Genomic DNA, 57,671 nt, shown 5'->3' with positions numbered 1-57,671 from the left:
CCTCGAAGGCCTGCACCATGTTAGCTTCATCGCCAAAGATGGACAGCACCATGACGGCGCAGGCCGGCTGCGAACGGCGGCATTGCCGGATCACTTCGAGCCCGGGGCGGTCGGGCAGCCCCAGATCGACCAAAAGGACGTTGATGGGGTTATCGATCAACCACGTCAAAATTTCGGCGGCAGTCGCCGCGGCAAAGGCCAAGTTCAAAGAGGCATCAGCCTGGATTACGCGCGCCACGCGTTCACGCGTGCCGATGTCGTCTTCAACCAAGGCGACTTGCGTACGCGTCATGCTGCCATTGGAAGGCGCAAGACCGCTTCGTGCACTGGAACTGGCGCGCCGGGTGTCCATTGCCAAGTATTGCGGTCGATAGTGCGCTCGTACTGCGCCTCGCCAGACTGGAAAAGTTGAATCTGGATTCTGTCGGCGTCGATCTGAAGCAGGCCCCAGTTGCGACGCGGTGTTCCAGTGACCATCTTTGAGTAGATGGCCGCCCCCGAGGAGGTGGCTTCGTAGAAGAAGCGGTCACCCTCGTTGGGGTAACGCGTAAGCGCGTTCTCATGGACATCGCCGCTGATCATGAGAATGCGGTACTTGTGTCTGAGCGCCAGAAGGCGGGCGTGCTCGACACTGCAATCGGCCCAGCACTCCGCTCGGGGACGCTCAAACATGACGCCTGATGCCAGCAGATGGACCGTTTCCGGAATGGCATCTTCGCAGGCAAGTTCGAAGGCGTCCAGCTGTGCCTTTCCCATCAACGCTTCTCGGCCGAGTCGGGATTTGTAGCTTCTGCCGTCGGTCAAGTGAAGGAGCACATCATCGGCCAGCCGGACGTTGCTGTAACCGGGCTCGGGCACCGTGTCGCTCCAAGGCGGCAAGTTCACCGGGAGACTGTCTGCCGCGATACGCTCTTCAAGCGCCTTCCTGAACATCGCAAAAACGGCGCGCGTGGGCGCCAAGAGATCACTGTACTGAGGCTGACCTTGAATCTGGCCGCCACAGGCGTCGTTCCAGAGAAAGTCGTGGTCATCCCAGATCGCATGGGTGCGCAGCGTAGGCGTGCGAACCAATGCCGCGAAGTTCGCCTGCGTGAGCTGTGTGCGCAGCCGCTCATATGCATGCGTAGCGAACCCATGTGCCGTCATCGACTGCACCTTTGCCATACTAGAGTATTGGACGTCGTAGTAGGCGGAATCGCCCAAGAGCACCAGTTCGTCACAGCCTGCGGCTGTAATCTCGTCCCACACAGGTTGGACAGGGAAACTATAGACGCTCATGCAGGAGGTAAAGGCGAGGCGCATATGAACTCCGAAGATTGAAGGTGCAGACTTTGCTGAATTTGAACTGGGTTTGGTCGCTCGGGAATCTGTAACGCAGAGGGCCATGTGGCTTTGGCTGGGCCGCCTGACATGAACATGCTCATGCCCGTGCCTTCAGTTCGACAGCAAGCCGAGTGCTGTACGTGTTTGGCTACCCACTTCGCCGTCAGACACCAGCCCGCTTCGCCTTTGGAAGACGCCGACCGCATGCGCGGTTTGGGGGCCGAAGATTCCGTCGATTTCCCCAACCATGAGGCCGTGCTCGAGCAGGCGCTGCTGAAGGTCGCGCACCCTGCCGCCTTCCATCAAGGGAGTGGTCAGCCGAAGGGTACCCTCCAGAACAGGCTTGAGATCAATGAGCTCATCCGAGCGCGTGTAGCGGATGCCCGGCACCAGAATTCCGCAGTCCCAGCGCCGATCGCTCAGGGTGCCAGCAATAACGCCGCGCAGTCTACTGTGGGCCTCTATAGTTCCGCCGCGCCCGTCGGACAGGACGATGTGGCCAATCTGCCCGCCCATCGGCCGGCGCAGCACCACGGCACCTGGAATGCCGGCGGCATCGCGCCAATCGATGAGGCTTCCTTCCATGCTGCGCGCCTGCTGGAGCCAGAACCCTGTATATGCGTCGGCCAACATCGGATCCGTGCGCGGTTCGGTGCCGAAAAGAATCTTGCTTTCCTGGTAGACGCACCATGAGACGAACTCGGCGCAGTCCCACGGACCAGACCAGCCTGCATTGCCCATCGGCGCCCTCGCGCCGAGCACATATTTCTCACCGATGTGGTGAATTGCGAGGGACAGCACTTCCGCTCCAGAAACGCCTGCGAAGGGCGGGGGCGGAACGATCATGCTGGCCGTTCGGCGACGCGCAGTGGCCCCCGCAAGGCCTCTGAAAGCGCGCAGATCCTCGCCTTCTTCCAACTCCTCTCCTTCATGGAGTTCTTCGCCTTCGCGCAATTCGCCGCCCTCAAAAAGAGCGTGCTTGTGCGCCTCAGATGGGAGTTTTCTTCCAGCCATGGCACGTCTCGCTTTGTTGATTCATGGGGCTACTTAACTGCCTCGGCCACTGCGACAGGCGCTGCACTCTCGGGAACCGCCGCGACCGCGCCGCCCGGCGCGGGTGTATCCGTCGGGACGGGCACCTTGGCGATCGCTGCGCCGATGCTCTGACCGAGGTTGCGTGCGGCGACGCCGGTCGCGAAGTAGCGGTGGAGCCCGAAGCCGAGCCGCGTGGTTTGTGTGTTCGTCTTGAACTGGCCCAGTACGGAGAGGACGTCGAGCGACGGTTCACCGTCATCGGCTCCGGTGCGGCCGGTGATTCGCACGACCTTGTTGCCTGCACCTTGAGCATAGACGGGTATCAACGCGAGATTGCGGTTGTTGTAGCCGAGGCTAAACTGAAGACCCTGTTGCGCCAGCGAACCGCCGATGTCGATGCCTACGACGTCGGTGCGCAGAAAGAGCAAGGGCGACTGGTAGGGTCGATCGCTCGCCGCGACCGGGCTCTCCATCTCCCGCTTTGCTGGCTCGACCATCCGGATCGGCCTGTCGGCGAGAGCCGACGCCACCTTGTCCGCTGCACTGTTTGCGGCTCGGGCTGCGTTGGTCGCCGAAGCGGCCGCAGCGTCGGCGGAGGCGGCCGACTGCAACGCTACAGTGGCGGCCGTCCGAGTGCATCCGGGGTCGGCATTCTCGCGGCAGACATAGCCCATCGTCAGGGACTGCGCCGCCAGGCCGGTGGAGAACACTTGGCCCAGACGCACCGTAGATTGCTGCGGGGCGCCGGATACAGGCGCGGCGCTTTCAAATGAAGCAAAAACCGACATCGCGTCGACCCTATCGCCGTTATCAGCTTGAGCTTGCGCGTGTCCTTTGAGCAATCTGGGCGTACCCGTCTCATCCAATGCCGAAACGGGTACTACCGCGATGCTCTGTGCCTTGAAGCCCAAAGAGATCGATGCTCCCCCAGTGGCCGTATCGTTGCCGAGCCGTACGCCGAACGTTGTTGTGTCGCCGAACATCAATGGTGGATTGGTCACGCTGCAGCCTGCCAACGACAGTGCCAACGCGCCGAAATACCCACGAACAAATATGATCATAGTTTTGTCTCCATTGATGCATCCGTTCGTGTCATCTCCTCGTCTTCAAGCAGACAGACGCCTGCAGAACGCGCTAGATCGCTTCGCATCTTTTCGTCAATCCCGCCCGGTGCCAACCACACCACGGCGCGGCAGCCGTTGCCAATCAATGCCCATCGCTGACGCGTATAGCCGATGCTCCAACCGAGCGGCGCGGCGACCATGCCGATACCAGAAAGGGATCCGGCAATTGCCTGTTGGGGATTCCCCAGTTGGACATGCAAGATCCCGATCTGTCGACTGGTGCGAACGTCTCCTCCCTCTTCTTTGATGTGCACTGTGACGCAGCCAGCTGTACCAGCGACGAGTGCTGCGTAGATGACTCGTGATGCGCAAGAAGCGGGCCGCCTGACATTCCCCGAAGCACACTTCAGTCTGCCCCCAGGGCAACCCGAAATGTCCTGCCCGATCGACCAATCGCCTACGTTCATTCGGCCCATGTTCATTTGGAGCTGCTCCGTGAAAACGTTTGAGCAATCGTCTACCGTTCTCCTGCATTCGGCATCACACAAAATGACTAGGCCGCCCGGTGGCCTATCGACGTCGTGCCCGTTGGGTTCAGGCACTGCGGTAGGCACATCACGATGGACGACGGTCGTGTCGATCGCCGGCAAGCTCAGCAGCACACCACCGACCTTGTTGACCTGGGGTCGGCAACATGAGCGCGACACAGGGGCGCAACGCGAGGGTTTGATTCAGGTTGTTGAGCGCGCGCAGCGCAACGCAGACCTGGGCCGGGCTGGCGATCCGGCATCCAGGTCTATGGCGCTGACAAGGTCAAGAGTCAGCTCCCGCATGGAAGTGCGGGTAGCACGCCGCATCGGGGGGCGCCTGATGCAGCGCCAGGGCCTGCGTGGGGTGGCGCGCGGCAAGGCCGTACAAACCACGATCGACTATGCCAGGGGAACATGTCCGCCAACCGTGGTCAGCCAGCAGTTCGGCACCCAGCGCCCGAACCAACCGTGGATCAGCGATTTCACCCACATCGTGAGCTGGCAGCGTTGGCAGTACGTGGCCTTTGTAATCGACGTGTTCGCCCGGCGTAGTGCGGGCTGGTGGCTCAGAACTTTGATGGGTACGGACATCGTGCACGATCCCCTCGAAAAGGCCCTGAATGCCTGCCCACCCGAGCGCCACGATGCGCTCTTTGTCACTCGGATTGAAGCTCACGTCGGCCGGACGGAGGCCGGCATCGAGCCTGTCGTGCGCAGCAAAAGCGGCAGCTCCGACAACGCCTTTCTGAGATTCCTAGTGGCTTTCACAAGAATTGTCATGGCCGTGGGGGACCAAGGAGTCGATGGAACTGGCCACGCCCGGATGGGTGTTCTCGTTCAACGCCCGATGCTCCAGCGTTGACGGCGCCTCAATCCCGCAGGCCTTTTGGTCGATCATCAGAGGGCCTTTCGAAGGTTCATATATCAATGCATCTGTAATCCACGACCACTACTGCACGACCAAGGAGCGTACGGCACATGACACGCATCGAAACTTCTACAATGGAATGCGCTCCGCAAACGTTCCGGAATGGAAGGCTACGCTCATGCATTGGGCGGTGGCGACCTTCGGACCGTCCTGGACGCTGGAGCGGCGCATCGTGATCGAACAGTCGTGCACCGCTGTCGTTCCTGGAGTGCCAGCAACCTGCACATCAATTCCCAGATCCATCGTTCGAGTGGATCTATCCGACCCCGAGGTCTTGGCAGCCGCCGTCAGCAAAACTAACGCGGTGGCCCGAACGCTTCTGACCACGGATGCAAAAGTTCTGGATGTGACGTCAAAGGGGCACATTCCAGCCACGTTCGATGGCATCGAAGCCAGTGCGAACACTTACCGAAAGATATTCCTCGCGAAGGACTTCACGAGTTCTCCCGAGCAGCTCGGCCTACTATCGCAGACTAGTGGCACATCGCTGGCCGATATCAAGCCGTTTGATCAACAACCGCGTACCAAAGTTGGCGGAGCTACTCGTTCTAACCACCGAATCGCTGCCTCAGGTTGAACGCGACGCGCCATTCAAACTCGATCCGCGAAGCCGGCCTCTAATTCAAGATCGGCTCGATCTCAGGAAGCTTCAGTCAATCACTCCAATAAGGCAATAGATAATCTAGATACGGATCGTGCTGAATTCATGCGCCCGTTACACCTTCGTCCTATATCAACGCATCCGATTTGAGGTAGGCACTCGCCTGCCATGCCCCTCAGGATACGCCTGTGTAGTTTAATGAAGCTCGCGAAGGCCCAACTCGGTTTGTACGAAGGGCAACTGCGTCAGCCGGCTCGTGGCGTCGTTGATGTGACCTGTGCTCCCTCCCAGCCGTACCAACGTAAACGAAGCGAGATCCGTCAGCTTGGAGAATGACGGCTATGGGAAAGACCAGATCTACCCAAGAAAGTCACCGGTTTCATCCGGGGGAAACACCGGGTGTTGCACCGACTACGGGCAAACTGCCGCGAAGACCACACCATTGGCACTCCGCAGGCGGTTCTCTCATGGAAATCGCAAACATAGCGCGGGCTATGGGCTCGGCTTCTGCGATGTAAACGCACTGACGACGCGGTTCATGAACTCGAAGACAATCTCGACCCCGTAACCGGCGATGAACGCCACAACCCATGCTGGTACATTCTTCAAATCGGTACTGACCACCTCAGGGCGTAGCATCCAAGCCGAAACTAGGCCGGCCAGCCCCCCTGTGCCCAGCCGAATTGCATGCTGGATAGCAGACCCATGAGCGAGTGCGTTCTTGGCGAGCAAGTCAGCAAGGTTGCGCAAAATGAACGCGTAAGCTCCAAGGAATCCGAGAAGCATCGGCAGGAAAATTTCGCTCATCCGAGCAGCTATTGCCCTTGCAGCGTTGACCTTGAATATGTCTGTCTTCTCCTTCGCGCCACGCGCAACGCTGTCCAGCTCGGAGCACATGTTCCAGTAGAAAAACGTAGTCCATCCCTTGCAAGGTATCTGCGTCCAGAGCCAGAGCCGCTCAGGCGCCTCCTTGTACTCCTTCTCCGCCTGTTCGAATAGGAGCGAGCTACTTCTTGCCGCTTGGTCGGCCTCATCGAAGCTCTTCTGAGCAACTTCGTAAGTCGCGACGCTCTTTGGGTCAGTCTGCAAGTCTGCCTTGGCCTTTCCCAGTGCCTCCTGCCGAAGGATTTTCAAGGCATCCTTCGCCGGCCCCTCTGCCTTCAGCTTTCTTAATTGCTCCTCAAGTTCCGCGTAACGGCCTAAAGCTGTGTTTCCAACTGAGTAGTAGCCCATTGCAGAGGCAGCTCCCAGCAGCACGAGGCTGAACACGATGATGTGAAGAAATCGACCGAGAGTTAGCCTTCTGAATGCCGCAGCAAAGGCAGCTCTGTTCGCCCAAAAGTCGAAGAAGTGCGGAAGTCTGGTCTTCGATGCGTCCAGCGTTTCCGCCGTGACCGGACTGAGTGCTATTGTCAATTCTTCGTATGCTTTCACCAAAGCCTGCTCGTCCGCAATGGTGCCCATTCCAGTCTCGATAAGTTCGGCCGTCTTCGTCAGGGGGTCACGAGTCTCGCTGCCTATCTTCTTCCCGTTTGCAGCGGCGAAGGCCAGTAACTCGCGGGCTGCCTCAATCTGGGGGCGAAGTCGCTCTCGCCTACTTTGATCCAAGCGAATTTGCTCCGCAGCCGATGAAAGGGCCGGCTCGGCGCTGTCGAGTGCGCTATAGAAGGCCTGTTCGGTTGCAACTGTTATGTTGCCGCTTTCCAGTGCCTCTATTGCCTGAAAGAGTGGGGCTCTCAGCACACGCTCAACCGAGCCGCCCCGTGCTGCCGTCAATCCGAGGGTTTCTCGCACGCTGACAACTTTCAGCAGCAGTCGGGCGCGTCGTTCGCCTTTCAGCAGTAGTTGCTCGATGGGCTCTTGGAGCTCTCTCTCAAGGTCGTTGACCCCAGCGTAAAACGCTTGCTCCTCTGTTGCGGTTGCGCTTCCCGCCTCAATTGCTTCCGCCGCCTGAAGAATACGTTGGCGCGTGGCGAGCTGTACTGCGAGTCCATCCGATGCGGCAAAGCCTAGCGCACCGCGAGCACTGGTGATTCGCTGCTGGAGCTGCGCACGGCGCTCCCGCTCAACTCGAATCTGTTTAGCGGGTGCACTCACCACCCTTTCAGCCTTCTCAAGTGCGTCGTAAAAGGGTTGTCTTAGCGATACCTTCTTCCTCAAGCCACCGGCATTCTTGCGCGCGCTCCGCAGGGCCGATTCGACGACCTGGGGTAGCACGAGGCGACGGCGCGCTGCTTCATCGACCAAGAGCTCTCCGTCGAGGATGAGCGCGTCGATTGCGTCCATGAATCCCTCCAGCCTTATCTATCTAAAGCGGAAATCGGCGGCCCGATTGTCGAGTCATTGAATTAACTTTGTCAACAGACTCCCGCTTCGACTGCAGTCTGGATGCATTCGCAAGAGTACCTTGTGACAATCGCGAGATCGGCCAATCACATTGAATGTTGTCGTTCTCATCCGCCTTCTCCTACGCATTGGTCGTGAACGTGAAACCAGGCACCTTGTTTGGTGCATGAATGGGACGAGGCTGACTTGATCCGCCCTAGTTCCCCGCACGGTTGAGCCCAAGGCGCGAGCGTTCGAGCTTGCGAGTGGAGCCGGCAAGTGAGAAATCGCGGTCGGAGGTGCAAACGGCTCGCGCGACAGCGAGCCGGACCTAAAGATGCCGCCGCCGTGCGCAGGCCGCACGTCGCCAGCCCCCATCCGGAGGAGGAAAGCGCATCGCAAAAGCCAAAGAATGCAGTTGGTGCCACATCTGTTGGGGGCGCGTCCCGATACAAGAGCTCCGTACGCCATTCCGAGCCGCGTGATAAATCTTTCGGAAACACAGTCCACACGGACAACCCCGTAGTCTTTTTGAGGTATTGACGTCCTGATTGTTTCCGGAGAAGCATCCTGGTATGACCAAAGTTGCCCTCTTCATCCATGGTACGGGTGTCCGAAAACCCTCATACGAGGCTTCGATGCGCCTGCTCAGGCGGCGAATGGAAATATATTTGAAGGACTGGGACATCCAGGGGTGCCAGTGGGGAGACGCCTTTGGCGCACGTCTGCATGGCGGCGGTGCATCGATTCCCAAATATGCCCACAGCGGCGATGAGAGCGCGGCACGCGAGTCCGCCGAACAGGCTCTGTGGATTCTTCTTGATCAGGATCCACTGCTCGAACTTCGTATCGAACCCGTCGTTCAGGTCATCGGGCCACCACCTGGGTCACAAATCTGGGATTCTGTCGTTGCCCTGGCACATCCTGGCAAGTACACCTTCGAAGCGGTTGAACAATTGGATCTGCTGGCGCCTTGGCAAAAGCTCATCGCCGCAGTTGAAGCCGACTTTGCATGGCAGGCCGTAGTGCGCCAACTGACCTGCGAACCACAGGATGTGTACGAAAAAGTTGCCCGCGGACTCATTGCCAAGCTGCAGATCGATCTGCGAGCCGATGGCATGCCGGGATTGACGGGGGAAAGCCGGGATCAGCTCGTGACCGCGCTCACCGCCGACCTAGGAACCGCGGCGGGCATCGGTGACTGGATGCTTGGACGCCTTACCAATTTTGTGCGTTCCAGGCGCGGCAAACTGCACGATGCCAGCACCCCTGCGGCGGGAGACATTCTTCAGTACCAGGCGCGCGGAGCCAAGTTGCGCAACTTCATTGGCGAGGAGGTAGGTCGCACCAGGGCGAGCGTGTTGATCGCCCACAGTTTGGGTGGGGTTGCTGCCGTGGATTGGCTTGCGGAATCACAACGAAGTATTTCTCACCTCATCACCGTGGGATCGCAAGCCCCCTTTTTCTATGAAATGGATGCTTTGGCGTCACGTGCCTGGGGCTCCGGGTTGCCGAAATATTTCCCCAGATGGCTGAACTTCTTCGACGAGCGTGATTTCCTCAGCTACGTTGCGCAAGGCGTGTTTCCGGAAGCCATCGACTGCCAAGTCGACAATGGGCAACCGTTCCCCGAGTCGCACAGCGCCTACTGGCGTAACGACAAAGTCTGGGAAAACATCGTCCAGTTCCTCGACTGAGCGCTGTAGCGCGTCAGGCCAAAGTTCCGTGACAACCGTATGCGCCTGGATCGTTGCAGTCGAACACTACGGCGCAGCGAATCGCCTGAACATTGCGGCACCCGTCGCTGGGCAGGCACTCCGGCTTGCTCTCCAACTGCGTCGACGCGATCCATCGTTGCGCCTGCTGCTCAATCTTTCGCACGGCAAGCGGCCAGAGTATGACGATGCACTGGCACGTCTTGCGGCCGACGGCGTGATTCCAAAGACTGCGCGCAGTGCCGATCTGCTCGATCATCTCGCCAATGCGCAGGGAAGCGATGTACTGATTGTTTACTGGATTGGCCACGGAATCCTTCGCAACGAACGGCGCATGGCATTGACCGCCGACTCCCGCGATGCCGCCCATCTGCACGCACTCGACTTGTCGTCGCTGCTCACGCACACGCGGTCCGCCTTGTTTGCACCGTTGCAGTTCGGATTCATCGATTGCTGCGCACAGGTCATCCAAACCCAGCCGACTGTGACCCAACTCAGCGGCGATGGCGTGGTGTCGCGTGAACAGCATTTTTTCTTCGCGTCGAGTGCCAGCGAAACAACTTCAACTGCGGTCCTTCCAAACCAAGGCTTCACAAACTGCGTCCTTCAAACGTTTGAGCATGTCGCGTGGCCGCCAGAAGCACTCGGCTTACAAGATGAGCTGATGCAGAAGCTCAGGTCTGACGGCAGCAGGAAGTGGATTTCCGATCTGCACTGGACCACGGGATCCGGCGACCTTTTTTCTAGGCAACGCAACGCCGGAGATGCCGAATTGGTGCGTCAACATGCCCAGTTGGCCGGCCTGTCAGTGGCGGCTCTGGCATTGCTGTCGCGCGAGGCAGGCCAGTCGGTTTCCCTCGAAGAACTGTCGACCGCGCTGCGGAATCGGCAGATGGAAGCACTCATCCAGCGCCAACGCGGTCAGCCCTCGGGCGCCGGATCCGCGTCTGCACTGTCCGACGCTTTCAGATCGGTCCAGATTGTCCGTCGTTTTCTTCCGGTGGCGGAAAGGCTCATGTTGAACTGGCAGAAGTGGCTTGCGCTTGGCGAGGACGTGCTCAGGCGCGAAGGCCAAGAGTTGAGCATCGATCCGGGAACGCTCGAAGCGCTGATGCTGCGGATTTCGGATACCAGCGACCGGGAGCGGTCACTCGCGTCCCTGGCAAGGCTGCTGGTCGGCGCCGCTTCGATGGTGCATGAAGCGCAGGCCCAGCCGCGTGACGAGTTGCTGGCCCTTCTGCATAAATCGCGTCTTCTGCGGCCATGGGTTCGGCAGGCCCGGGAAGAGCGGAGACCGCCTGACGCACCTGTATTGCTGCAGGTCAGCATGCGCCTCGATGTTGCGGGCGAGTTCGCGATCATTGATGATGCCTGGCTGGAGGACGTCGAGCGGGAAACGCTGGATGTCCCCGAGCCATCGCGAAGGTTCGCCAAGCAGCTGAACGAACTAGTGCAGAACGTCGGACAGCGTTATCCATCGCGGCCTCTGGTCATCGAGTTGCTCGCCCCCAGCGAGCTGTTGTGCGCGCCACGCGAATGGCTCGAGTTCAGAAACGAGTTGCTGGATGTCTCGATATCGCTCGACAAGGAGTGGCCAGTGGTTGTCCGATGGCGCGATCGATTGGTGCCAGGTTTGGCCGCTGATTGCCAGGCGGCGCAATGGAAACGTCGTCACAGCGCGCTCCTCGAGCAGCTAAGAGCGGGCTCTCCGATGGGATGTGTGTTTCGGCCGTCGACGGCGGACAGTGTCGTGGTGGGCCTGACTTTCCCGGGGCCGACGCCTGCAGACCGCGGGCGCAACCGCGCACGCTTTTTCAGCGAGTTGATGGCAGGCCACCCGTTCATGTGCTGGCCGCGGGAGCCGGTTGCAAATGCGGACGAATTTGCCAGTGCGGCATCTGACTTGATTCATTCCTCCACCCTGATCGGCTTGCCGGCTGCGTTGAAAGACGCCAAAGCCGGAGGGCACCCGACGCTGACCGACATGGTGTTGCTGATGGACGTGCCCGAACGAAACCCTTTCGAAACCTGAAGGCTCCCCTATGATTGAATGGACCATCTACGACCCTGAACGGCCCGCTGCAGAAGAGCGCGTTAGCTTGCCGCCCCCGCCGCCATGGCGGCAGCCCGGATTGGAACGGCTCAAGGCCGCCGCCGAAGCGTTCCGGCCGACGCCCGAAGTGGTCGACGCGGTCAACACCGCTTTGGTGTTGCGACGTCCCTTGCTGCTGACTGGCAAGCCAGGCACCGGCAAAAGTTCACTGATCTACTCGATCAGTCAGCAGCTGCGGCTGGGCGCTGTCCTGACGTGGAACATCCATTCCCGATCAACGTTGCAGGAGGGTCTGTACCAGTACGACGCATTGGCCCGCCTGCAGCATCTGCAGGAATTGCAGATCCAGCGACCCGCAGGGGCGGCTCGCCAAGCTGGCAAAGAAGCCGAGGACATCGCTGCTTTCGTCTCGCTTGGCCCCCTGGGTGCCGCCTTGGCGTCGACCACAACACCGCGGGCACTGCTAATTGATGAAATTGACAAAAGCGATGTCGATCTTCCCAATGACCTGCTGAACGTGCTGGACACGGGAAGTTTCCCCATCCCGGAACTTCAACGTATCGCGAAGCACAGCCCCGATGTTGTTCTCTGGACGCCAGAAGGGGAGGAAGTGCCTGTCCACAACGGACTTGTGCGCTTCACGGATTATCCGGTCATCGTCATGACCAGCAACGGGGAGCGTGACTTTCCGGCGGCGTTCCTACGTCGCTGCGTACAGTGCCCGATCGAAGATCCGACGGCGAACGAACTGGCCGGCATTGTGATCTCGCATTTCGGAAAGGAGTTGCCCTTGTTGCGCAAACTCGTCGATGAGTTCGTGAACGAGCGTCAGCGCGGATCGATGGCGGTCGACCAGGTGATGAACGCTGCCCATCTTCTGACGGACGAAGATGACAACTTTGAAAGCCCGGACATTCGACGGGTGCTGAAAGTTCTGTTTCGGAGGTTGAGCTGAGATGGATGCGGCCAGACTGCCGCGCGCGTTGGCCCTGCTTCGCGCGACCGATCACGCGGCCGACGCATTGACGTTTGCCGACGCTTTCTGGCTGGCTAACGCGCTACCACTCAACCTTCTCGACGGCGAGATGCCTCAGGCCGAGCCCCGGCCGCCCAAAACGAAGCTTCTGCCTCCGACGAATGCGGAGTCCACAGCTGTATCTGTCACAGAAAACGGCAGAAGGGCTTCCGGTCCCGGGCGCGCTCAGACGAACGATGTCTCGCAGGTTGCGCTTTACCAGCATGAGCCCGGACGCGCTGCCGGGGGCGATCCGCTGCGAGCGACGCGTGTTCCGGTCCCGTCGGCCGAGGCTCTGCCCGGACGCACCGCCATTGAGCGCGCCCTGCGCCCGTTCATGCGCCGCTTTCCATCGCCGGTGCGCCGGGAACTGGACGCTATTGCCACAGCGCAGCTCAGCGCTCAGCGGCCCCATATCACGCCAGTCTTCAGGCCGAGACCCGAGCGCTGGTTCGATGTGACCCTGGTGATCGATGCCAGCGAACCCATGGTCGTATGGTCAAGCATGGCAAGGGAGCTCGGCGCACTGCTGACGCGGCACGGCGCTTTCCGCCGCGTCGCGCTCTGGAACCTGGTGGTGGACAAGGGTGAGGTTGGGCTGCGAAGCGAGACGGGGCCGGGCGCAGGGCCGAGGCAAGTTGTCGGATCACATGGTCGTCAGCTGGTGCTCGTCCTCACCCATGGCCAAGGAGCTCTATGGCGCGAGCCGGGGTTGGCGGCGTGGTTTGCTGCGCTGTCACGCCATGCCGTGATTGCCCTTTTCCAGATGCTGCCAACACGTGCCTGGCCGTTCACACTGCTGGGCGACGCGTCGACCTGGACGGAAAGCCGGGAACGCGCCGTGCCGAATGCGCATCTGCTCGTCCAAGATTTCCTTAGCGGGCGCTTTTCGCGCAGTCGTGACCATCCGGTGGTCCCAGTGCTGCCGCTCGAGGTTGACGCAATAAAGCATTGGGCGCGCTTCGTGATGGCGCCTCGCAGCGTGGCTCACCGGGCCGTTCGGCTCGATCCGATGCGCGTGCCCGCTGGCGCCAGGGCGTACGACCCTGAAACAGTTGCCAAGGACGCTGCGGGGCGCCATCCGCGCGACAACGTGGCGGTGTTCCGCAGCCGTCATTCACCGTCCGCCTTCCAGCTGATGCGCTTGTTGTCCGCCTCGCCGCTGACGCTGCCTGTGATGCGACTTGTGCAGCGGGCATCTTCGATCGATCAGTCGCCCTCCGTGCTCGCCGAAGTCCTGATGTCCGGGCTGCTGCGCCGCGTTCACGGTCAGCGCGCCGACGATGACGCTGTCTACGAGTTTCTACCGGGCATCCGTCTCTGGCTGCGGGGAGGGCTGTCGCGAACGGAGGCACGCACAGTCGACGGGCTGTTGGCGCCAACGCAAGAAGCGTTGCGTCTCTACATTCAGGAGAAGACCGGCAATGTAGTTGCGGACTTCACCGCGCTCGTGTTGGATGAACGGGGGTCTGCTCTGCTGCCGCCGGCAGCCAGGGCCTTTGTCCATGTCGCGCGAGAGTTGTACGAGCGGCGGGGCCTGATCGGTGCGCCCGCTGGGGGCACTGCAGCACCACCTGCGAGCGGTATCGCCCCATCCGGCGGCCAGCAACCGCGCTCCAATCGTCGCTGGCGGGTGAAGCTGCGGCCGCCGAACCAGCGAAGCGCCTACGCCAGCATACTGAGCGACGCTCTGGTGGCCCAAGGTCACGCACTCGTTGAGACAGACGAAGAAGTTTCAGTTGCCATCGGGGACGAAGATGAGGCTGTGCCGCCGACGGAAATCTGGGATTTCGTGGTGGCGACGAATACGCCAGTGGCCGCGGTGATGGACAAACTGATCAGTCATGTGCCCGCAGGCCGACTGATCGGCTGGCCTCAGTTTGCGAGCAAGGCTGTTGAGCGCGAGCGTGAAGTCGACGCGCTGGCTCACTGGCTTGAAACAGAGTGCCAACATGGTCGCAAAGTCACACTCACCGCCTACGAGGACTCGGGGGCGCGGCTGCTGCTGGCGCGGGCCTTCATCAAATACGTTTCGCTTCGGCAGCGCTTCCCGGGAGGCATTTATCTCGAGGGCAGACCCGTCGACGGGACATCCTCGCGCGGGCCATTGCTTCGGGTGGCGCTGGCTTCTGTCGAACCTTCGCGTCCAAAAGATTGCGCACTCACCATGGTCTACGTACGACGGACCAGTCGCAACCAACCGGTGATCGGCTACCCCACCCCGGCTGAGGCGGAAGCGCATCTGGTCGAAATGGGATTGAGGCATCGGACAGCGCGCGAGCTCGAGCCAGTCCACGAGTGCGTGCCAAAACAGATCGTGCTTGCAGGCTCCCTCTGCCTTCGAAAGGTTTCGGCCGCTGCACAGATGCGCGCCGCTGGCATGCCGGCTGGCCGGTACGATGCGCTGCTTCGAATGTTCATCGATACACTTTCCGAGCGCGAGCGCACGGACCTGATGCGTCTGCAGGTGCTTCGCCCCGGGGGACCCGCGCACGACGAGGACACCGAGCAGATGGCAGCTCAGCTTTGCTGGCTGTGTGAGGGTCCGGGCGGCAGTCGATGGCTCGACCCGACTGCAGCGCGATGGCTCGGCATGCTCAGACCGGACTTGCAAAGCACGGCCCGCATCTACCTGGTCAACTGGCTGACCGGGAAAGACCTACCGCCTGACTGGCACGCCTATCGAAACCGGTGGCTGCTCGTCCATGCTTATGAGTCTAAGGGTGTTGACCGGATTCTCGACGTACTGGACGACAGCCGATTGCGGCGCATCGTTCTGGTTGATCGACGCCAGCTGGAAATGCAATTGGCCGAAGTTGCGGATCGCCTGGTAGACCGCAGAATCGACGAACTTCTGGCGGCGCTACGCCTGGAAGTTGGCGAAATGCAATTCGGGGAGTTGGTGCACTCCTTGCGGCAGCGTCAAACTAGCGGCCTGAAAATCGCGCTGGCCGTCCCGCGCACAGAAGACGCAGTGGTGCGCAACGCATCCAGGTTGCTCGAAACGTTGGGCCACGAGGTGTTGCCAGCTGAACTCGATATCAATGACCTCCAGATTCCTCGCGAAAGCGCGAACGTGCGCGAATGCGATTTGGTGGTCGCGATCGTGCAGGACCGATACGGCGTGCCGCTCGACGGCAGCGCCGTGTTTCGCGAAGACATGTCGGCAATGGAATTCACTTACCGTGAAGCCCTTCGTTTGCACAAACCCCTTCTCGTGTTCATGAAATCAGTGGAACGTGCAGGCCTGTCGCTACCCACAAGAGTCGAGATGCAACGCTTTCGACAGCAGTTGGAAGCGGGTCACCAGGTGATCCACTTCCGAGGTCACGCCGATTTGCACCGACTGCTTTCATCGGCTGTCGCATCGGTGCGCGCGGGGCGTGATCCGAGGCTTCCGCCGACCGTCGACGATCCCACCGTCATTCCGAAACCAGGTCCCGTTCTCAATGCCGCGGATTTGCAGCAGGGGCGATGGGGCGGGGCCGCTCGCCGCGATGGACGCGTCGCGGAAGCAGTTCTGTGCGGGGTGACCAAGGGAATCTTCTATTTCGACGTTGCCGTTGATTCGACCGACGGATCTGCTTTGCGCGGACCGGTAGTCTTTCATCTTCACGACACCTATCCGAAGAAGACTATCCACATCCGCAAAATCCGGGATGGGACACGCGCGATCCTGCAAAACGTGAGCTCGCGTGGCGTCTACTGCATCGGCATCCAGGTCCGCAAGGGTGACGGTACCTGGACCAGCCTCGAGCTGGATCTTCGCCAGTTGGCGTCGCGCGGACTGCCTGAACGCTTTCTCCAGCGTTAGGCCAACAATGCGATGGCTGGGCGTCTGAAAGCTTCCCGCGTTCAGCTTCCGGGTGGTATGAGATCCGGCAGCCTCGCCTTGCTCTCGTCGACGCTCAGCGACAGAGCGCCAATTTCTGCGATCCGGGAAGGCAAGGCGCTGCCGCGAACGCCTCCACTGCTGAGAGGACGCCGCGGGTTGTCCGGGCCGTTTGCGTCGTTGGCCTGCCTGGACAAACTTTCCATCGGGCGTCGACCCCTCCCCGACAGTGGGGAGGCCCTCGATGACCGGCGGTGATCCACTGGAGCCCCGCCTCAATGCGATCGCGCCGTTGCGGTCGAGGGCGTCACAGGAGATTCAGATGAAGGAAGCCGAAACGAAAAGCGCGCAATGCGCAGCGTCTGACTGACCTGCCCCCTCCTGCCGTGCCATTCATAACGAGGAAGTCCGGGGTTGCAAGATTAGTTGATCTCGGTGGTTGTTGAGTTGGTTCGAGCTGCATCGCCAGCGCGCTGGTGATGCAGCTCGGCGAATTTCGCCGGTGGCATTCGCTGGCAACTGCTGTGCGGCCTCATCTCGTTGTAGTCCTGGCGCTAGAGCGTGATGGCCGACCTGGCTTGTTGCAGCGTCTCGAACCACTGCTCATTCAGGCACTCATCACGGAACTTGCCGTTGAAGCTCTCGATATAGCCGTTCTGCATAGGCTTTCCAGGCTCGTTCAAAATGTGGCGAATTCCATGGGTCTACACCCAGCCCATGAAAGCACGATTGGTGAACTCCGGACCGTTGTCCGTTCGCACGGCCAATGGGTAGCCCCTGAAGACCGCCGCCTAGTCGAGCAGACGCGTGACGTATTGGCCCGAGACGGCCCAGTGCACCGAGATGCTCACGTCGTGGCTGAAGTCATCGGCCACGGTCAAGCACTTGATGCGCCGTCCCGCGCTCAGGCTGTCGCTGACGAAGTCCATGCTCCACACCTCATTGACCGTCGTGCCCAGTTGCAGCGGCACGGGTTCGCTGGCGGTACGTTTGCCCTTCTTGCGCTCGCACGACCAGATTTGGGGCGCTGTACAGGCGGTAGACGCGCTTGTGATTCATGCCCGGGAAGTGCGGGCGCAGCATGTCGTGGATACGCCGATTGCCGAAGCGCCGACGTGTATGCGCGATCTCGACGATCTGCTGCTGAGCTCTTGCGTCATGGCCCCGGCCTCGGGTGGATTGCGGTAGCTGTGGCGGGAGAGCCCCACAAGCCTGCTTGCGTGTCGCTCGCTCAGATCACATTGCTGGATCATGGCGGCGACGGCCGCACGCTTGACCTGTGGGGCTAGCGCTTTACCGCGAAGGCGGTGTTCAGCGCGTGGATGCCCAGGTGGGCCTCGGCCAACAGCTTCTTGAGCTTGTTGTTCTCGGCTTCGAGTTCACGCAGTCGCCTGGCGTCGGGCGCATCCACACCACCGTACTTGGCGCGCCATTTATGTAGGGTCGCGTCGCTGAAGCCGCCTTTGCGTCACAGATCCTTGATCGGCAAGTCCGACTCGGCTTGCTTGATGAAACCGATGATCTGCCCCTCGGTGTATCTGCTCTTTCATGTCTTTCATTCTCCAAGTTGACGGACTTCGCTGCTCGTACGTTGGTACGGCTGGGAGGGGGCAGGTCAGAAGCAACCAACCATAAGTTGCGCGAAGCAAGTATGCAGTTATGTCTATTCATTCCCGACGCGCCCTGAACACGGACAGGGCAGAGGGAAGAGACCGGCAGGGCAGGGCGCTACGCCCCCTGACAAACTGACACCCCGGGCCGGCCTCTTCGCCGGTTTGAAGGAGGTGCCCCCATGCCGTTCCTTGCACCGTCTCCTGCGCGGCTGCCGCCGTTTTCATTCTTGCTGAGCGACCAGACCGAGCCGCAAAAGAAAGTGGCTCGGCACCTGGGCGTCAGCCTGCGGACCCTGCAGCGCTACAAGGCGCGCGGCAACGCACCGCGTGCCGTGTACCTGGCGCTTTGGTTCGAGAGTCGGTGGGGGATGTCCGCGCTGCACGAGAAGGCCTTCAACGAGGCGCAGCATGCTCGCGCCTGGGTGGCCTCCATGGAGCGGGAATGTGAGAGGCTGCACCGCGTGATTCGGGTGCTGGAGGCCGCGAACGAAAAGCCTGCGGCGAATCTGGGGGTTTATCGGGCACTGTAGATCTGGTGCGGGGGTGATTTCCGGGTGCTTTGCAGCGATTGCTGACGGTTGCCAGGCGTGCGTTGAACTCACGGTGTCGCGCAGGAAGCCGACGTTCGGTCTTCAGCGGCAGTTGCTCCGTCGGGACAGTTTGAACTTGCCGTAGGCGGCAAGCACGACGACATGGGCTACAGTTACTCGCCCGGTCGACATTCACCACTTGGTCCTATGGTGAGCAGAGAAGACGAGGGCATCTAAAATCCTGCGAATCCGGTGCGGCACGGCTGCGGCCCGCCATTTTTAACAGCACCAGAGGTAGCAATGACGCCAAGAGCGAACTACGCCGCGTTTGTCGACAACATTTTTGGGGCCGGGTCTGCCAAGTTCGACATCGCCAAGACCGACACAAACAACGTAGTCGGCGCGCTTGCGAACCCGCAGAGGTTTGCAGAATTCACAGCGAACTTCGAGGAAAGGCTGCGGCGGATCAATGCAGCTATTCAATCCGACCCTAGCCTCCGCAAAGACGTGATCGGCGCGGTGAACCGCGTCGCCGAAGATGAGTGGGATGGCGCGTATGCGGAGCTCTGCGCGCTGGACTACTTCTTGGCCGCCTCGTTGACCGGCCCGGGCAACATCGAGCTCGACCAAACAGTGCCGGCCTCAGATACCCTCGCGTCGGAAATGGGCATGCAGAACGCGAATCACGATATGCGCTTGAAGACTCTTGGCGTGTCAATGGACACCAAGAATCTCTCCGACAAGACCGGGCAGATTCTCGACGGCATCTTCGACGAGTTTCGGAAGGCCAAGGGCATCAAGAGCATGATGATCATGCCCACCTACGATCACGACGACGACTTCACGCCGTATGCCGCGAACCGCCTGCAGCTGCTCGCTGAGCTTGAAAGCGGCGTCGACGTGAACGGCAGGACGCCGCGTCTGACAAGCCAGGTTATCCCGGGTCTCTCATACGAATTTGCCTGGAATGCTGGGGCCTATATCAGCGCGAGCGCCTACTCGCCAATTGAACACGCCACGCGGCACCACACGCTCCTGTTTGGGCACATCAAGAAATTCTCCCGCACAGAGCCGACAGCAATCGTCTATGTGATGTTTCCCTGGTCGGGAGAGACCGCCTTCCGTGGGTTTGGCAAGGATACGTTCCAGACCGAGTTCGGAAAGCAGTTCTTCAACAACTATCTCGGTTCTGCCGACCTCGCGAAGAGTTTCAATAAGAAGGTCAAGTCGAACATCACGGCCGCCGACGTCACCAAGCACCTCTCCGGCGTAATCTTCTTGGACGACAAATCCGTCACCGCCAAAGACCCCAAGCAGATCAACGTCGAGGCGAGCTTCGTCTGGAACGAAAACGCCGTCCGCTCGCTGGTGGGGCATCCTCTCGACGTCGAGCTGCGTCGTCGGGGGGCCTTTGATCGCGGGTAGCCAAAGAGGCCGGCAGGTCCGCAGCGATTGCCGCCGTTCAGTTCCACGCCTCGAACGGCGGCTGGCGCTGCAAAGCCGATGTTTCCGTGCAGCCCCCCGCGGCGGAAGCTGCCCGACTTTTGCTCCACTGCTGCAGAGCGCGTGCGCATAATCAAGTGCAAGTGGCCGCGCTAACGAGCCACTCAAGGAGAAGGCTCCGTGAAGATTGTTCAGGTCAGGGTCGCGAACTTCCGGGGGATCGCGCAGGGCACAGTCCACTTCGATGGACACAGCGTGCTCGTTGGCGACAACAACGCGGGCAAGTCCACGCTGCTTGAGGCGATTGACCTCGTGCTGGGCCCGGAGCGGCTCTCACGCCGCCCGGTCGTCGACGAGCACGACTTCTACGCGGGCCAGTACCTCAGCGCCGAAGGGCAGCCGATCCCGCTGTCAGTCGAGGTCATCGTCGCCGACCTCAACGAGGAGCAGCTCCGGCACTTCCGCGAACACCTCGAATGGTGGGACACGAACGCGAAGACGCTACTGCCCGGCCCGCCGGCCGAAGGCACCGACGCCGCCGGGGTCGGGCCCGCGCTGCGTGTCTTCTTCCGGGGCGCCTACGACGCGGAGGAGGACGACTTCCTGGGTAACACGTTCTTCGCGCTGCCCGCCCCGATCGGCGCCGGCGAGTACCAGGCGCTTCGCGCCTCCGACAAGCGCAAGTGTGGCTTCCTATACCTACGAACGGTGCGCACCGGCTCGCGCGCGCTCAGTCTCGAGCGCGGATCGCTATTGGATGTGATCCTGCGCCTTCAGGAATCGCGCCTGAAGATGTGGGAGGAACTGCTGGGATCGCTGCGCACGCTGCCGGTCGCCGAGAAACCTGAACTCGGCGTCACCACGCTGCTGGCCGCGGTGCAGGCCTCGATTAGGAAATTCGTCCCCTCGGACTGGGCCGAGGACCCTCACATGCGCGTCTCGGATCTCACCCGCGAGACCCTGCGTCGCACGCTGACGGTCTTCATGGGCACGGGGGTCAAGAGACCTGACGGCAGCAGCTACGCGGCCCCGTACCAGCATCAGGGCACCGGCACCATCAACACGCTGGTGCTCGCGTTGCTGTCTATCATCGCCGAGCTCAAGCAGAACGTGATCTTCGCCATGGAGGAGCCCGAGACGGCGCTGCCTCCGCACACGCAGAAGCGCATCGTCAACAGCGTGCGCGAGAAGTCCGCTCAGGCCCTCTTTACGTCGCACTCGCCGTACGTGCTCGAGGAGTTCGAGCCCGCGCAGATCAAGGTGCTGAAGCGCGCGGGCGGCGTGTTGACCTCCGTCCCCGCCAGCCTGCCACCCACGATCAAGCCGAAGGCTTACAAGGCGGAGTTCCGGGCGCGCTTCTGCGAGGCGCTGCTCGCGAAGTACGTCCTCATCGTCGAGGGACGCACGGAGTTCGACGCGCTGCCGGCGGCCGCTCGCACGCTCAGCCAGACCGATCCCCAGTATTTCAAGTCGCTCGAGGCGCTCGGCGTGGCGGTCATCGACGCCAGGACGGACTCTCAGGTCGCGCCGCTCGGCAACTTCTTCAGGGCGTTGGGCAAAACCGTCTTCGCGGTGTTCGACAAGCAGGACGAAGCGCAGCTCGCCCTCATCCGGGCCGCGGTAGACCACACGTACGAGTCGCCCACGAAGGGATTCGAGTCGTTAGTGCTGCAGGGAACCAACGAGAACGCGATCCGGCGCTACGCGCTGAGCGTGGTGGCCGACGGCGACTGGCCGCAGCACCTGATCCCCGTGGCGCCGAGGGCAGATTCCGATCTGGCTGCGCTGAGGAACGCGCTGACGCAATACTTCGCCTGGGGCAAGGGCAGTGGCCAGGCGGCCGACCTGCTGGCGTCTTGCACGGGCTGGCAGGAGATGCCTGAATACGTCGCCAAAACCCTGTATGGCATCTTCCTTGTCGTCGAGCCTGCGCCGCCGGCGCCCCCAGCCGAAGCCGCAGCGGCCTGAAGTCGATGGTCTGGAGTCCGCAGAAGCTCGACTTCCTGGCCTGCCCCGGACACGCGTTGGCCCTCGCCGGCCCGGGCGCCGGCAAGACCCACGTGGCGCTCGTCAAGGCCCAGCAGGAAATTGCCAGCGGATCGCTGAAGCCGGGCCAGAAGGTGCTGTTCCTGAGCTTTGCGCGGCCAACGGTCGCGCGCATCCTCGAGAAGGCGGCCGAGCTCGTCTCACCGCAGGAGCTCAAGCACCTCGAGATTAACACCTACCACGGGTTCGCGTGGAGCATCCTGCGCAGCCACGGCTACCTGTTGAGCACAGCGAGGGCCATCACCCTCCTGCCGCCGCCGGAGGCCGCGGCGCACTTCGCGGACGTGGACGCCGGCGCCCGCGAGCAGGAGATGCTTCGCCTGTTCGAGCAGGAGGGGCGGCTGCACTTCGACCTGTTCGCGCGGCTTGTCGCACAACTCTTCCAGCGCAGCGCCCGGTTGGCGGCCATCTACTGCGACGCTTATCCCATGGTCATCCTCGACGAGTTCCAGGACACCAACGCCGACGAATGGGCGATGATCCGTCAGCTGGGTCGGCAGAGCCGCCTGATCGCGCTCGGCGACCTCGACCAGCGCATTTACGAGTTCCGGGGAGCCGATCCCCGCCGCCTGGGCGAATTCGTCGAGGCGTTCCAGCCTGGGAGCTTCGATTTCACGGGCGAGAACCACCGAAGCAACGGAACGGACATCAACGTCTTCGGCAACGACCTGCTGACTGGTCGGAACCGCGGCAAGGAGTACACGCACGTGAAGATCGTGCGCTACGGCTTCCGCAGGAACCAGAGCCCGCACTTTCGGGCGAAAGCGGAGGTACTTGCCGCGCTGCGGCGCCTGCGCGACCAGCCAAACACCTCGGTGTCCGTCCTCGTCCCGTCCAAAGCCTTCATGCTGCAGTTCTCGCAGTATCTTTCCTCGGATCTGGACGGGCTGCCCGCGCTTCGGCACGACGTGGCGATGGACGCGGAGTCGCCGTCCTTGGCTGCGAACGTCATCGCCGTGCTGCTGGAAGGGGGGGGCGCCGCGGCGCTGGCATCACGCCTGGTCGCCGCGCTGCACACCCACATCCGTGGTCGCAGTGGAAACAAGGCCCCTGCGCAGGCGGAGATGAACCTCGCAGGTGCGATCGGTATCTACATGTCGACGGGAAAAATCCGCGGCAAAAACAGGGAGCTCGTCGTTGATGAGTGCCAGAGGATCGCCGTCGAGCGTGCGGCCCTCAGGCTCTCAGGAAACCCCGAGGAAGACTGGGTGGCCGTGAGAGATCTGATTGCGGCGTCCACCTCGCACCAAGTGGCTCGCGTGGCCGAGGACGCGCGCTTCCTCCGCCTGCTGCACAGGGGCTCTGCGCTGCGCACCGCGCTCAGCGAGATGTGGAGAACGCGGGGGGACTATGCCGGAGCCGAGGCGGCGCTTCGCGATGCCCTGCTTCAGGAGCATTTCGTCGCTGCACAGAAGGAATGGCGCGGCCTGCACGTAATGACCATCCACAAGGCCAAGGGGAAGGAGTTCGACGAGGTCGTCATCTACGAGGGCACGTTCTCCGGTCGCATCGTGGCGGCGAACGCCGACGCCAAGCGCATCGCGCAGTCGCGGCTGGCATTGCGCGTAGCGGTCACAAGGGCCATCCGTCGCACGACGATCGTGACGCCCCAACGAGATGGCTGCCAGTTTCTGAGTTCTTGACCTCCTGAGACGCAGCGACCGTGCGGAGGGGGCGCCTCCGCTACGCAGTCGCTCCTACGGAAATCGCAAACTTTCGAAGAGCTAGTTAGTCGTTGTACAGGACGATGACCTTGCCGAGCCTTCCTCCGAGGCTATCGAGGTTCTTGTTCATCCCCTCGATGACATGCTGATCAACCACATCGAGCGCTGCTTGAAAGTCGGGGTATTCATTCCCCGGCATGGCGTAGGTCATGAGGTGTCGTACAACGAATCGGTCTTCGAGTTCCTTGACCGCGAGGTTGGACACGACGAGGTCAATGTTGTCGTTGTGTGCGACGAACCGATGTCGAATGTCGAGGATTCGTTTGTGGGCCTTCAGGGCGTCGCTGTCGGCGTCGAACACCTTTTTCTCGTCGAGGCGAGCCTGGCCGGTGCCTCCGCTCGTGAAGCACTTGCTGTACTGAAGGACGAAGGCGGCCAGCAAGGACAAGTCGGTCAGCGCGTCGCTCAGGTCTCCGAGCGTGCGCTCCCGGGTCATGAGCTGGTGCAGGTAAGACCGAGCACTCATCAGCTGGAACAGCACGGCATGCCACTGTTTGAGTCGCTCGAAGCGCCTGTCGTTCAAAGCAAACCCATCTTCGACGACTGGCTGCATGTGCTTGGCGACGTCGGCGTCATCCATTTGGTTGCTGGCCCGGGGGCAGAGTGATCGAGTGGCCTTCGAGCTTACCCGACGCGCCCGGCCCCCCGTTCGAGGCGGCCGCTTCCAGACGCCCTTGATGGGCGGTACGGTTAGTCGGATCACAGGTCCTCAAGAGGGATCGGCTGAACGGCTCTTCTGATGTGTGTCCAATCGTAGATCAGGTTGTGGCTGTTCGCCCCAGTGCGGAACTGCGCCACGGCCGTCGACGACCGTCATGGGAGCAAATCGACAACCGAACCGCTGCACAGCAGTCGTTTTTGGTTCGCGGAGAATTCGACAGCAACGGGCGCGGAGCGCTCGGTCATCCCTTTGCCAACCGCCGTGCGTGACGCATCGGCGACGGCACCTGGCCAAGCGACCGGTTTGGTTCGCACAGCGGATCACCGAGCATTTAAATCACGAATGACAGGTTTCGGCCCGGAAGGTCGTTTGGCGCTAAAACTCGACCGACCGCAACCAGTCTGAAGCTGCCGCTCAAGCGCCCCGACTATGACGCGGCCGCCGAAGCCAAACTGCGCGAGCTGCCAGGATGCGAACTGCAGCGGGCGAACCTCGACAGAACTCGCGCGCTAAGGCGACTTTAGGCCGCGGCAAGGAACGACTCGAAGCGCAGAGCCAACCGGTCTCGATCGGGTCGGTCCTGCGGTCGCTGCGGCAGGTGGAGCTGACCTAGATGAAGGCGCTTCAAGGCGTCCAACATCGGGCCATCGTTTTGACCCCGCAAGCGATCCGAGACATGGACTTTGAATGACGGATCGATGCCGATGAGATGGGCGTCAAACGCCGCATGATGAATCTTGGACAGTGGGATCCCGTTGGGCACAACAGGCTGGCCAAGGTCCTCATGACCGTCGGAAATGATGTGGGCTGCATCCAAAAGCAGCGCCTCTGGCAACCCAGACAACGCACACCGCCCGCGATACGCGGTGATCACCGCATCCCGAAACGACGCTTGATGCAGGCGCTGTTGAACTTGCCTCAGCGCATACCGACGCTCTGTGGCGTCGGAGGCGATTTCGATCTGTCCCGCAGCACCAAACGCAACGCTGGCCTTCAACGCCTGGCGGTCCCAGCCCGAGATGAACGCCGGGATGATCGCTTGGTAGCGTCCCGGCGAGGTCCCGAGGAAGTAGATAAAGGGTGTTTGTGATTCGAGCGCCTCGCGCAGCCAGACGTTGTCTGCTGCATCCGGGTTCTGCCCCATAAACGCATAGGCGACCGATTCCTGACCTTCATAGATCTGCTTGTGGACGTCGCGCTGATCGTCGTACCAGATCTTGGCGCCTGATGCGTATTCCGGCGAACGTGACCGTCGATTCCGCTTGATCGTGACCGGTCGTCATGCGTGCTGAGTTGCGCGTTCAGATTTTAGAAGTGTCGGTCACGATGGGTCTGTGTTCTTGTCCTTTTGACTGGTTTTTGGCTTCTGTCGAAGGGACTCACCCGTGAGGGTGAGTCGGTGGTTTTGCTGCATCAGACGATCGAGGATCGCGTCGGCGATGGTGGCGTCTCCGACCCATGCATGCCAGTGCTCGATCGGCAGCTGGCTGGTGATGATGGTGGCCTTGTTGGCCGCCCGGTCGTCGATGATCTCCAGCAGGTCGCTGCGCGCCTGAGCGTCCAGGGCCGCCATGCCCCAGTCGTCGAGCAGGAGCACATCGGTCTTTGCCAGCTGGATCAGCCATTTGCCGAAGGTTCCGTTGCCGTGGCGGATGCGCAGCTCCTCGCCGAGCCGGGGCATGCGCTGGTAGTACGCAGAGCGGCCTCGCCGGCAGGCGTACTGCGCCAGCGCACAGGCAAGCCACGACTTGCCCGCACCCGTCGGGCCCGTGATCAGCACGCTGTGGCCCGAATCGATCCAGTCGCCCAGCGCCAGGCTCATGACGGCCTTGCGATCGACACCGCGACCGGCGCGCGCATCCATGTCTTCGATGGCGGCCTGCGGATACCTCAGCCGCGCCTCCTTCAAGAGCCGTTCACGACGCTTGTCGCCGCGCCAGTGGATCTCGCGCTCGACCAGCAACGCCGTGCGCTCCTCGAAGCTCATGGTCGTCATGCCGGCGCTCGTGAGCTGGTCTTGCAGTCCTGCTGCCATGCCCAGCAACTTCAGGCTGCGCAGTTGATCCAGGGTCGTGTTCATCATCATTGGGTATTCCTTGTTGTTCGGTGTTGAGCGGGGGGTGTCCGACGTCACTGGTAGTAGCCTGGGCCGCGCACATGCTCATGGGGAGGGCTGATCCAGCTGGGCGCCGTGCTCGCAGCAGCCTTGTCTCGCTCGTTGACCAGAATGGCCTTCACATGCGCGTACTTCGCCGTCCCCAGCTCGAGGGCGATCAGGCTGGCAGCTTCCAGTCGGTCTTTGCCATAGCGGCGCGCCAGCGACAGCAGACCCAGGCATGCGCGGTAGCCGTGCTCCGGGTGGCGCCGCTCCTCGATCAAACGCGCCACCAGGCGGCCCGTGGCCACGCCGATGCTCTGCCCCCAATGCACGAGGCGCTCGGGTGTCCATTCGAGATGAGCGCGGTGCGCCGCCGGCAGGTGGGCGACGACGGTCGTGAAGCCACCCTTGTGGGCGCTGCGCTGATGGGCGGCGACACGCTGGCCGCGGTGCAGCAGTTCGACCGCGTGCTCCGTGATGCGCGCCTCCAGGAGCAGGCCAACGAGGTTCTGCGGGACGCTGTAGCGATGACCGTCGATCTCGATGTGGTGATCGATATGGACGCGCACGCTCTTGAAGGCGGCCCACTCCCAGGGCTGCAGCGGCAGCGCCTGCAAGGCAGGTGCATCCAGATCGGCGAAGGCGCTCGCGCGGCTGCCGGGCAGCTTCTGGAAGAGCTTGCCGTTGAGCCGCTCCAGCAATGGCTCGATTGCCTCATTGACGTCGTCCACGCTGGCGAAGCGCCGGTGGCGCAAGCGCATGAGGATCCAGCGCTCCACGACCTGGACAGCCGACTCGACCTTGGCCTTGTCCTGCGGATGGCGCGGCCGCGCCGGCAACACCGAGGTGCCGTAGTGACGCGCGAAGTCCTCCACCGTTTCGTTGGCCCGAGGCTCGTAGCGGTTCGGGTTGGCGATCATCGCGCGCGGGTTGTCGGGGACGATGAGCTGCGGCACGCCACCGATGAAGCTCAGGGCGCGTGCGCATCCTTGCAGCCAGTCGGCCATGGTCTCGCGCGGCGTCGCGCATGCGAAGGTGTAGCTGGAGGCACCGAGCGCGGCCACGAAGACGTGGGCCCGGCTGCCATCGGCCAGTTCGACCGTGGGGCCGGCGTAGTCGACGAAGAGCTTCTCGCCGGCGCGGTGGATCTGGCGCATCGAGCGCTTCAGCCGCAACGCATAGCGCCGATACCGTTCGCAGAACTGGCTGTAGCGGTAGGTGGGCTGCCCGGGGTGGGCGGTGACGTACTCCTCCCAAAGCAGCATGAGCGTCATGCCCTTGCGCCGCAGTTCCTGGTGGGCACGGCCGTAGTCGGGCGGCACGTAGTGGGTCGGTCGGTCCAAGCGGCCTTGCACGACACGGCGCTCCAGCGCCGTGTCGCTCAATGTCTGCACGGTGGCCCAGTCCAGGCCCGCGACGCTCGCCAGGCTGACGTACTTGGCCACGACGCCCTTGGAGATGCCCAGAGAGGCGGCGATTCGCTCGTGGGAGAGGCGGGCTTCGAGCTTGAGACGTAAGACGTCTCTGATCTTGCGCATGTTGATCCTTGGTGCGGGCACGCCTGTCTCCGGCAAAGCCCGGCAGGCTACCCCGCATGGGGTGGATGAAATGCGCAACACCAACACGCTGACATACGGCAGCGTTCCGCTGCCGTGACCGTCGATTCCGGCATCGTGACCGGGGATTCCGGGCTACCCGGAAATCGGTCACGTTGAGCCCGGAACCGCCGGTCACGTTCGATCGGAATGCTCGGTCACGATGGCCCGGAATGGGCGGTCACGATGCTCCGGAATACCCACCTGATTTGGGATAGACCGTCCGAATCGAGAGCAGGTAGCGCATTTGTCTGGGCTTGAAGATGCCTCGCTGCGGGTTGATCAACGGCAGCCGCTCGCCCTGGTACATGAATCCCGCACGCAGATGCTCAGAACTCAGATGGTCGTTTAGCACCGTCAATCGCCGTACGTGCGCAAACGCCGCGGCCCTGATCTCGGCGTCCGTGCCGGGCGGGTCACTCATGCTCATCTCCAGCCCCAATGTGCTGCGTTAACTTGCTGATGCTCTTCCGGAAACGATCGGCCAGCGCGGGATCGGTGCAATACACGTAGCAGCCCTTCATGCCCCGGGTCATGAGCGTCCGATAGGTATTCCGAACGATGGTGTCCGCAAGGGCGCGGGCGCCGGCCGGATCCTCCGTCAGCAACTTCTTGAGCCCCTTGACCGACTGGTCTGACGAGGCCCGCTTCGAGGCATCAGGCACCACGCGACCGTCGTGACAGGTCAGGTCCGGACCGATGATGACGCCAACGTAGTCCAACTCCAGCCCCTGGCAGGTGTGAATGCAGCCTACTTCCGCTACAGAATTCGTTGCCACGATCCAGAGGCTCCCATCCTTGTCCAGATTCCAACGGCGCTGATAGTTGAACTCGGGCAACGTGATGTCCCAGGCTTGGGGATCCCTCTTGCTGGGCCACTTCCAACAGTAGCCGGCCACAACGCGCGACCGGTTGTTCGATTCGTTCTTGAGCGCAATCAGCGCATGCATCTCCGCCGGGTCGTCGAACACTCGAAAGTCGTAGTCCACCCCCTCCAAGGTGCGGTTCGCAGTCTCGCGGATGCCAAGGGTGCTGTCCAACCAGGCGAGATACCCGTCCGATCCGTTGCAGCGGAACTGTGAGGATAGTTCCAGTTCGGTCACCTCCGCATCCAGCGCTCGCGCCTGGCGTCGGAGCTCTTCGGTGTGGCCGATGTCGAGGAGGGTGACGCGCTGGTCGTCGTCCACGAAGAACACCGTGCAGCGGGCAGCTCGGATTAGCTCCTTGACCTGGTTGTCGCCAAGATTGCGGTAGAGACCGCTCTTTTCATTTAGGCGGTGCGCTTCGTCCACGATCAGGGTGTCGTAGCTGTCGGGGTCGTCATTGACGAATGCGCCGGAACCGCTGAACAAGTTGCTGATCCTCGTTTTTGAGAAGGTTCCTGTCAGCTTGACTTCATAGACGGCGCGCGGCGCTGCGTTCTTGGAGACGTAGCGCACGTTCCGCTTTCGCGCAATGAGTGCGCCCAGCAAGTTGATGGCGACGACCGACTTTCCGGTGCCCGGGCCGCCCTGGACGATCACCACCTGTTTGCGCTCCGCGGCTCGAGCCTCGGCCTGCAGGATGGTTTCGTGCACAACCTTCTGGTCGTCGATCAGAAGGAACTCCGGTTTGCCCTGCAGCAGGCCGGCCACGGTGTCGATCAGCATCTTGGACGGGCGGATGCGACCGTTCTCGATCGCATAGAGCGCGCCTTTGCGGTCACCGTATCGCACATGCTCTCGGATGAACGCCTGCAGCTTGGCGCGTTCGCGCATCAGGAACAAGGGCGCTCGTTCCACGTGATGGTTGTAGTGGGCGTGATCAATCTCGCCGTCGCGCGGATGGTTGTGCAGGTAGGCACAAGGCTGCAAGGTCATGTCACCGTCTTGCACAGCGGCGTTGAAGTCCTGCAGGAAGGCGGCATACGTCCAAGCCTGGTAGGACGGGTGAGGACCTTCTCGTTCCCCGGTGCGGCCGCCACGGCGGGCCCAAATCACCGCATCCTTGTCGCTGCGGCGCGATTCGGACCACTGCTTGAGTTCGATGATGACAACCTTTGTGCGGGACCTTGCGTCCTCGCCCGCGATGACGAAATCGATACGCTTGGTGCTCTGGGGCAGTTGGTACTCGATCGCCACGCCCGCATCCTGCGGGATCTCCTCGTCCTGCAGTACCTTGGCCATCTCAAGTAGCGAATATTTCCAGGCCTGAACCTCCGAGGGTCCGACGCCGTAGCCGGTGGCGCTTCGAAACTGTCGAGAGACCACGTCTTCGATGTCTTCACGCAGCGCGTGATGAAGAAACTCGCGCTTGTTGGCTTGGTAGATGATCACCAGCGTGTCGCGCTCACAGTTCGTCGTACTTCTTGGCGCTGCCGCGGGAGCGATCAACGGGGTACTTCAGCTCGTTGGCCTGGAGCTTGGCCTGTGCTGCCGCGATAGGGTCGATGCCCAACGCATTGGACAGTTGGATCAGGTACAGCAGAACGTCCGCCACCTCCGAGCCGACGGCATTGAGCTTCTCTGAAGCGAGCGTCCGGCTCTGGTCCTCGGTGAGCCACTGAAAGTGCTCCAGCAGCTCTGCGGCTTCGACCGAGAGAGCAGCGCTGAGGTTCTTGGGCGAATGGAACTGTTGCCAGTCGCGGTCGGCAGCAAATTTCTCAACCTGCTTGGCAAGGCCGTGAAGAGAATCGGTCATTGCTCAGTTATCAGGTAGCGCGGTCAGGCGGCTGGCCGGCAGAAGCCTGGCAGCTCGTGTACACCCCCTGAAGGCTCGAGTATGCCCTTGGATACGGGCTTCTCAGATTCGACCTGGTCGGAAGCGACGCCGCATGAATCATCGAGGTGCCGCAGTTCGCGATCGGAGGATGAGTGAAGAGAGCCAGCTGCTCTGGGCCGTTGGGCAATCCGGCACCGCCCCAGTCCAGAATCGGCAGCGGCTTCTTGCGGGTCCTCGAGATGACGTGCCAGGACCTTACTTCGATCCACGGGTACCCGGCCGCCAGGAAGGCGGCCTTCTTGCGCGGTGTGACGGCATGGGTATGCCAGACCTCGACCACCAGGAGGACTTTGTCAGTCCGACCGCAGCGGACAACGAGGTCTGGGACAAGCCGTCGGTCGCCAACGGGCAAGGACTTCTCTCGCCTCACGACGACGAGTCGCTTGGGATCTACCAGAGACATCAGGGCACGCCATTCGACTCCGGAGTGAAAGAGGCCCATCAGCCCTTCGCGTGCACCGAGTTCCATCGCCAGTCGGTCAATGGCCCGCTTGTGGGGTGACCCCTGAGGGCCGACTGTCTTGCGACGACGAAGAATCTGTCGTGCCGCGCGCCGCTTCCGGGAGTTCCTGAAGGATTGAGAGTTCATATGAGGGTCCGGTGGTGTTGGAGCCTCTATGCTCGGGACCATGATGCAAGTCTTGCAGTCCGAAACCCTCCCAGAAACCTCCCGGGATGCCTGCGATCCACCGGAGGCGCAGGCCGCCGCGGTAGTACTCGCTTACCTGGACAACACCCAGCTTGCCTTCCGCCAGAAGGCCTACGAGGTACTAAGGGAGCTGGCAACGCAAACGATGGCGCGCGCACAAGGCGGCAAGTCGACTGAATTCACCGCCGTAAACCTGAAGGCGGGGGTCGCGCCTGAGGCCGGAAAGGAGCCAAGTGCCTGGCTCAGTCCGCATTGGACCCGTTTGCTGCAGGCTGAAGCGCAGTGGCAAGAAGGAATGGTTCAGGAGGCTCGGCGGAAAGGGCTGGCCTTCATTCCTCGGCTCCAGAAGCAGCAAGGCAATCCTTCGTATTACAAGATCTTGCCAGCTCCGATCCCTGAAGAAATTGACAGTGCACCAGTACCGCAGGTGCCGGCTGGCGGTATCTACTACACAACTGAGAGCGTCGCTGCGCCTGGTTCCTTGTTGAGCAACGCGCTACGAGCGGGCAGCGTGCCGTGGACTGCGGCTACCAGGTGGTCGTTTGCATTGACGCTGATGGCGATGCTGGTTGTGGTGCTCGCGTCGGCTTGGCTCTTGCTTTACTTCGGACTTCGTCTCACGCGCCCCCTGAGCCCAGCTGATCTCGCAACCATAGGTGTCTTCGCAGCCGTGGCTGCTGGACTGATCGGAATCTTCCGATTCTTCGGCGAACTATTTGAGCTGCGGATAGTGATGGCGCCGACGTTGCTGACGCCGCTTTCGAAGGACAACGTGACGCTCGAGCTGCGATCCTCTACGAGTGAGCAGGCTGCGCAACTGGTCTTTGCGCGCTACACCTCCACGTGTTTGGAATGCGGAGGAAGTATCGAGCTTTTTGACGGAGGGAAAGAATTTTCAGGCCGTATCGTCGGACGATGCCGACGCTCGGCGCGCGAGCACGTCTACAGCTTTGATCACGTCGGCAAGATTGGTCGCGCTATTAGATGACCTGAGCTGCTGCGACGCTGATCGCGCGGAACGCAAATGGCCGCAACGCTTCTTACGCGCCCGCCATCGACTTTTCCTATCGGCGCTGAATTGCTTCTCGGGAAACGTAGCGACAGTCCTTCAACTCCATCATTTAATGAGTTCATCGGCCACGATACAACGTTGACGCCCTGATGCATGCCGACTAGCTACTCTCGGTCATCCTGAACTCGACACGTATTGGCTTCACAGGCCCCTTCTTCTGCTCAGCCATCCAACGTTCGGCAAACTCCCTAACTGTCTTCTCGGCAGAAGGTATCTGCTGCTTGATGTACTCGATGCGCTGGGCGCGCTCGGCGAGTTCGGGCCCAAGGTTTCTGAGAAGGTTGGCCTGGTTCCCGGATGCGCTGGGAGGCAGGATGCCGCCGCGCTCCGTCATGAAATCGGCCTTGCCTGTGTCGAGGCCGGGCGGCAGCAGCGGGATGGGCGGCGGAACGCTGAGCACGTAAACATCGCCGTCAGGCGCAAGGGTCCACGAATCCGCTAGCGGAATGCGGTAGGTGTAGTGGACAGGGACCCGGATCGTCCCAATGCGCTGGCCGAAAATCTCCGGGCAGGGCCGACCCAGGCATGTGTACGAGGAGCGCCATCTGAACTCTTCGTTCCGCACGAGCGTCGCGACTTCGAGGTAGCCACCAGGCGTCCGCAACACCACGACCTGCGCGGGATCCAGCAGGACAACCTTTTCCTCGCGTGAGCTGAAGAGCAGCCCTCCTGCGAGCAGTGCGGCAAAAGCACCGACGATCGCTACGACCTTCAAGATTTTGGGCATGGAGATGCGTCCCGTCTGCTCAGAAAGTCAGCGGACTGACTACAACGCGGGACGCTTTCGAGGCGGCGGCGTCTGGAGCGGGCGCAAGCGCTGCCTTTACGATGTCGGCAACAGTGCTGGCATCGATGCCGCGCATTCTGCAGTAGCTGGATTTGCAGCCAAGCGGCAAGCAGCTTCTGGCCTTTGCTCGCGTTGCAGGACATGCAGGCAAGAACAATGTTCTCCGGCGTGACGAGCGCGAGATCATTGACGATGTGCTCGCATGAGGCCACGCGCTTCAGCGATTGACCACGTGGCACCGCGGCTAGCATGTCCGTTCGGCAGTAAACGCCGGTTTGGTCGCGTTCACGACCCATATGCTCCAGGTCAGCAGGGATCTTCCAGTTGTTTGCCATGCGCGTGCTTCCGGGATTGCTTGGTTTAGGCTCAGTCGGTGGTAGCACTTTGAGTTTTGAGTTCGGCGAACTTGTTCGCCATCGTCGGGTTGCCGCGGGTCAGCTTCTTGATCGTTACGTCCTGTGCCTTGTCGTTCGCCAGCCGGAGGTTCCGGTCTGTCCCAAGCAGGGCATCCTTGGTCTTCTGCAGGTGGTCAATCGATTTGTCGATCTCTGCGATGGCCTTCTGAAAATGACTAGAGGCGAGGTCGTAGTTCCTCGCGAATGCAGTCTTGAACAGGTCGAGCTCAGATTCAAACTTCGTGATGTCGATGTTCTGCGCCTTGACTAGCGCGAGTTCTGCCTTGTACTTGAGGGCATTCATCGCCGCGTTGCGCAGCAGCGTGATGATCGGCAAAAAGAACTGCGGTCGGACGATATACATCTTGGGATAGCGATGGAACACGTCGACGATCCCGGTGTTATGGAGCTCGCTGTCGGGTTCGAGCAGGGAGACCAGCACCGCATACTCACACCCTTTCTCGGTGCGATCCTTGTCAAGCTCCTTCAGGAAATCCTCATTCTTGTTCTTCGTCGCGGTTTGATCGCTCTCGTTCTTCATCTCGAACATGATCGAGACAATCTCGATACCGGCCTCGTCGGTGTCCCTGAAGACGTAGTCGCCCTTGCTGCCCGTACGCGCGTCGTTGTCCTTCTCAAAGTAGGCCCGCGGAAACGCCATAGCGCGGATGCGGTTGAATTCGGTCTCGCAGTGTTGCTCGAGCGTCTCGCCCACCATCTTCGTGGACAGACGGGCCTTCAGGTCCCGAAGACGCTCGATCGCATCGTCGCGATCCTTGATCTGCGTCTCGTATTTGTCCTTGAGCGAGTTCTCGGATAGTTGCTTCTCCAGTTCCACTCGCTCAATGCCGCTCTTCAAGTCGTCGCGCTCCCTCTCGACGGCATTCACTGCCTCGGTGATCGCGAGCTTCTGCGCAACCTCAATGACCTCCAGTTGAGCCTTCACCCGCTGAATCTCCGCATCTTTATCAGCGGCTTGCTTCTGGAGTTCAATCAGGAGCCTCGCCTCGGCCAGTTCTGACGCCGACTTTTTGTCGTGCTTAGCCTGCTCGAGTTCGTTCGCGAGCGAGTCGCGCTGCTTTTCAACGGTGCCGAGAGCCTCGCTGACGGCCAGCTTTCGCGCGACATCGCCGCCTTCAAGCTTGGCTTTTAACTCCTGAATCTCCGAGTCTTTGGCGGAAGCGGTCTTCTGCAGTTCGCCGGCGGCCTTTGCTGTGGCGAGCTCAACGGCGTTTTTCTTATCCCGCTCGGCCAGTTCCAGCCGATCGCACAGCTGCTTCTCAAACTCGGTGTCACGAACCTGCTTCAGGATGTCTGCGTAGCCGGCCTCGTCGATCTTAAAGGCCTTGGTGCAGTGCGGGCAGATGATTTCGTGCAAAACTGGTTTCCTCTTGGTTTTTAGGTACGTTCGGTTGAAGCTCGAACATTAATGAGCGCTCGTTTTACTGAGCAGCTAGAGATAGTGCCGAAAGTAGGCGGGCTCTCGAAGCCGCACGAATGCGTCCAAGTCCGAGTTCTTCGCCCATGGCAGTGACTGCCGCTTCGCCTGCGGTCGAAGCAAGAACTTTTCGCGCCAGACTTGTAAGCTCCTGGATGCAGATCTCGTCTACAGGCCGAGCGTCGACCGACGCGCGTCTGAATGCGGCGTGTTCCTCTGCGCCGGCAAGGCCTGGCCAATAAAAGACGCCCGCTTCGTCCTGCGTCCCCTCGAACGCTTTGGCCGCAAGTGAAACCACCCGCTCATGAATTCGTGCGCCGGTTCGCTGCCAGCCATGGACGCGAGCGATCCGACGTGCAATCACGGAGTCCAGCAAAGGGCCCTCGCGCGCAACGACATGCGCAATCATTTTGGCGAGCGATGCGTCATATGCGGCCTCGAAGAACCGATCGGGCAGAACCTCATCGACCGCGACTGCTGGATCCGATTCCACGTAGGTTGCAGATGGCGCTCCCGCCTCGGTAATGGCGCCATTGCGCGCGTAGACCTCAAGCTCGGGTTGGACTACCAGAGTAGGGCGAGGCTCGTCGGATGCCGCCTCGGTCGTTTCGCCGGCACGGGTCGTAAGGCTGTTGATCTCACTTAAAGCTTCCGCAGTTGGAAGCGCCACACGTGCCTTTTCGATGGCCTCTTTGGCAGCCAGCGCGGCGGACTCTCTCTCAGCCTTCTCCGCCCGCTTCGCGCGGCTGCGCGCAAGCAGTTCTTTCAGTTGCTGGTCGATGCGCTCCAGCGTACCCGCACGATCCACCCACCAGTCGGTTGACCAGATTCGAACCACCTCCCAACCGAGTCCGCGCAACACTTGCTCGCGCAGCATGTCGCGATCGCGGGCCGTCGCGGAGCGATGATAGGTCGCCCCATCGCACTCCACGCCGGTCAGGTAAGTGCCCCTGGCGTCCGGATGCACAACCGCAAGATCGATGCGAAACGACGACGCGCCGATCTGCGTATGCAGTTCCCAGCCCTTGCTGGACAACGCTGCCGCTACTGCCTCTTCAAAGGGACTCTCGAATCCGCCCAAGCTACCGTTATTCACCTCGGCGAGAGCCTTGGTGCCGCGCTCCGCGAACTCAAGGAAGTGCTTGAGATCCTTGACACCACGCGCCTGCGTTCGTGCGAGGTCCATTTGCTCGGGCTTCATGCTGGAAAACACCCTCAGCTCCTCACGGGCACGTGTGATGGCAACGTTTAGGCGGCGTTCGCCACCCTCGCGGTTCATGGGACCGAAGTTCATCGACACCGCTCCAGTGAGATCCGGACCGTAGGTGATCGAGAAGTACATGATATCCCGCTCGTCGCCCTGCACACTTTCCAGGTTCTTGACGAACAGCGGCTCCAGGGCCGACTCCGCGAAGTGATGCTCGAGCGAAGGATCCTTCCGACGCTCCTCATCCAGCAAGTCCTCAATGAGGGTCTGCTGTTCGGAGTTGAAGGTCACTACCCCGATCGTGAGCCCTGATTCGCGAAACCCTGGCTCCTTCAGTTTTCGGACGACGTCTGCGACCACCGCGTGAGCCTCGGGCTTGTTGATGCGCGCGCCACCCTTCTCATAAACGCCGGCTACGTGATGGAAGCTCACGGCACGGTCGACTGTGACTGGAGAAGGGAAGGTGACCAGCGATCCACCGTAGTAACGGTGGTTCGAGAACGCGATCAGGCTTTCGTGGCGACTGCGGTAGTGCCAGGACAGGTTCATCGTAGGCAAGTTCGCACCCATGCATTCATCGAGGATGCTTTCGAGGTCGCCCTCGACATCCTCTTCGTCGTTTGACGACTCGGCACGGTCGAAGAAGCTCGTGGGTGGCAATTGCTTAGGGTCGCCGACCATCACGACCTGTTTGCCCCGCGCGATCGCGCCTACGGCGTCCCACACCGGAATCTGCGAAGCCTCGTCGAAGACGACGACGTCAAAAGCGTTGGCGTCCGCGCTCAGGTATTGAGCGATCGAGAGCGGGCTCATCAGCAGGCAGGGTGTCAGCTTGGTCAGCGCCGTGGGCAGGCTGGACATCAGCGTGCGGAGCGGCAGATGCTTGGTCTTCTTGGTCATCTCGTGACGAAGCAATCCCCATTCAGAGCTGCGTGTCACCGATTCCTGTTGTGGCAGATCGGCGCACAGCCTGGCGCGGATCCACGCCCGCGTCAGGCCCGTATAGCGGGTCTCCAGCGCCCGGAAATCGCCGATGCGCTTCTCATGCTCCGCCGCAACGAACGTCCGGATCAGCGGCTCGCTGTCCACCACAATGTTCAACCACCACCTGCTGTAATTGGTCTCGAACGCTTTGAGCACTTGTCCAGCGCCAACGGCGCCGTTCTCGACACCCGCGACGACACCCGATAGGCCGAGCAGGATCGCCTGTCCTCGAACCTTGCGCCACGCACACCAGGCGTTGAGGCGCGGTTCGGATCGAACGATGGCGTCACACCGTTCGATGAGCTCGCTGAGCGCAATGTCGCCGAAATGGGTCTTGGACAGTTCAGAGAACGCACATGCGGTACTGAGGTTGTCGATCTTCGGCTGAAGTCCAAGCCATGCGGGGAGATAGCTCTTCGCTGCGGCGACGAGAGCGCCAGACGGTTCGAGCAGGGCGTTGTTGTCACCCAGCAGTCGTTCCAGCGGCCCGATGATCGCAGCCAGATCTTCTGGCGTTGCTGCCAGGTTGGTGATCGCCGCGCTCAGCGAGGCATGAAACTTCAACGCCTTTTCAACATCGTCGACCTTAGTGTCCAGGCCGTTCCAAAGCCGATGTGTCGACGCTCGAAGACCGCTCAAACCTTCAAGGCCTGCTTCTACCTTCGCACGTTGGCGGCAGACCTGAAGGTCAGCAGCCATGGTGTTCCCGCAGGCTCCAGCTGCCACCAGTTCGTGCTGCTCTTCCAGTGCGCCGGCACTGCGAACCTTCTCAAGCACGGCAGCGAAATGCAGTGCCGCTTCCAGCGCATCGGTTCTTGTAGCGGCACCCGCCCAAAGTCCATCTGTCGCTGCCGAGAGGCCTTCCAACGATGCAATTTCCGAATCAAGCGAACGAAGATCGCGCAACTTCTTCAGCTCGTTGGCAAGCCGCTCGCCACAGCGGCCGTTTGCCACAGGCTCCAGGCCAATATCGAGCCATTCCTGGCCCCGCTTTGCGGACGCCAGCGCAGTCTGAAAGCTGAGCGAGGCGTGAGCAAACTCGGGCCGGGTTTTCAGGCCCGCCCACACTCCGTCGACCGCTGTGCCGATCTGAACCGCCTCCACCTGCGCTCGCAGCGCGCGGATCTGAATCCATAGGCGCAAGTCTCCAGCGACGTTCGGTTCTCCTTCGCCAGTGATCGAGGCTTCGAGCGTCTGCTTCACCTTGCGCTTGCCCAGAAACGAGAGCGGCCACACGGCCCTCTCGGCCTTGGCCAGTTCCCGTTGCAGCTGCGAAACATTGATCTGTTCGATCTGCTCTCCGTATACGACGGACAGCTGGGCGGTCACCTTGGAGACGTTCTCCAGCAACTGGAGACCATCCTGCAGTTCCCGCGCGATGTCTTCGGACCATGGTTGCCCGAGGCTCGCATGGAGAGCTTGCCGCTGCTCGATCAGGAGCATTCCCCGCCGGCAAGATGCCGCAATCGAAGGCGGCCAAGCGGGAGACAGGGACGCTGAGAGCTCACGATGACGCGCAAGGTGCTCCGTTCCACTGCGAAGCCGATCTGCTATGGCGCGGGCGTCCGCGCGTGCCGCAAAGCGCCAGTCGTGACCGGTGGCCGTGGGAAGGGCACGGGCCAACACTCCCATTGCGCCACGAACGCGGCGAGTCACCGAGAGGGGCGGAAAGCCACAGGCGCTGGAGAAGCATTCGTATGCGGAAGCGAGGCCCTGCGCTGCCGGCAAAACGCCGCGCGCGGCGTCCACCATCGCCTGCTGCAACTTGGGCGACCATTCGCTGTGGCCCACATTGGCCAACGGATTGACAAGGAGGTCCTCGTAGCCGATCGCCTTCGCGTTGACATCGAGGCGCTCCACAACATTGCGCAGGGCCTCCATCGCCGCCGCATCGTGCGCGTGTGCAACGTCCCACGACAAACCCAGCTGCGGTATTGCGTCGCCATCGACGACGCGGCCGATCGCCTCGTAGATCGTCATCCCGTTCGGAAACCGATGGTGCAGCCGCTCAACGTAGCCATTCAGTTCGTCGCGGAGCGACTTGAGGCGTTGTGCTTCCGCGCGCCAGACGTCCGGATCGACATCGCCTTTGGCCTCCCAAGAGGTCTTGAGCTGGGCAAGAACGTCCAGCTTGCGCGCCTTGCTCGAGTGCAGTTCCAGGCAGAACTCGCCCAGCTTCACCTCGCGCAGGCGACGGAATACAACGTCCAGCGCAGCAATCTTCTCGGACACGAAGAGAACGCGCTTTCCCTCGGCCAGGCACTGCGCGATCAGATTGGAAATTGTCTGGCTTTTGCCGGTGCCTGGCGGGCCGATCAGCACGAAATCCTTTCCCCGGACGGCGGCCATCACAGCAGACAGCTGCGAAGAGTCGGCTGGCAGCGGACAGAATGTTTGCTCCGGGCCGAATTCACGGTCCAGCTCGCGAGGAGGGGGGAAGGCGACGCCAGACGGATAGTTGTCTCGGGGCGAATCGATCAGATGACGCACCACGGCGTTCTGCCGCAGCTGGTCCGTCCGCTCGGTCAGATCCTTCCACATCAAATACTTGGCGAAGGAGAACATGGACAGGACGACTTCTTCGGAGACCTCCCAGCCTTTGATGTCCTTGATCGCGTTCGACACGGCTTTCCAGACGGCCTGCACGTCCAGTCCCCGCTCGTCCTTGGGCAACTCGCCGTCCGCGATGCCCAGGTTCAGATGGAAGTCCTGCCGCAGCATTTCGATGAGCGTCGGATTGAAGCGTGGCTCGTCGTCGTGCATCTCCAGGGTGAAGCCCGAGCGGGCGCTCTTGCGTCCGAGCGTGATGGGGACCAGGATCAGAGGGGCGCGATATTTCTGACCCGCGCGGTCGTCGCGCGTCCAGGACAGGAAGCCAAGTGCAAGATAGAGCGTGTTGGCGCCGCCTTCCTGCATCGTCGTTCGCGACGTACGGAACAGATCGACAAGTCGCGCTTCGAGTTCATCCTTCGCGACGCCGACGAAGACCTCCTTGCGTTTGAGGGCGTCGAGCGCATGGCCGCGCCGAATGTCTTCGCGCTCTCGGCTCTCATAGATTGCCTGGCTGCGCGGATCGGCACCATCCATCAGGTCCGGGCGAGACAACACCTTGAGGATCTGGCCTTCGGCCAGCACGTCCTCTAGCAGACTCGCGTCCGGCGCCTCAAGCCTGAGCGCCTTCTTGCCGCCCTTGAAATTCAGGAGGTTGTTCCGCAGGGACAAGTCCAGCAGCTTGCGTTGCCACCGTGCGAGCCTATCCTTCGGGTTCAGTGTGGCTGGATCGGGCTCACCTGTCTCGCCCTCGTCCGGTAGATCGGGACCCTCATCAAAGATGGGTTCGGTGACCGGCGCAGGTTCGGAGATAGGCGCTGACGCGATCGTCTCCGCGCTCGCCAGGGGCTTGATGCGCTGCATGCGCGCTCGCCGGATGTCGATGGCGAGCTCAAACGTCTCCTCAACCGCCTCGCTGATCTGCTCGGCACCACGCTGCGTCGCGTAAGTAAAACTGGGAGCGGGCCGCTGCGTGATGATGGTGGTCTCGAAAACCACCAGCTCCTTCAGTCGGATCCGCTTCCGCAGAGCGGTGACATCGTCCACGACGGCTGTGCTGAACTGATCAGGCTTGAGCCAGACGCCGGCAAACGCATGCCCCTTGGTGAACACCAGCAGGGGGTTGAGACCGGCCTGTTCCAGGGCGGAACAAAACATCAATGCCAGATCAAGGCAGGTCGCCAAACCTGCTTCCGTGACCTGCCCGGCGCCGCGCACCTTCTGACCGCGGTGCTCAAAACTGGCGGGCGGGAGGGCGTAGTCCAGGCCCAGCGATGCAATGGCGCTCCAGATGCCCGAAGCCAGCTCCCAGGCGCCCTTGTTGCCGCTAGCGTAGCCATCTAGCGCAGGGTTCTTTCCATTCTTGCGGAGTACTTCGGCTGCCTGCTTGAGCAGGCGATCGACAGCGGGATCGTTCGGCTGGACAAAGGCCGCCACGAGGTCAGGCATGTGGGACAGGCCGCCCCACTGATTCCGCGGTAGCAACTCAACCACGCAATCCAGCCTCGCAATGGACGTGATCTGGTCTCCTCGCGGCCTGAGCGTGAAGATCACGGTCGCCTGTTCTGCCTCGGTCAAGCGCGTCAAGAACGGCCCGTCCAGCTGTACGTCGAGGTCTTTTAGCGTGCAGAGGTCACCAGCACCCACGGTCTCGACGCGCCAAACCTTCGGCTTCAGGAAGGCAGGCGTCGCCTCAATCCAGAGATCGACCTCGCGGAGCGCGGTATCCACGTCATTCGCGATGCACAGCGATTTGAGCATCGGTACAGCGTTCTGGAAGTCCGCGAGATTGAGCTTTTCTACCGTGGTCGCTTCAAGCCGCACCGTGGGAATCGGCGCGACTCCGGCGGGTTTTTGAGGCGTTGTCTGGTTTGAGTTTTTTGAATCTGTCATGGCTCGGTCTGGTGGCTGCGGGCGAGCAAGACAGAGCCCGTGCCATGGGCTTCGCCAGCTGGTCGGTGCTACCTGCACAGCTTTTGCTGCGACCAATGCTGAGACCTGGTTATGCTTCCTCGCTCTCCGATCGAGAGCATGAAGCGTTCTGATGGAATGTAAACTACTGTTACACCGCGGCCGTGACTTAATCCAGGAATAGGCGAGCGCAATGCGCGTAAGGCAGTCGGCACGGAAGACTTCAATCGGCCAATGCAGTCATCCAGAGCCGGGCGATCAGAGTGTTTGACCGCTGCGATCGGAGGGCGTTTCGCCCCGTTGCTTTCGACCGTTCGGTCTGGCTCGCTCCATGCGATCGCCACCACGCAAGCGACGCGGGCTTAGCCCCTCGTCACAAATCATCAACGACAGCATAAAAGTACGGGACCCGTCCTACGCGTTCAGCTGACTGGCAGGGCCAGCTACCGTTTCTTTCGACGCGGTAACAGCGGCTCCCACGGCACACCGTCGACGATCCCGCGCTCCCAAATTAGGGTGACCGTTTGAGTCGGAACGTTGACCAGCGTCGACAAGAGCATGCCTTTGTTGCCGTAACCGAACTTGCGCGATTCGACTTTCTTCGGCTCCACTCCCTTGCTTTTAAGAATCTCTCTGCCGATGACATGGCATCTGTCGACGAACGCGGTAACGTTCAATGCCTTGGCGCGTTCGGTCTTGAGCACGTCCTCCACAAAGGGAATGCTCTGTTCCCCAAGATAGGAAAACACCACCGCATCTAGGCCCAGGTCGACCAGCCGCTCGCGGATCTTTTTTACTCCAGCATCCCAGGCGGCGATGAACAAGAAGGCGATCTTCGTCCTGCGCAATCGCTCCTGCACGTCCTTGGTCTGCGCATCGCGCGCTTCTGCCAGAGGCTCGCGCAAGTCGGGACGCTCCAGCCAGGCGGCCAGAACGTCACACACCTGGCTGCCTGAGCCACAGCAGTCATCGACAAAGATCAGAGGCCGCTCGTCAGTCTCGCGGGACCACTGATCGAGGGTAACGACTTTGACCACGTGCGCATGCTCGTCGGCGAAGTAGCCCTGAATAACAGCCCCGTCCTTTGGCTCGCCAAAGGACACGGCATAGGCGCCGCGGAACTCGGGATGAGCCAGGAAAAGTTCATCGAAGGCCCGCGTTGATTTGGCACGATCGACGACCTCGAAGCGCTCGAGCAGGGTCAGCGCGCACTCGATGTCATTGCTGCTCTCGAACTGCTCCAGCCAGCGGCGGATCGCGCTCGGCAGTTCTTCATTGTTGCCTGACACCGGGATCGTTTCGACCTTGCTGAGTTTGAGCGCGACCTGCGCAATGCGCTTGTCCAGTTGCGGTGAATGCCAGATCTGGGCGCGCGGCCGGATTGACCACGAATGCCCTGTCCAGGATCCGCTTGAGCGCAGCGCCTCCTTCAACTCGAGGATTCGATCCTTCGATCTTTTGGAAGCCTCAAGCGTGCCTTGCGGCAACCTGGCGCCAAACAAGCGATCTGCAAGCCGTTCAATGGCTACGTAAACCGTGTCAGCGAGTTCGTGTGTCGCGAACACGTAGACCGTAGGCTGCCCACGCAGATACTGATCGACCCAGTTGTCTGCACCGACCCAAGTCTCGCGCAGCATGTAGGGAAGCTTGCTGGGTGGAAGAATGACGGCCCTGCCAATCCGCGGCTCAGCAGAGATAGAGAACAAGCTTCGCAAGTTGACCCGCGCGGCCAGTTCCTCCCTAGACATTGCCGGTTGACCGGCGGCCCGCCGGATCACGGCGACCTCGTCACAGACCTGGGCAAGAAGATCGGGACCGCGCTGCACATGCCTCAGCTCGCTGTAGAACCGGTGTAGGCCCACCGAGTCCGATAGGTCGGCTTCGATCACAGCGTCGGACAGCTGAAGTGCGCGAACCCAAATTCGGCGTTCTCGAAGCGCGGCCAAGGTGTCAACGGCCAGACTAATGCGAACCCGCTCGTCGTCGGTCAGCGGCGAAGTGGAGGCGCGATGCAGCGCCGTTTCAAAAGCGCCTGCGCTCAGGCTGAGCAATACGTCCTCCGACGTAGAGTACAGCAGCGTCAAAAGCTCCTTCGCCGTACTGAGTTCACCGAAGGTATGCACGACCGAGCGAAGCATCTGTTCGGTAGCCAACACCTTGGGGTGCCTGTGAATCTTGGTCGTCACCAGCACCTGAGCGAGTTGCAGCTCGTTCAGGATGGGAGTCGCATTCGACGGCACCCCGAAAAGCCACATGGTCGGTGGCGGGGCCTGCGGATCAACGGCGAAGAACAGACCCTGATTCATCCAGTCAGGCAGGGCATCCAGGCGGAGCGCCTTACCTGTCAACTTCTGCATCAGCCGACTGCTGTCCAGCACCGACGGAATTCCCGAGAACTTTGCGTCACGCACCAGCGTGTCAAGTGTGGACGCGTCGAATGGACCATTCACGAGTTCTTGCAGCTGTGGCCGCAGCTCGTCGACCCGTCGGCCTATCACGGCCAGTGCCATGAACCGGATCGCAATCTCAACCCTCTCCTCGTCGTTCCCTTTCTCCATCGGCAACAGGCCACTCTTGACCAAGATTTGCAAGAGCGCTCGGACCGCCGGCGACTGAATAATGTAGTGCGCCAGAAGCTGGCAGAGAGAAGGTTCGGCCCCCAACTCTTGGAGATCACTGTCTGTCGCAAAGTCCTTCGTCACCATGGCCAAGTCTGGATGGGCCTTGAGTTCGAGCACCACGCTGTCGGAAAAAGCGAGGCAACCGACATGTGAGAACAGTGAGCTCAGCCGCAGTAGCTGCGCATCTTGCGTTGTCACCAGCGGTGCAGAGTCGTGACGTACCACCTGTGCATTGAGCGACTCCACCAGTCGCTGTGTCTGATGAAGCGCCCCGATGGCATGCTCGAAGCGCGTATGCACGGCGCCCGGATAGACCCAATGCGCCACGCCCATCTGCCGCAGAAAACGCAGACGTTGCAAAAGCGGCGAATCCAGCACGGCGACCTCCGCCGGCGACAGCGAAACCGTCCCCCATAAGGCGTCATTAATGTCCTTGCGTTTCAGCCGGCGCGCTGCGCCCGCATCGAGGTCCTCGATGTACTGGCTCAGATGCTGATCCGCCAGCGTGTCCGCGACCTCTTTGAGCAGCTCAAGCGACAGCAAAGCCACAAGCTCAGACGAGTGCGGTCGCGAGAACTTCCGGAAAAGTCATGTTCACAAGCTCCTCGAGCACCGCAGGGGGCAGCACCCCGTGGGCAAGGTAGTCCTCAGCCAGGGCTTGCGACAGGCTCAGGCGATAGGCGCGCCTGGAGGCGTCGGGCTGAATCAATCGACGCTCACGCAGGGACAGTAGCGCATCCCGGAATGTCGCCGTGACACCGTACAGCGGATCGCGTCGAAAGGTGAAATTCGAAACGATGCCGAGGGCCTCTTCGCGATTGCGCAACCAGTCATGGGCATCCTCGAAACGCTGGTCGATCAGACTCGCGTCGAGCACAAAGTCACGGTCAGCCTTCAACTTGATCTGGGCCAAGATGAGCGTAACAAACTCTTCAGCGGTCAGTATTCGACTCATGGATCTTCGAGGTCATATGTGGGGCCTGCGATGCAGCACCAGGGTGCCATTCCAGTGTAGCCTAGCGTATGCTGGCGGCGCCTGGAAAGCAATGGGGGACGTGAGCATCGACGGACGTTGACGCCTAGATGGCCGACTTGCCGTGACAGGCACTGAGGCGCCCTAACAATGAATGTGGAGAGTGCATGTCGGGTTCGAGTGGTTCTGGAGGGGGCGCATCTGGCCCCGAGGTCAGCTGTGAAAAGCTGGTGATAAACACCATGCTTGCGTCGCCACGTCCGCACATGGTCAGTGGCCTCTATCCGGGCCAGATCTTAGATGTGGCCCTCATGGGCGGCGCAGTGGTCGTGCTTCACAACGGCGACCTTGTTGGCGGTCTGGCGTCTCCACTGGTCTATCGGCTGCGCGCATGTATCGAAGGCGGAACGTCCTACCGCGCGCGAGTCGTGGCCAAGAACGGCGCGCTCGTGCGGCTCCAGGTGTCGGTCGCATCGAATTACACCTGATGAGCGATTTTCAGTCGCTTGCCATCATAGGTGGCGTTTACGAAGAGCGCTGTCTTCGTCCGGATTGGTACGAGGTGTATGGATCGGCCGGGCGGGCCTGCTCGGCCATCGCCGCGTTCGACGACCAAGTCCGCGTGGCGCTGCACTGCTATGCGGATGACCGGATTCAGCAGGCGCTGGCGGCACGATGCGAACTGGAGGGGACGCGGTTGCATGTCTCGCCTGCTGCCACCACGACGCGCTTCGTCTATGTCCATGCGCTGGATCGCCCCCAGATCGAGCAAGCGACGCCAGCGCAGCCACCGATCCTGGTGCAGGCACCCAATGTGCTGCGCTTCGGGATGATGGAAGGCGAGGGCGTCGTGGAGGGGGGCAACGTGGTGTACGATCCCCAGAGCTCGACGGCGCCCGTGCCTTTCCAGGCCAATGGTTCCCGGGCCAGTCGCCTGGCGGTCGTGCTCAATGAGAACGAAGCCCAGTCGATGACCGGGTTGCATGATGCGCCCATTGAAGTGCTGGTGGAGGCCGTTCGTGCGCTCAACCGCGCGGACGTGGTCGTAGTAAAGCGTGGGCCGCTGGGCGCCGTGGTTTCCGACGCTGGTTTTAACAGCCATGTGTCGGCGCTGCACACCCAGAACGTCTGGAAGCTCGGCTCCGGAGACCTTTTTAGCGCGCACTTTGCGCTGAACTGGGCTGTACGGGGGCATGGCGCTCAAGCCAGTGCCGAAGCCGCCTCCCGGGCAACCGCGAGCTACTGCCTCACGGGCGGCTTTCCCACTGTGCAGACGCTGCAAACCCTGGACGCTGCGCCGGTGCTGCCGTCCGCAACCTTTCTGGCCGGCCGCGTCCCCAAGGTCTACCTGGCTGCGCCATTTTTCACGCTCGCCCAACTGTGGCTGGTCGAGCAGACGCGCGCGCAACTGCAACATTTCGGACTTGAAGTCTTCTCGCCGTATCACGACGTGGGCGTCGGTTCAGCCGGCCAGGTGGTGCAGGCTGACTTGGCCGCCCTGCGTGAGGTGGACCTGGTCTTTGCGGTCGCGGACGGCCTTGACGCCGGAACGCTGGTGGAGATCGGCTATGCCTTGGCGCGCGGCACGCCGGTGGTCATCTATTGTGAGAACGAGGGCGAGGAGGACCTGAAAATGATGGCGGGCTCCGGGTGCATCCTTTGCAGCGACTATGTCAGCGCCATCTACCGTGCGCTGTGGATCGCCGTCTCCCTGGGTGACTGATGAGCGTTGCCGGGCCTGAGCAGGCTGGCAGTGAAGTCCCGCGCAGCAGTGCCGCGCTCCTCGAGTCTTCGGAAGGGCGGCTCCCTTCCCCAGCATCCAAATTTGGGCGTTTAGGGCGCAGTTGGGACTTGCCATCATCGTCATTTCTGACGATGATCGACGCCATGCGTTATCCCGGCGGCAAGGGCAAGTGTTACCAGCAGATCATCAACCTGATGCCTGCCCACACGACCTACATCGAATCCCACCTGGGCGGGGGAGCGGTGATGCGCCACAAGAAACGCGCAGCCTTGAACATTGGCCTCGACCTTGACGAAGACGTCATCCAGCGCTGGCATGCTGAATGGCCGCAACTGTGCCGGCTTGTCCAGGCCGACGCGACGACTTACCTGCAGAACTATCCCTTTAGGGGCGGCGAACTGGTGTACTGCGACCCGCCCTACGTCAAGAGCGGGAGGCGCCAGGCTCGCGTGTATCGGCACGACTTCGAGGATGTCGACCACCAACGGCTGCTCGGCGTGCTCAAGACGTTGCCCTGCATGGTAATGATCTCTGGCTACGAGAGCGCGATATACGCGCAGGAGTTGGCGAGTTGGCGGACGGTAACGTTCTCGGCACGCACGCAGGCCGACGTGCGCCAGGAGTGCCTCTGGCTCAACTACCCGCCCCCGACGCACCTTCATGACGGCGCGCACCTCGGAATCAGTTTCAGAGAGCGACAGTCGATCAAGCGTCGCAACGGGCGTTGGCTGGAGCGGCTGGACAGCATGGCACCACTCGAGCGAAGCCATTTGGTGGCGCTGATCCGCGACAGGTACGCGCAGGAATGGTCGCAGCCATGAACCAGCTTGCCGGCATTTGTACTGGCCACCTGAACGTCCAGGTGGAGTTGCCGCCCGCGGACGCGGAAGTGATGCCTGGGGTACGCTGGGGCGCCGTCGAGGCCTTCCCCACGCCGGCCTACTGGGCCTACCAGGTGCTCGCACGTCGCATCACGGGCTCGACCATTGCCCACAGGCTCGGCGGCAACTTGGTCGAAGAGGTCGCGGCCTGCCTGCTCGGCGGCCACGGCATACCCGCCGAGGTGGGGTTGGCAGCCTTTCGCCGCTTGCGCGAGAGTGGTGCCTTGCGAGCGGCGGCGGGCGAAGCCGAGATCCACGAACTGCTTTCGACGCCACTCGATCTAGGCGATCGCAAGGTGCGATACCGATTCGCATCGCAGAAGTCGCGCTACCTGGGACAGGCTTTGAAACTGCTTGCCCAGGAGCGTGCGCCCACAGAATCCGGGAGAGCCCTGCGCGACTGGTTGACACGATTGCCTGGTGTCGGATTGAAGACGGCATCCTGGATCGCGCGAAACCGGATGGATGCCGACGACGTGGCTATCCTCGATATACACATACTCCGCGCCGGCGAGCTGGCGGGGTTCTTCGATCCCTCCTTTACTGTGGAGCGCCACTATCTGCATCTGGAAGCTCGGTTCCTCGAGTTCAGCGAGCGCTTGCAGGTTAAGCCGTCCGAGCTCGACTCGGTGATCTGGCTCGAGATGAAACTGTCGCCCAAGTCCGTGGACCGGCTGCTGGCCGACAAGCGAGGGGTCGCGACGGGCGCCCAGAAATCAGTCCGACGCCGCAGCCCGCGTGCCCACGAACGCGGCGCCAACACCGAACAATCCTTGCTGATCAAGTAAACGTCCCACCCAAGGCTCACCCGTGACACCCAGCGGGCAAAAGCCCAGCGATAAGGCGTGCGCGGCCAAACCCATAACCGCCAGCAATGCGCCGGCATCGCGCCAGACCAAGCTGGCCGGGTGATCGTACTTGGCCGCAGTCTTGCCAACTTCGGCAGCAAGCAGGACTACTGTGGCATGGGGGGCCGGAAGAACATCCTGCATAAGCCGATGGACGTCGCGCGCGTCGAGTGCACTCGGAACATCGACGAGTCCATGCCCAACGTCGTCGTAGCGACGCCAACTGGCCTCCCCTGGCGTCGCAAGAACAAGGTGGATGGGATGGATGGCGCCGGCCGAAGGCGTCGGCTTCCAACGCAGATCGAAGCCGTAGATCGAGCCTTGCACCAGCTCCGATCGGCAGCACAGGTCCAGCCATGCGCCGAGATCGGCGTCTGAAATCGCGTCAAGCTGCCGTTCGGTGCGCCTCGTGCGGAGCAACTTGCCGAGTTCGGCGTGGCACGACCGCTGAGATGCGGCGTGGTCCAGCAATGTGCGATTGCCCAACGGCCATACCAACGGCGAATACGGCTCTGGGTGCGTCCTCGGCGCCGGCGCTCCGAGATCAGGCCAGGTCAGCATCAATGGCCTTCAGAACGCCGAAGTACTTGTTGCAGCCTCGGCAGGTGCCACACGGGACATTGGCCTTGTGACAGCTATGCGCCCAGGCCAGCAACTCGCGGGGCACCTCGGCTGCCGCTATGAGTTCTTCCGTCGAAAAAGCGATGGCCGGTGCTTCCACGACCATGTGACCTTCTTGCAAGGCCACCAGCGCGCTGATGGCTTGAACGAACACCGGCGTGCCGTCGAGATGCACGCCATCGGACTTCACCGTTCCGATCATCAGTTTCTGGACGTCCAGCGAAATGGCTTTCATCACTGCAAATGTGATCAGCATCTGGTTGCGATAGGGCCACCAGTCAGAAGCCGGGGCGTGCGCGCTGGCGCTGGAGCCTGCCATGTCGCCCGAACCCAGCCGTCTGCAGTCGATCTCGACGATGTGGTGCTCGATTCGCAACTGAGAGCAAACCGCTGCGGCCGCGGACATCTCCGCGAGTGCGGGCAGCTGCCCGTAGTCCACTGTGATTGCGACATCAGGGCGCTTCCACCATGCGATGCTGAGTGAGTCCATACCGCCGGAGAGAAGTAGCGCAGTTTTCATTGCCAATAGCTAGTCGTGGCAACGTTGCATTTGCCACAAAACAATTATGGAGCGAGATAGCTTTCTGAATTCTCTCAACAATCTCTGAGTCTGCGGGCGCAAGACCGTGACCTCTGTTCGCGCTGAGGCCGCGTTAGGGCTGCTGTTGTCCAAAAGCCCCCTCCATCTGCCGAGCCCTTTTCACCTCGTCCCCATGCAGGTAGATCGAAGTCGTTTGAATCGAAGCATGTCTGAGGTTGTCCCTCACGGTCGTGAGCTCGGCCCCGCGCGCCAGCGCGTGGGTGGCATGCGTATGGCGCATCCAGTGCGGACTGGCTTTCTTGAGCTTGTCCGCGGTCGCCGGATTTTCGTTCTCGATGACCTTGGCGACCTGCGCGAAGAATCGCTTCATCACATGCCACAGTCGCGTTGCACTGATCCCTGACTTGCTGCCCATGCTGGCTTCATCCCCCTCGATGCTCCCGATCAGCGCCGTTGCCGGTTCCCACCTTGAGGGCGTCACCGGCAACTGCCGCTGCATCAGATAGCGATCCAGTGCGCCGCGCGCCATGGAGGGGAGGGCGACCTTGGCGGCCTTGCCACCCTTGCCGCTCAGGTGCAGCCAGGTGTCCCCATGCCCGTCGACCTCGATCTGGCCCAGCGTGCCCCCCACGAGCTCGCTGACGCGCAGTCCGGTGGCATAAGCAAAGTCCAGCACGAAGCGCAGCCGCTGCGCCGCCCGGGCCTCCCAGCCGCCGCCCCATTCGAGCCCTTCGGCCACCGACTGCACGATCGCCCATTCCCCTTCGCTAAAAACCCGCATCACCGCCTGCTCCTGCGAGCGATCCGCGCCGCGCACCTTGAGCCCCGCAAACGGGTTGGCCAGCGTGTAGCGCTGCTGGATCAGCCAGCGGAAGAGCGCGCCCGCCACCGAGAGCGCATAGGCGACCGACCGGGCCGCCAGATCCCCCGCGAACGGCCGCCAGTCGCTGGCTGTCCTTGGCCGTGCCGGCCCTACCCAACGCGATCGGGGCGAGGGCCGCCGCAGGAACGCCCGATAGGCGACCGCATCCTCTGCCGTGAGCGACGACAGCGCCCGCCCGCGCTCGAGCACCGCCCAGAGGATCAGGCGTTCGGCTTCCTTGCGGTAGGCCCGCTGGGTGGCCGCCGACTCGTGCATCGACAGCCAGGCGTTGACCGCCTCGTAGTCGTTGCGCGCTGCCAGGGTGCAGGTTTCGACCGGCCCGCGGAAGGTGCCGCGCGAGCCGTCGACTTCCGCCGGCACCAGGAACTGCTCCAGCGGCACCACGTCACCCCGCGTGTCCAGGCGCACCAGCGTTCGAGCCCGCGCGGTGAGCTCGGGGTGAGCATCGAAGAACGCTTCGATCTGCCGGGCACCGGAGGCGCCGAGGCCCGGCACACCCGCCCACCAGCGGCGGCGGCGCGGCACGCGCACTGTGAGATCGGCCAAGGTTTTGATCCCGTGCGCCCGCAACGCTCGCACTGACCGCGGCTGCAGCCAGTCATCAATGTCGTCCGTGACAGCAGGGAAGGGAAGGGGCAGTGAAGACAACGTTTCGACCGCATCGGCGACCTTGCGGGCGTGCTTCACCCGTTCGGCCACCGGCAGCTCGAAGAGGCGCGCCAGGTCGGCGCGCTGGCGCGTTCGCGCGAACTGGGCCAGTTCCTTCCGGATGCCCGTGACGATGGCCCTCGAGGACTGTCCCGCCGCCTTTGAAGCTCCGACGTACTGATTCACCGCATCGCGGGTGCTCAGCCCCGAATGCCAAGCACGCAGGCAGGCGAGGGCGGCGGACTTCGGGAAGCCTTCTGGACTGTGCTTGCGAGGTGAGGCACTTTTCACAAATGCAGTTTAGCGTCTCCATATGGCCGTCGTGATAAGAAAGATTATCGAAATAGCACTATCCACCTGACACCAGTAGCCGGACGAGCTCCGCCGTTCGTGCAAGAGAAGTTGTTATTAAGTTTCAAGAGAAGTTGTATCTATATGGCGGTTCGCCACCTCCTGAGGCCCTGCCGGGCTTGCCGGCGGCCCATTCCAGGCCGTTTGCCGGGCTGCGATCCATTCGTGAATCTTTCCCGCCGACCGCCAGAAGCCGTAGCGGTCCACCCAGTGGTGCGCCGCGTAGCGCTCGAACGGCCCCTCCACGACCGTGAGGCGCTCGACGGCCGCTTCCGGTTCGCTCGCGTCCGGGGTAGGGAACCGACGAAGGTATTGGCTCAGCGTCACCCGCAGTGCGTCGATGGCGGCCTTGGGCGTCTCGCCGACGGCCTGGACGGGGAGGGCGCACGCGCGCGCAACGAAGTCGTTCGCCCCCCGGTAGAGCCAGAACCACGGCCGCCCCTGCACCCCGAGCAAACGACGCCGGACCAGCCGCCCGGGCAGCGCTTCATCGCCTGCGACCACCTGCCAGTCTTCGCGCCACTCGAGCACCGGACCCCGGCAGGTTCGCAACGCCTGCGCATGCCGCTGTGCTTGCGCCACCGCGGCGGCCTGACGTCGCGCTCCCTTGTCCGGGCGCCTCGCCGTCCAGTCCATTGCGGCGATCTGCGGGCTGCTCACCACACGTTGACCATCGGCTGAAGTCAGCGCAACCCATTCAGTCCGGGGCCCGTCATCGACGTGGCGCCAGTCGGCAACACCGCTGCGCAAGGCGCTGAGCGTTGACAGCTGAGCCTGCCGCCAGGCCCAGGCGATCGACATGCGAGCCGCGTGGGATGCCAGCCACGCGTTGCCGCCAGGCTGCCTGACGAACTGGGTGGACCGGCGATAGCCGTCCGGATGCTCCCTGACCCAGAGCGCCTGCGCCGTCGACAGGCTGTGCGGCCAGCGTCGCGCGGTGGCGCGCTCGGCGAGGCCGGCAAACACCAGCATCGCAAACGCCGCCGCGGACGTCGGATTCGTCTGCATCGCCTGCGCCATGCGCCGTGGGTCGGGATCGCTCAATAGCGCCATGCCCGCGCGGCGCGCACCGGGCGCCACGTGTCGACGCAAGTGCCTGGCGAGCGCGCTCGCCAGGGCATGCTCGGCGCACCGCAGTTCCACATCGCTCATGCGCTCCTGTCCCCGGATTGGCGCACTGACTTCGATGACGGATGCGCGCGTGCTCTGTGGCGGTGGATCGAAGCACTCCGGATAGCCCACGCCCAGCGCGCTGCACCATTGCATGAGGCCTGTCAGGAAGCGTTGATCACTGGCCGCGGCGGCCTCGCCCTTCGCCATGGGCCGCGTGAGCTGCACGATCCGGTCCAGCCAGTCGGCCACAGGTCGCAGGCGGACGGTCAGTGCAGGGTCCAGGCCGGGGCGGCGGCACGTCTGGCGCGTGAAGAACGAGGCTTTGCCGCAGCTGCACTGCCCGTGGCGGGCCAGGACCTGGCCGTCGATCCGATCGTCGATGGGGTGGCCACCAAGGCAACTGTCGAGCAGCTCGCACCGGTGGATTGGGCAATGACGCATCGGCACCAGGGAGAAGAGCGCGGTGTGGTACCCGCCTGCAAGGCAGGCTGGGCACAGCCGGACGGACGGATGCACAAGGCAGCGCAGACTCGAGGGCAGGTGGCCCAGATGGGACCCCCTGAACACCTGCGGGTGTTCTCCGAGCCAGAGGGCCAGATCCTCGATCGCAACCCCTGGCCCGCGACCGCTCGGGCGTTCGTTGACCAGGGCATGCACGGCACCGCGCGCTACGACCGGGCGTACGGTAGATGCATTGGTGGACGCATTGGTGGACGCGCTGGTGGCTGCATCGGGTACGCCCCAGAAGCCCGGGCCGTTCAGTGCAGCCACGCGTTGCAACGTCAGCCAGAGGGAGGCAAACGGCAGGACGCTGCCACGGTGCCAGGTCAGGCGCGAGTGGTTGCCGCACCTGGCGCTCACGACGCTCATGCCGGCCTCGCACGCTGGCTGCGCGCGCCAAGGGCAGTGACGATGGCCATCAGTGCACGGTGCCCGGAAGCGGCCACGATCGATGCCAGTGATCTGGCCGACATGACATCGTCGGGCAGCGCGCCCGCGGCCACCCGCAGCAGGACGTGTCGCGCAGCCTGGACGACGGTTTTCATGGGGAATTCGACCGGTCCGGCGTAGCGCTCGGGCAGATCGTCGCGCAACGCTTGCATCAGCGCTGGCGCCAGATTCGCCATCCGGAAGCCATCGGCCCAGGGCTGCGGGGCGATGCCGGCGGTGAACGACACGCCGGAGCCCGCTGGCCACTCCGTGCCTTGGTCGTATCCGGCCAGCACGAAGGCGAGTTCCTCGACATCGCGCACGCCGTGGAACGGCTGTGCCGTCAACATGAAGCGGGCAGCGACATGGGCACCGCCGGTCTGCGCCATCGCCATCGGCTCATCGAAGAACTGCAGTGAGGCGATCGAGAAGACACACAGTCGCAGCCGCTCCTTCTCGAGCAGGCTGTGCAACTGGACCAGCCAGAGCCACTCGCGCTGCGTCGTGCCCTGGGCCTCATCGATGACGAGGACGATGAACCGGCCACCGCCCTGATGGGCGAGCTCGGCCCAGCGCTCGATCAGCATGTGCTGGCGCGCAAACGGGCTGCGCGTGGCCGTCGCCAGCGGATGCCGGCTGGCCAGCAGCAGCTGCGCGTAGAACCGCCCGACCGACTGGGCACCACCAGAGTCGGCGTGGCTCCAGACCACCATCGGAACGAAACCCTTGTGGCGGTGCATCCGCAGCGACTGCAGCCAGTGGTCCACCGCACTCGATTTGCCGTAGCGCGAGGGACCGTAGATCGTGGCCCCGTCGACCTGATCGTCCAGCCAGCCCCCCATCTGTTCGGCCATCTGTCCGATCGCCGGCGTGAAGAGGGAGTAGTCACGCGTGACGAGCGGGTGGTCGCGCGGCAGATGACGCGATACCAGGGCGGCCGCAGCATCGGTGTGCATCACCACACCTTCGCCATCTGCATAGCTGGCAGCTTCGACGGCGGCGACGGCGGCGACGGCGGCGCTTCGGCAGCATCCGCCGCGGGCTCATCAGGTTGCTGCAACGTGCGCGCTGGTGGCTGCAGCCGCGGCTGCGCTGTCTCTTCCAGCTGCTCGACGTGTTGCTGCAGCACGCGGCGCGCTTCCAGGTATGCGGGGTGCGGCGGCAGCTTGCTCCCCGGTTGTGACTCGCTAAAGCGGATCAGCTCCTCGACCGCATCGCAGGCGCTGCTCAGGTGGATCAGGCGTCGACGATGCAATGCGCGGATCGCGGTGCGCATGAAGAGCGTGTGGGGCGTGCGGTGCCAGGGCGGGGCGGCGCGCACCGACCCGAGGATCAGCCCCTGAACCGTGGAGACGATGGCCAGGCGGGCGTCGTCTTCGTTTTCGATCTGTACCCAGACATTCTTGCCGAGCAGATCCGTCCTGAGGCACAGCCACTCGGCCGAGTAGCGGGCATTGGCAAACTGCAGGTACGGACGCCGGCCGCTGTCGATGCCGCCCTTGACGGTGCACAGTCGACGCAGGCCCACCAGCCCCCGGACCTGGATCTCCTCCGCATACCGCAAGGGCCGCGCAGTGCGGGAGCACAGCAAATCGAGCTGGGCCAGCGGGCTGCGGTATCCAAGGCTCGAATGCGGCGTTGCGTTGTAGTTGGCAATGAGTGTGTCCAGCAGCTCTTCGGCGTACTCGAGCTGGAACTGGGTGTCGCGGGCGGCAGCGTCGGGATCTTCACCGCGCTTGTGCCGCGGCGAGCTTCCGGTTGTCGTGGACAGACGGTGGAACCCGCTGGTGCTGAGTTGCTGGAAGAACGATTCGATGAAGGGACGATCGTCCTTGCTTCGGCGGCTGGCGTACGTACTGCTGTCCTGAGGCTTGATGATTGCCGCGCCCACCACGTTCTCCAGCTGACGCGCCACCCGCTCGCAGGTGTTCGCCATGGCCCCGTCCACACTGAACTGGTCCCAGCAGGCACCCACGTAGCGCTCGTGGCGTGACGAGGGGAATCCGGCTTCCGCCGCGTAGGCACTACCGCTGAACCGCAGCTCGCGGCGCCTCCATTGACTGAGTGCGTTCCTGACGGCCTTCAGGACGTCTTCCGCAGTGCATTCCCGGTGCAGGCTCAGGTGATAGCCCAGCACGGCGCGACATCGATCAGCACGACCACCCACAGGCGATGGATGGTGCGCGGCTCGGCGCCACCGTGCGGCGAGGGGACCATGATCACCATGCGCGCATCGAGCTTGTGCGCATCGCACTCGACGCGCTCGAAGGGGCCGAGGTGAGGGCGGTCGACGCCATCGCCAGCCCGCGCCTTGCGCTGCGCATCCTTGCCACCCTGCAGCGCGCGATGGCGTTGGGGATTCTCAGCGAGGACCTTGTCAATGAAGGCTGCAATCGTGACGTAGCCCAGCCGGTCGACGTTGAAGGGCCACTCGCCGCGGGATTCGTAGCCTGCGGTGCGCAGTTCGCGAATGAACCAGTTGAACAATTCCAGCCGCCGACGACGCGAGGACTCGAGTGCCGCAGGCCGGCTCAGGATGCGACGGCGCAAGCGCTGCTCGAGCGCGACACCCCCAGGCGATGCGAAGAGCCACATCAGCGCGCCCGACGTGCCTTCCCCTTCCACACCGGACTTCGGAGCCGTTGTCCGCGACCAAGGTTTGAGGCGCAAGTGAGGCAGTGCACCACGCCATCCGTTGAGTTGCCCGTCTTCGTGCTGCTGGAGGCAGCGCTCCCTGATCAGCCGGTAGATCTGGCATCGGCCGAATCCGCATTCCGCCACGATCTCGGCATTGGTCGACCCCGACAGGTACAGCTCGACCCCGCGCTTGCGTCGAAGAAAGAGGTCGCGTCGCTCGGGCGCTAGCGCATCGCAGTCCACTGCAGGCCAGTTGAACGGCAGTCGAGGATCGTCGTGCGATGCAGTCTCACCGGCACCAAAGAGCAGAGCGATGCGTGGCGCTTTCGACATTGCGGCCCCCAGGGTTGTGCGCCGATCGACGGCATCGACAACTTAGAGCCACTTCGTTTCAGATCAATGACATCGATAAGGCTACAACTTCTCTTGAAACGATCACCGATATACAACTTCTCTTGCAAAGGGGAGCATCGATCGGACCCACGAAGTTGTACTCGCTCATTGGGCGGCAGCATGCATTAGTAGATACAACTTCTCTTGTGCGAACGACAACAGATGAGAGCATTGGCTTTGTCATGTCAAATCCGGATACTTCGACCCTCGCCCCTGTCACGCCGGGGGTCGCGGGCTCGAGGCCAGTCCACTACGCCAATCTCTAAGAAAAACGGGCCTTCGCGGCCCGCCTTTTTTTTCTCCATCCCTATTTACACCTTCGACATTTTGGCGAGCCAAGAGGGGACAAGCTCACTCGTTCACCCGACGTTCGAACTCTTCGATGCTTGCAAGCACGGTATCGAGTGGTGGCACATCGCCGAAGATCATTCCCACCATAGCGACATAGTCGGCGCGCAGCGCGTCGCGCATGGCGAGCGTTGGTGTTAGGGAACATCTGATCAAGAGCACGTTTCTTGCATGAAGGACTGAACCTGCAAAGGAGCACGAGCGATGAGCCAGATCAGTTTTGCGGATGCCGAGCAAGCTGGCAAGAGGAAGAAG

The 57,671-nt window shown here is 62.1% G+C and carries 41 protein-coding genes and 2 pseudogenes (1 of these 43 running past the window's edge); 16 read left to right on the top strand and 27 right to left on the bottom strand.

Annotation, left to right across the window (positions count from 1 at the left end; translation table 11 throughout):
- From ACSFA8_RS22595 to ACSFA8_RS22575, 5 genes are all read right to left on the bottom strand, one after another.
- A protein-coding gene (locus ACSFA8_RS22595) for a response regulator (RefSeq protein ID WP_435481724.1) crosses the window boundary here: on the bottom strand, nucleotides 1-292 show its 5' portion. The gene continues 401 nt to the left of window position 1, outside the view; only the first 292 of its 693 coding nucleotides appear in the window; its start codon is at nucleotides 290-292; its stop codon lies beyond the left edge, outside the window.
- Nucleotides 289-1,302 carry an alkaline phosphatase D family protein gene (locus tag ACSFA8_RS22590; protein ID WP_435481723.1) on the bottom strand — a complete coding sequence of 338 codons (1,014 nt, stop codon included), beginning with the start codon at nucleotides 1,300-1,302 and terminating at the stop codon, nucleotides 289-291. Before ACSFA8_RS22590 ends, ACSFA8_RS22595 begins: the two co-directional genes overlap by 4 nt.
- A gap of 132 nt (nucleotides 1,303-1,434) precedes the next feature.
- Entirely contained in the window at nucleotides 1,435-2,337 is a 903-nt protein-coding gene (locus ACSFA8_RS22585) for a peptidoglycan-binding domain-containing protein (RefSeq protein ID WP_435481722.1), read from the bottom strand.
- A 29-nt stretch (nucleotides 2,338-2,366) separates the two neighbouring features.
- Nucleotides 2,367-3,419, bottom strand: coding sequence for a hypothetical protein (locus tag ACSFA8_RS22580; RefSeq protein ID WP_435481721.1), 1,053 nt, complete (start codon nucleotides 3,417-3,419; stop codon nucleotides 2,367-2,369).
- Nucleotides 3,416-3,736: a hypothetical protein gene (locus tag ACSFA8_RS22575; protein WP_435481720.1), complete on the bottom strand. Its 321-nt coding sequence runs from the start codon at nucleotides 3,734-3,736 to the stop codon at nucleotides 3,416-3,418. Before ACSFA8_RS22575 ends, ACSFA8_RS22580 begins: the two co-directional genes overlap by 4 nt.
- 319 nt (nucleotides 3,737-4,055) lie before the next feature.
- Between ACSFA8_RS22575 and ACSFA8_RS22570 the strand changes: the two genes are divergently transcribed.
- Nucleotides 4,056-4,814, top strand: coding sequence for a hypothetical protein (locus tag ACSFA8_RS22570; protein WP_435481719.1), 759 nt, complete (start codon nucleotides 4,056-4,058; stop codon nucleotides 4,812-4,814).
- On the top strand, nucleotides 4,756-5,457 hold the full coding sequence (locus ACSFA8_RS22565; RefSeq protein ID WP_435481718.1) for a DUF1353 domain-containing protein: 702 nt from the start codon (nucleotides 4,756-4,758) through the stop codon (nucleotides 5,455-5,457). The genes ACSFA8_RS22570 and ACSFA8_RS22565 overlap by 59 nt, the downstream gene beginning before the upstream one ends.
- A gap of 516 nt (nucleotides 5,458-5,973) precedes the next feature.
- Here the strand turns inward: ACSFA8_RS22565 and ACSFA8_RS22560 are convergent.
- Nucleotides 5,974-7,767: a hypothetical protein gene (locus ACSFA8_RS22560; protein ID WP_435481717.1), complete on the bottom strand. Its 1,794-nt coding sequence runs from the start codon at nucleotides 7,765-7,767 to the stop codon at nucleotides 5,974-5,976.
- 614 nt (nucleotides 7,768-8,381) lie between these two features.
- Between ACSFA8_RS22560 and ACSFA8_RS22555 the strand changes: the two genes are divergently transcribed.
- From ACSFA8_RS22555 to ACSFA8_RS22540, 4 genes are all read left to right on the top strand, one after another.
- On the top strand, nucleotides 8,382-9,503 hold the full coding sequence (locus tag ACSFA8_RS22555; protein ID WP_435481716.1) for a lipase family protein: 1,122 nt from the start codon (nucleotides 8,382-8,384) through the stop codon (nucleotides 9,501-9,503).
- 157 nt (nucleotides 9,504-9,660) lie between these two features.
- On the top strand, nucleotides 9,661-11,553 hold the full coding sequence (locus ACSFA8_RS22550; protein WP_435481715.1) for a hypothetical protein: 1,893 nt from the start codon (nucleotides 9,661-9,663) through the stop codon (nucleotides 11,551-11,553).
- Nucleotides 11,554-11,563: 10 nt separating this feature from the next.
- Nucleotides 11,564-12,529, top strand: coding sequence for an AAA family ATPase (locus ACSFA8_RS22545; RefSeq protein WP_435481714.1), 966 nt, complete (start codon nucleotides 11,564-11,566; stop codon nucleotides 12,527-12,529).
- A gap of 1 nt (nucleotide 12,530) precedes the next feature.
- The gene (locus tag ACSFA8_RS22540) at nucleotides 12,531-16,403 is read left to right on the top strand and encodes an SAV_2336 N-terminal domain-related protein (protein WP_435481713.1); all 3,873 of its coding nucleotides are present in this window, start codon (nucleotides 12,531-12,533) and stop codon (nucleotides 16,401-16,403) included.
- Nucleotides 16,404-16,843: 440 nt separating this feature from the next.
- On the opposite strand, the pseudogene ACSFA8_RS22535 reads toward ACSFA8_RS22540, so the two are convergent.
- A pseudogene (locus ACSFA8_RS22535) lies at nucleotides 16,844-17,943 on the bottom strand (IS3 family transposase).
- Nucleotides 17,944-18,213: 270 nt separating this feature from the next.
- On the opposite strand from ACSFA8_RS22535, the gene ACSFA8_RS22530 reads away from it, so the two are divergent.
- The 4 genes from ACSFA8_RS22530 to ACSFA8_RS22515 all read left to right on the top strand — a co-directional run bounded on the left by ACSFA8_RS22530 (nucleotide 18,214) and on the right by ACSFA8_RS22515 (nucleotide 23,696).
- Nucleotides 18,214-18,564 (top strand): hypothetical protein, encoded by a 351-nt coding sequence (locus tag ACSFA8_RS22530; RefSeq protein ID WP_435481712.1) that lies wholly within the window; start codon nucleotides 18,214-18,216, stop codon nucleotides 18,562-18,564.
- Between the two features lie 300 nt (nucleotides 18,565-18,864).
- Nucleotides 18,865-19,989 (top strand): hypothetical protein, encoded by a 1,125-nt coding sequence (locus ACSFA8_RS22525; protein ID WP_435481711.1) that lies wholly within the window; start codon nucleotides 18,865-18,867, stop codon nucleotides 19,987-19,989.
- Nucleotides 19,990-20,187: 198 nt separating this feature from the next.
- Complete coding sequence (locus ACSFA8_RS22520; RefSeq protein WP_435481710.1) at nucleotides 20,188-21,975, top strand: ATP-dependent nuclease; 1,788 nt, start codon at nucleotides 20,188-20,190, stop codon at nucleotides 21,973-21,975.
- Between the two features lie 56 nt (nucleotides 21,976-22,031).
- Nucleotides 22,032-23,696 carry a UvrD-helicase domain-containing protein gene (locus ACSFA8_RS22515; protein WP_435481709.1) on the top strand — a complete coding sequence of 555 codons (1,665 nt, stop codon included), beginning with the start codon at nucleotides 22,032-22,034 and terminating at the stop codon, nucleotides 23,694-23,696.
- An 85-nt stretch (nucleotides 23,697-23,781) separates the two neighbouring features.
- Here ACSFA8_RS22515 and ACSFA8_RS22510 read toward each other — a convergent pair whose 3' ends face one another.
- From ACSFA8_RS22510 to ACSFA8_RS22480, 7 genes are all read right to left on the bottom strand, one after another.
- The gene (locus tag ACSFA8_RS22510) at nucleotides 23,782-24,357 is read right to left on the bottom strand and encodes a hypothetical protein (protein WP_435481708.1); all 576 of its coding nucleotides are present in this window, start codon (nucleotides 24,355-24,357) and stop codon (nucleotides 23,782-23,784) included.
- A 601-nt stretch (nucleotides 24,358-24,958) separates the two neighbouring features.
- On the bottom strand, nucleotides 24,959-25,582 hold the full coding sequence (locus ACSFA8_RS22505; RefSeq protein WP_435481707.1) for an HNH endonuclease: 624 nt from the start codon (nucleotides 25,580-25,582) through the stop codon (nucleotides 24,959-24,961).
- A gap of 177 nt (nucleotides 25,583-25,759) precedes the next feature.
- Nucleotides 25,760-26,524, bottom strand: coding sequence for an IS21-like element helper ATPase IstB (gene istB, locus ACSFA8_RS22500; RefSeq protein ID WP_435481706.1), 765 nt, complete (start codon nucleotides 26,522-26,524; stop codon nucleotides 25,760-25,762).
- 44 nt (nucleotides 26,525-26,568) lie between these two features.
- Nucleotides 26,569-28,095, bottom strand: coding sequence for an IS21 family transposase (gene istA / locus ACSFA8_RS22495; RefSeq protein WP_435481705.1), 1,527 nt, complete (start codon nucleotides 28,093-28,095; stop codon nucleotides 26,569-26,571).
- A gap of 217 nt (nucleotides 28,096-28,312) precedes the next feature.
- Nucleotides 28,313-28,555, bottom strand: coding sequence for a hypothetical protein (locus ACSFA8_RS22490; protein WP_435481704.1), 243 nt, complete (start codon nucleotides 28,553-28,555; stop codon nucleotides 28,313-28,315).
- Nucleotides 28,548-30,446: a DNA/RNA helicase domain-containing protein gene (locus tag ACSFA8_RS22485; RefSeq protein WP_435481703.1), complete on the bottom strand. Its 1,899-nt coding sequence runs from the start codon at nucleotides 30,444-30,446 to the stop codon at nucleotides 28,548-28,550. Before ACSFA8_RS22485 ends, ACSFA8_RS22490 begins: the two co-directional genes overlap by 8 nt.
- Nucleotides 30,447-30,459: 13 nt before the next feature.
- Nucleotides 30,460-30,810, bottom strand: a complete 351-nt coding sequence (locus ACSFA8_RS22480) for a nucleotide pyrophosphohydrolase (protein ID WP_435481702.1) — start codon at nucleotides 30,808-30,810, stop codon at nucleotides 30,460-30,462.
- Nucleotides 30,811-31,153: 343 nt separating this feature from the next.
- Between ACSFA8_RS22480 and ACSFA8_RS22475 the strand changes: the two genes are divergently transcribed.
- Both ACSFA8_RS22475 and ACSFA8_RS22470 read left to right on the top strand, forming a co-directional pair.
- Nucleotides 31,154-31,393, top strand: a complete 240-nt coding sequence (locus ACSFA8_RS22475) for a hypothetical protein (RefSeq protein ID WP_435481701.1) — start codon at nucleotides 31,154-31,156, stop codon at nucleotides 31,391-31,393.
- A gap of 127 nt (nucleotides 31,394-31,520) precedes the next feature.
- A complete protein-coding gene (locus ACSFA8_RS22470) occupies nucleotides 31,521-32,528 on the top strand; it encodes a hypothetical protein (protein WP_435481700.1) in 1,008 nt (335 codons plus the stop codon).
- 184 nt (nucleotides 32,529-32,712) lie between these two features.
- Here ACSFA8_RS22470 and ACSFA8_RS22465 read toward each other — a convergent pair whose 3' ends face one another.
- The 5 genes from ACSFA8_RS22465 to ACSFA8_RS22445 form a co-directional block, all read right to left on the bottom strand.
- On the bottom strand, nucleotides 32,713-33,339 hold the full coding sequence (locus ACSFA8_RS22465) for a hypothetical protein (RefSeq protein WP_435481699.1): 627 nt from the start codon (nucleotides 33,337-33,339) through the stop codon (nucleotides 32,713-32,715).
- Between the two features lie 426 nt (nucleotides 33,340-33,765).
- Complete coding sequence (locus tag ACSFA8_RS22460; protein ID WP_435481698.1) at nucleotides 33,766-35,172, bottom strand: DUF2130 domain-containing protein; 1,407 nt, start codon at nucleotides 35,170-35,172, stop codon at nucleotides 33,766-33,768.
- Nucleotides 35,173-35,236: 64 nt separating this feature from the next.
- Entirely contained in the window at nucleotides 35,237-41,866 is a 6,630-nt protein-coding gene (locus tag ACSFA8_RS22455) for a DUF3320 domain-containing protein (RefSeq protein ID WP_435481697.1), read from the bottom strand.
- 461 nt (nucleotides 41,867-42,327) lie between these two features.
- A complete protein-coding gene (locus tag ACSFA8_RS22450; protein ID WP_435481696.1) occupies nucleotides 42,328-45,048 on the bottom strand; it encodes a phosphoribosyltransferase-like protein in 2,721 nt (906 codons plus the stop codon).
- Nucleotides 45,049-45,058: 10 nt separating this feature from the next.
- Entirely contained in the window at nucleotides 45,059-45,460 is a 402-nt protein-coding gene (locus ACSFA8_RS22445; RefSeq protein WP_435481695.1) for a hypothetical protein, read from the bottom strand.
- Nucleotides 45,461-45,720: 260 nt separating this feature from the next.
- Between ACSFA8_RS22445 and ACSFA8_RS22440 the strand changes: the two genes are divergently transcribed.
- From ACSFA8_RS22440 to ACSFA8_RS22425, 4 genes are all read left to right on the top strand, one after another.
- Complete coding sequence (locus ACSFA8_RS22440; protein ID WP_435481694.1) at nucleotides 45,721-45,966, top strand: hypothetical protein; 246 nt, start codon at nucleotides 45,721-45,723, stop codon at nucleotides 45,964-45,966.
- Nucleotides 45,966-47,201: a PfkB family carbohydrate kinase gene (locus ACSFA8_RS22435; protein WP_435481693.1), complete on the top strand. Its 1,236-nt coding sequence runs from the start codon at nucleotides 45,966-45,968 to the stop codon at nucleotides 47,199-47,201. The genes ACSFA8_RS22440 and ACSFA8_RS22435 overlap by 1 nt, the downstream gene beginning before the upstream one ends.
- 152 nt (nucleotides 47,202-47,353) lie before the next feature.
- Nucleotides 47,354-48,043 carry a DNA adenine methylase gene (locus tag ACSFA8_RS22430; RefSeq protein ID WP_435481692.1) on the top strand — a complete coding sequence of 230 codons (690 nt, stop codon included), beginning with the start codon at nucleotides 47,354-47,356 and terminating at the stop codon, nucleotides 48,041-48,043.
- Nucleotides 48,040-48,891: an 8-oxoguanine DNA glycosylase gene (locus ACSFA8_RS22425; protein WP_435481691.1), complete on the top strand. Its 852-nt coding sequence runs from the start codon at nucleotides 48,040-48,042 to the stop codon at nucleotides 48,889-48,891. Before ACSFA8_RS22430 ends, ACSFA8_RS22425 begins: the two co-directional genes overlap by 4 nt.
- Here the strand turns inward: ACSFA8_RS22425 and ACSFA8_RS22420 are convergent.
- From ACSFA8_RS22420 to ACSFA8_RS22385, 8 genes and pseudogenes are all read right to left on the bottom strand, one after another.
- A complete protein-coding gene (locus ACSFA8_RS22420) occupies nucleotides 48,820-49,512 on the bottom strand; it encodes a nitroreductase family protein (RefSeq protein WP_435481690.1) in 693 nt (230 codons plus the stop codon). The two genes, ACSFA8_RS22425 and ACSFA8_RS22420, sit on opposite strands and share 72 nt — an antisense overlap.
- The gene (locus tag ACSFA8_RS22415) at nucleotides 49,496-50,092 is read right to left on the bottom strand and encodes a 7-cyano-7-deazaguanine synthase (protein WP_435481689.1); all 597 of its coding nucleotides are present in this window, start codon (nucleotides 50,090-50,092) and stop codon (nucleotides 49,496-49,498) included. The genes ACSFA8_RS22420 and ACSFA8_RS22415 overlap by 17 nt, the downstream gene beginning before the upstream one ends.
- Nucleotides 50,093-50,225: 133 nt before the next feature.
- The gene (locus ACSFA8_RS22410) at nucleotides 50,226-51,935 is read right to left on the bottom strand and encodes a phage integrase family protein (RefSeq protein ID WP_435481688.1); all 1,710 of its coding nucleotides are present in this window, start codon (nucleotides 51,933-51,935) and stop codon (nucleotides 50,226-50,228) included.
- A 117-nt stretch (nucleotides 51,936-52,052) separates the two neighbouring features.
- Nucleotides 52,053-53,978 (bottom strand): hypothetical protein, encoded by a 1,926-nt coding sequence (locus tag ACSFA8_RS22405; protein WP_435481687.1) that lies wholly within the window; start codon nucleotides 53,976-53,978, stop codon nucleotides 52,053-52,055.
- Nucleotides 53,975-54,994, bottom strand: a complete 1,020-nt coding sequence (locus tag ACSFA8_RS22400; RefSeq protein WP_435481686.1) for an AAA family ATPase — start codon at nucleotides 54,992-54,994, stop codon at nucleotides 53,975-53,977. Before ACSFA8_RS22400 ends, ACSFA8_RS22405 begins: the two co-directional genes overlap by 4 nt.
- Nucleotides 54,994-56,175, bottom strand: a complete 1,182-nt coding sequence (locus ACSFA8_RS22395) for a hypothetical protein (protein ID WP_435481685.1) — start codon at nucleotides 56,173-56,175, stop codon at nucleotides 54,994-54,996. Before ACSFA8_RS22395 ends, ACSFA8_RS22400 begins: the two co-directional genes overlap by 1 nt.
- On the bottom strand, nucleotides 56,157-57,008 hold the full coding sequence (locus ACSFA8_RS22390; protein ID WP_435481684.1) for a hypothetical protein: 852 nt from the start codon (nucleotides 57,006-57,008) through the stop codon (nucleotides 56,157-56,159). Before ACSFA8_RS22390 ends, ACSFA8_RS22395 begins: the two co-directional genes overlap by 19 nt.
- A gap of 411 nt (nucleotides 57,009-57,419) precedes the next feature.
- Nucleotides 57,420-57,671 (bottom strand): annotated as a pseudogene (locus ACSFA8_RS22385) (hypothetical protein); the annotation flags it as partial.

Source organism: Variovorax nitratireducens (assembly GCF_051216545.1).
Lineage (GTDB): Bacteria > Pseudomonadota > Gammaproteobacteria > Burkholderiales > Burkholderiaceae_C > Variovorax.
Note: the sequence above shows the minus strand (reverse complement) of the source record. Positions and strands in the feature narration are given on the sequence as shown.

What these genes read in the sequence shown, in the direction of transcription:
- ACSFA8_RS22590 (WP_435481723.1), bottom strand. Translation starts at nt 1,302, where the DNA reads ATGCGCCTCGCCTTTACCTCCTGCATGAGCGTCTATAGTTTCCCTGTC.
- ACSFA8_RS22585 (WP_435481722.1), bottom strand. Translation starts at nt 2,337, where the DNA reads ATGGCTGGAAGAAAACTCCCATCTGAGGCGCACAAGCACGCTCTTTTT.
- ACSFA8_RS22580 (WP_435481721.1), bottom strand. Translation starts at nt 3,419, where the DNA reads ATGATCATATTTGTTCGTGGGTATTTCGGCGCGTTGGCACTGTCGTTG.
- ACSFA8_RS22565 (WP_435481718.1), top strand. Translation starts at nt 4,756, where the DNA reads ATGGAACTGGCCACGCCCGGATGGGTGTTCTCGTTCAACGCCCGATGC.
- ACSFA8_RS22560 (WP_435481717.1), bottom strand. Translation starts at nt 7,767, where the DNA reads ATGGACGCAATCGACGCGCTCATCCTCGACGGAGAGCTCTTGGTCGAT.
- ACSFA8_RS22555 (WP_435481716.1), top strand. Translation starts at nt 8,382, where the DNA reads ATGACCAAAGTTGCCCTCTTCATCCATGGTACGGGTGTCCGAAAACCC.
- ACSFA8_RS22545 (WP_435481714.1), top strand. Translation starts at nt 11,564, where the DNA reads ATGATTGAATGGACCATCTACGACCCTGAACGGCCCGCTGCAGAAGAG.
- ACSFA8_RS22540 (WP_435481713.1), top strand. Translation starts at nt 12,531, where the DNA reads ATGGATGCGGCCAGACTGCCGCGCGCGTTGGCCCTGCTTCGCGCGACC.
- ACSFA8_RS22530 (WP_435481712.1), top strand. Translation starts at nt 18,214, where the DNA reads ATGCCGTTCCTTGCACCGTCTCCTGCGCGGCTGCCGCCGTTTTCATTC.
- ACSFA8_RS22525 (WP_435481711.1), top strand. Translation starts at nt 18,865, where the DNA reads ATGACGCCAAGAGCGAACTACGCCGCGTTTGTCGACAACATTTTTGGG.
- ACSFA8_RS22510 (WP_435481708.1), bottom strand. Translation starts at nt 24,357, where the DNA reads ATGGATGACGCCGACGTCGCCAAGCACATGCAGCCAGTCGTCGAAGAT.
- ACSFA8_RS22505 (WP_435481707.1), bottom strand. Translation starts at nt 25,582, where the DNA reads ATGGGGCAGAACCCGGATGCAGCAGACAACGTCTGGCTGCGCGAGGCG.
- istB (WP_435481706.1), bottom strand. Translation starts at nt 26,524, where the DNA reads ATGATGATGAACACGACCCTGGATCAACTGCGCAGCCTGAAGTTGCTG.
- ACSFA8_RS22490 (WP_435481704.1), bottom strand. Translation starts at nt 28,555, where the DNA reads ATGAGTGACCCGCCCGGCACGGACGCCGAGATCAGGGCCGCGGCGTTT.
- ACSFA8_RS22480 (WP_435481702.1), bottom strand. Translation starts at nt 30,810, where the DNA reads ATGACCGATTCTCTTCACGGCCTTGCCAAGCAGGTTGAGAAATTTGCT.
- ACSFA8_RS22475 (WP_435481701.1), top strand. Translation starts at nt 31,154, where the DNA reads ATGCCAGACCTCGACCACCAGGAGGACTTTGTCAGTCCGACCGCAGCG.
- ACSFA8_RS22470 (WP_435481700.1), top strand. Translation starts at nt 31,521, where the DNA reads ATGATGCAAGTCTTGCAGTCCGAAACCCTCCCAGAAACCTCCCGGGAT.
- ACSFA8_RS22465 (WP_435481699.1), bottom strand. Translation starts at nt 33,339, where the DNA reads ATGCCCAAAATCTTGAAGGTCGTAGCGATCGTCGGTGCTTTTGCCGCA.
- ACSFA8_RS22455 (WP_435481697.1), bottom strand. Translation starts at nt 41,866, where the DNA reads ATGACAGATTCAAAAAACTCAAACCAGACAACGCCTCAAAAACCCGCC.
- ACSFA8_RS22445 (WP_435481695.1), bottom strand. Translation starts at nt 45,460, where the DNA reads ATGAGTCGAATACTGACCGCTGAAGAGTTTGTTACGCTCATCTTGGCC.
- ACSFA8_RS22440 (WP_435481694.1), top strand. Translation starts at nt 45,721, where the DNA reads ATGCTTGCGTCGCCACGTCCGCACATGGTCAGTGGCCTCTATCCGGGC.
- ACSFA8_RS22435 (WP_435481693.1), top strand. Translation starts at nt 45,966, where the DNA reads ATGAGCGATTTTCAGTCGCTTGCCATCATAGGTGGCGTTTACGAAGAG.
- ACSFA8_RS22430 (WP_435481692.1), top strand. Translation starts at nt 47,354, where the DNA reads ATGATCGACGCCATGCGTTATCCCGGCGGCAAGGGCAAGTGTTACCAG.
- ACSFA8_RS22425 (WP_435481691.1), top strand. Translation starts at nt 48,040, where the DNA reads ATGAACCAGCTTGCCGGCATTTGTACTGGCCACCTGAACGTCCAGGTG.
- ACSFA8_RS22420 (WP_435481690.1), bottom strand. Translation starts at nt 49,512, where the DNA reads ATGCTGACCTGGCCTGATCTCGGAGCGCCGGCGCCGAGGACGCACCCA.
- ACSFA8_RS22415 (WP_435481689.1), bottom strand. Translation starts at nt 50,092, where the DNA reads ATGAAAACTGCGCTACTTCTCTCCGGCGGTATGGACTCACTCAGCATC.
- ACSFA8_RS22405 (WP_435481687.1), bottom strand. Translation starts at nt 53,978, where the DNA reads ATGAGCGTCGTGAGCGCCAGGTGCGGCAACCACTCGCGCCTGACCTGG.
- ACSFA8_RS22400 (WP_435481686.1), bottom strand. Translation starts at nt 54,994, where the DNA reads ATGCACACCGATGCTGCGGCCGCCCTGGTATCGCGTCATCTGCCGCGC.
- ACSFA8_RS22390 (WP_435481684.1), bottom strand. Translation starts at nt 57,008, where the DNA reads ATGTCGAAAGCGCCACGCATCGCTCTGCTCTTTGGTGCCGGTGAGACT.